Consider the following 54649-nt stretch of genomic DNA (forward strand, 5'->3'; position numbering starts at 1 on the left):
CCGCGCAGACGAGCAGGGCGGGGATGAGAGCGGTCAGCGGCGCGGTCCACGACCCGGTGGCGGCGTGCAGTGCGGCGGCGAGGACTGAGCCGGTGGCGGCGAGGAGGAATCCGCAGGTCTGGGCCTCGGTGGACAGGGAGGCCACCTGGTCGTGATCGCTGCCCAGGTGCGCAGAGCACCCCGGGCAGCGCCTGTCCCGCGTCGAGTCCGACGCCGAGCGCCACGACCCACACCCACCCATCGAGGTGGCGCTCGGCGCGCGCAGCAAACAGAACGGACTGCTGCTCTCCCAGGCCGCCTTCGTCGCCGGCTCCCTCGCGCCGGCGGCCGGCGGACGGCTCGGCGCGGCCGGGGCCGCCGTGCTGGTGGCGGCCCTGGGCACCGCCTTCGCCGGGCTCCAGCTGTTCGCGTTCTCGATGGTCCCGGACGCGGTGGCGGCCGCCGAGACCCGCGGTGCCGCCCGCGCGGGCGCCTACACCGGGGTGTGGACCGCCACCGAGGCCGCCGGGACCGCGCTCGGCCCCTATGTCTATGCCACGGTGCTCGCCCTCGGCGGCTTCGTGTCCACCACCGGGGGCCGCTCCGTGCGGCAGTCCCACGCCGCGCACCTGGGACTGCTGCTGGGCATCACGGTGGTCCCGGCCGTGTTCATGGCGGTGGCGATGGCATGCCAACGACGATGCCGCCTCGACCGCCGCTGACCGCGTCCCGACCCGGATCCGGGGCGGGTATCCGCTCCAGCACCCCGCCCGCGAACACGTCGTACAGCGGCAGCGTCTCCAGATGGACATAGCCGATGTGGCAGTCGCAGATGGCGAGCGGACAGGCCCGGGGCCGCAGCGCATCTCGATAGGAGCCGTCGTACAGGTTTCCCAGCTCCGCGCGGACGAAGTGGCAGCGGCGCACCGTGCCCTCCCCGTCCACCGAGATGACCGACTCCCCGGTACGGCAGGGCAGGCCCGCGCTGCGGTGCGGATGGCGGCTGTACGGGAAGAGCGGGTCCAGCGCGGTCCACTCATCGGCCTCGGCGTCGGTGTAGGTGTGCCCCTCGGCGGCGTTGACCCACAGATAGACCTGCTCGGGCAGCTCGGCGCGCAGCCGCCGGGCGTGCTCCAGGTGCTCGGGCAGGCCGACCACGCCGACACTGTGCCGGACCCCCCGGGCCGCCAGGTCATGGCACTTGGCGAGAAAGCGGTCGTACGGCGTCTGCCCCGGATGGTACGTGCACCACAGCGCGAGCGTGTCCAGGTCGGCGGCCGTGAGCCAGTCGGTGCGGCAGCTGAGGTTGGTCTGGATCGCCACCCTGCGGATGTGCGGCAACCGGCTCAGCTCCACGAGCGCCCGCCGGTACCAGGACCGCACCAGGCCCTCGCCCCACGGGGTGAACAGCAGCGAGAGCCGGTCACCCTCCTGCGCGGCCGCCCAGTCGGCGAAGCGCTCCAACGCGGCACGGTCGGCGGTCAGTTGGGCACGGCTGTCGCGCCGCTTGGCGAACGGGCAGTACGGGCAGTCGTAGTCGCACGACGCCAGCGGGCCCCGGTAGAGAATCGTCAGATCCATGCGTGTGCCGTCACTTCAGCTCGTACGCGGCCATCCGCGCCCGCACGGCGGCGGAGAACAACTCGGGGCCCACCGCGTCCGAGTGCGCCAGCCCCTCGGGGCTCAGCCGCAGCAGCCCAGGGCCCGCCGAGTCGTCCAGCCAGCCCCGCCCGGCGAACCGGTCCAGTTCGGCCGCGAAGTCCTCGCCGGGCGCGCTGCCGAACCGGTCCCGGTACCCGGCCACCGGCATCCCCTCGGCCTGGAGCAGCGACTGGAGCAGATGACGGCGGCGCGCCTCGTCCCCGGTCATCTCCCAGCCGAAGTCCGCGTGCCGGAAGCCGTCGGCGGAGCGGGCGGTGTACGTGTCGATGATCCCGCGTATGCGGTGCATGTCCACCGCGTAGTCGAACGAGTAGTGCAGCCGGGAGGTGTACGACCGCGCGCCGCAGCCGAGACCGACCATGCCGTCCGTCTGGCACGCGTAGTCGCCCGCGCCGGTGTCCGGGGCGTCCGCGCGGCGGAACATACGCATCGACACCTGCTCGTAGCCGTGCGCGAGCAGATGGTCCCGGCCGTGCCGGTACAGCCGCAGCCGCTGCTCGTCCCACTCGGCGTCGGCGGTCACCGCCCGCTCGCGCCGCCGGCCGAGACCGGTGAGCGGACGCACATAGAGGGGGTACAGATACAGCTCCTCCGGCCGCCAGCCGAGGGCCGCGTCCAGGGAACGGGTGAAGGACTCCTCGGTCTGGCCGTCGATGCCGTAGATCAGATCGATGTTCAGGACGGGGATCCGCACTTCGCGGACCCGGGCGAGGGCCGCCTCCACGTCCGCCCGCCGCTGTGGCCGTACCGCGGTGCGCGCCTCGGCGTCCACGAAGCTCTGCACACCCAGGCTGAGCCGGGTCGTGCCCCGCTCGGCCAGCACCGCCAGCCGGTCGGCGGTCGCGGTGGCGGGCGAGGCCTCCACCGACAGCGGGATCGCGGCCAGGTCCGCGCCCAGTCCGTGCTCGGCCAGATCGCACAGCCGCTCAAGCTCCGCCGCCTCCAGGAAGGTCGGAGTGCCGCCGCCGAAGGCCGCGTTCGCGAACCGCGCCCCCTCGCCCAGCGCCTCGCGCACGGCCGACGCCTGCCGCTCCAGCGCGTCCAGATAGGCACCGGTCAGGCCGTCCGGCGCGCCGATCCGGGTGAAGAGGTTGCAGAACCCGCAGCGCACCTCGCAGAACGGGATGTGGAAGTAGAGCGACAGGGCGCCCTTCGGCTCGTCCGCCCACAGCTCGCGCAACGACGCCTGCGCACGGGGCAGCGGGCGATAGGCGGTCTTGTGCGGATAGGCGTAGACGTACTGCTGGTACGGGCGGACGGCGGTGGCCGTCGCGGTGGCGCTGGTCATCGGGCCTCGTCGACGAAGAAGTGGGTATAGGGGACGGTCCAGACGACGTCATGGCCGATACGGTGGCCCGTGTAGCCGTCCTCGCCGTACGCGGTGCCGTGGTCGGAGCAGACGATCGCGAGGCACGGGCGGCGCGCGGAGGCGGCGGCCAGGAGCCGGCCCATGTGCCGGTCCACGTACTCCAGGGCCGCCGCGTGGGACTCCCGGGTGTCGCCCGCCTCCTTGGTGGCGCCGGGCAGATGGAACCAGTTGGGCTGGTGCAGCGCCGCCACGTTCACGAACAGGAACAGCGGTTGGTCCGCGGGGAGATCGGCGACGACCTTCTCGGCGCATGCCACCTGGGCCTCGAACGAGGTGGGGGAGGCCACCCCGAACTCCGGCTCCCAGTGGCTCTCCTGGAACATCCCCGGCAGCACCGAGCCCAGCGGGCCCTGCTTGTTGAAGAAGCCCACCCCGCCGACGCACACCGTGCGGTAGCCCACGGCGGCGAGCCCCGAGACCAGGTCGGGGGTGTCGTAGACGAAGGTGCCCGTCGCGGTGCTCTCACTGCCCGCGAAACGGGCGGCGAACAGCCGCGGATGCGGACCCGGCGCGGCCGGCGTCGGCAGGAAGCCCGCGAACATCGCCTGATGGGAGGCGTAGGTGAAACTGCCGGGCGCGTGCCTGCGCTCCCATGTGCCGCCCGGCAGATGCCGGGCCAGATTCGGGATGCGCCCTGCCGCCGCCAGCTCCTGCGCGACGTCGTAGCGCAGGGTGTCGAGCGTGACCAGCAGCAGATCGTGGCTGCCCACGATCTCGGTCATGTCAAGCGGAGATGTCATGGTGGTGCTCCTCGTGTTCCGGCCGCCGTCCGACCTGCTCCGTCGGCCGTAGGGCGGTCCGGGCCGCGGCGACCTGCGCGGCGTAGGTGTCCAGGTGTTCGGCGCCGCTGCCGGGCAGGCCGGTCAGCCGGGGGAGCAGATCCCCGAAGGCGTTCACCTCGCCGACGGTGAAGCGGCGCCATCCGGTGGCGGGGAGGATGTCCACGCCGACGCACAGCGTGCCGGGAAAGCATCCGGCCGCCCGCTCTGCCACTTCCAGGACCTCGGCGAAATCGCCGCCCGCGGCCCGGATCGCCGTGCGGACCGCGTCGAGATCGCCCCGGGCACCGCCGAGATGCAGGTTGGTCATCGGGTGCCGGCTGGTCCGTACGACGGCATGCGTGGCGCGGCCCGCGACCACGACCACGCGCAGATCGGCCGCCCGGCCGCCGGACATGGCCTTCGGCAGCCACCGCTCCACATGGACGCCGTCCGGGACCAGCGCGTCGACCAGGGCGGCGACCTCCCGCTCCGAGGTGTAGTCGCGCACTCGCAGCGAGTTGTACAGCCGGCCGTCCTCGGTCCGCTCCACGGACGTCGTCGCCTTGACCCGCCCCGGTCCCGCAATGGAAAGCGCCAGCACGCCGGAGGCCGACGACCCATGGGCCGCCTTCACGAACGCCCGTGAGAAACGGGCCTCCTTGAGCTGCCGCCGCAGCCCGTCCCAGCCGTCGAACGGGCCGCTCAGCGCGGGCGGCAGAGGGACACCGGCGGCGGCGAGCCGGGCATGGCAGCGTCGCTTGTCGAACATCACGGCGACCTCTTCGGGGTCCGCGCTCGGCACCGCACCCGCTCGGTGCGCCGCTCGCGTCAACTCCCGTACCGCGGAGGTGAAGCGGCGGTACCACAGCGCCGTGCCCTCGACCCGCGTCGGCTCGTCGACGTCCCGCAGGAGCAGGTCGACCTCGGCATTCTCACCGGGGGAGTCGATCCGCACCCACTCGCCTCGCGCGAAGTCATATTGCCCGCGCAGCACGTCCCGCCAGGCGAGCACGCGCGGGGCCGGATGCCCCGCGGCGCGTACGGCGTCGGCGAACATGGTGGTCCGCCGGTTCTCGGGGTTGCCGACGACGGCGAACCGGAGGCCCGCGCCGGGGGCCCGGTTATTCGGAGACGGCGACATAGCGCCACTCCTCGTCCCGCCACCGGTGCGGCTCCTGACGCTCCGACAGGTCCACCTCGGTCCCGGCGGAGCCGACGGCCGCCTCGATCCGCTCGGCCATGGAGTCGCCGAGGAAGTGGTGGTGCAGGTCGAGCCGCTTGAGGTGGGTGAGCGGCTGGCCGCGCAGCAGGGCCTCGCCGCCGGCGTCGGTGAGGATGCCCATCGACAGGTCGAGCGACTCCAGTTGGGCCACGACCGGCGCGGAGGCGATCGCCGCCGCGATCTCGTCCTGCACCTCGCTGTCCTGGAGGCCGAGATGGCGCAGCGCCGGGAAACGGCCCCCGGCCAGGATGGGCGCGAGGTCGGCCACCGTGGCGTCGCCGCCGTACGTCTCCACGCCGAGCCACAGATCGAGCCGCTCCAGGGCGGGCAGTTCGCAGGCGCCGACCGCCCGCACCACCTGTCCCGGCAGACCGCCCGACTCGAACCGCAGCACGCGCAGCGCCTCATGGCGTACGGGCCGCAGTGACAGGGGCTCCTCGCCGAGCCCCTGCGAGTCGCCGCCGCGCACGCCCAGTTCCTCCAGCAGCGGGAAGGTCTCCAGGACCGGGGTGACGTCGGTGAGCTGGAGCCAGGAGATCTCGCACTCCTCGCCGGTGACATCGGCGAGGAACAGGGCACGCAGCGCGGGGAAACGCCCGGCGTCGGCCAGGATCAGCTCCAGTACCGGACGCAGTTCGCTGTACTCGTCCTCCCACCAGGGCCCGATGACGAGCGCCCGGACCTCCGCGCTCGGCACCCGGTCCGTGAAGCTCTGCCACACCTCGGGGAAGGGGATGTCCCCGGCCTCGAAGCAGTCCAGCCGCCAGGCCACGTCGCCCGCGGCCGGAAGTGACTCTCCGCCCGGCTCGGGCAGGGTGAAGACGGGCAGTCCGTGAAAGGTCTCGAAGTGATCGGCGAAGGTCATGTCAGCCTCACTCCGCGACCGCGGTGTAGCGGTGCACGACGCCCTCGTGCTCCCAGGTGTCGCCGGGCTCGGACAGGTCGACCTCGACGCCAGAAGGCTCCAGCGCCGCCCGGACCCGCTCGGCCACCGGCTCGGTGACGTAGTTGTGGTGCAGATCGAGCTTGGCCAGATGGGTGAGCGGCTGCCCGTCGAGCAGCGCGATCATGCCCTCGTCGGTGAGCACGCCCATGGACAGGTCGAGCGAGGTCAGCTGGGCGACGACCGGGGCGCTCGCGACGGCGGTGGCGATCTCGTCCTGGATCTCGCTGTTGCGCAGGCCGAGATGGCGCAGCGCCGGGAAGCCGCCCCCGGCGAGGAACGGGGCGAGGTCGGCCACCGTCGAATCGCCGCCGTACTCCGAGACACCGAGCCATATGTCGAGGTGCTCCAGCGCGGGCAGTTCGCTGCCGGCGACACCGCGCACGACCTCGCCGGGCAGACCGCCGGTCTCGAACCGGAGCGTGCGCAGGTGCTCATGGCGCACCGCGGGGAAGCGCAGCCCGGAGCCGCCGCGGATCCCGAGCTCCTCCAGCAGCGGATAGGCGGCGAGGACCGGGGTGACATCGGACTGCTCGATCCAGGAGATCTCCGCCTCCTCCATCTCCAGGTCACCGATGAACACGGCGCGCAGACCGGTCAGCCGCTCCCGGTCCTTCACCAGGAGGTTCACGATGAGTTCGGAATCGTTGTCGTACGCCTCGCCCCACGGGCCCACGATGATCGCGCGTATGCCGGCGGGATCCACGGTCTCCAGGAAGCGGTCCCACAGTTCCTCGAAGGCGATGTCCGAGTCTCCGTACGGATCGACGGACACCCGCCATGCCACGGCACCCGCCGCCGGCAGCTCCCCCTTCGGCTCGGTCTCGAACTCGAAGGCCGGGAGGCCGTGCAGTTCCTTCAGATGCTCGACGTTCGACATGACGCGCTGGCCTCCTGGGACCGTGATCGTGCGGTGGTTGCAAGAGTTCTACCAACCCGCACTGACAACGCGGATGACGGGCTGTGGAAAAGCCGCTCGCGGGGCCGTTGTCAGACCCCCCGCGTAGCGTCGTGGTCATCGGTCGGCGAGGTGCCGACGGGGAAGGGAGACACCTGTGTACCGGCAAGGAGACGTCCTGATCGTGCCCGTCGCGGAGGAGGCCGTGCCGCCCGGAACCGACCGGCTGCCGCGCCAGCCGCGGGACGCCCGGGGCAGGTTGGTGCTGGCTCTCGGTGAGGTCACCGGCCACGCGCACGCCGTGGTCGGGCCGGGCACCCTGGTCCGCGAGACCGGGCCGTTCGGCACCGCCTACCTCCATCTCCCGGACGGCGGACGGGTGGTGCACGAGGAACACGCGGCGATACCGCTGCCCAAGGGCTGGTACCGCGTGGTGCGCCAGCGCGAGTACGTACCCGGCGCGGTCCGCGTCGTGGCGGACTGAGACGGCGCGGCGCGGCGGTGACGGCGGTCGGTGAGGAAGACGGGGACGCGGCTGTGACGGCGGTCGCTGACGAGAGCGGGGGAACGATGGTGGCGGTCGGCGGGGAAGCAGCCGGATCGATGGCGGCGGTCGGCGGGAGAGCCGGGGGATCGATGGCGGCGGTGATCGAGGAAGTCGAGGGAGCGATGAGTGCGATGGGCGGGGAAGTCGAGGACGTGATGACGGCGGGGAGCGGTGCGGTGACGACGGCGGAGACGACCCACACCTGGCGGGCGGTTGCCTCGGCGACCGGTCCCGCGGACCGCGCGGCCGCCGAGGAGGGCGTGCGCCTGGCCTACCGGCTCGCGAGCCTGCCCGAGCCCGAGACCGTCGTCTGGGCGGACTCGCCTCGCGAGGGCGCGTCCCTGGTCGTCCGGCTGACGACGGAAGGCACGGCCGGGCGAAGTGTCCGCGACGCGGTACGCACCCGGCCCTGGGCGACCGCCCGCCGACAGCTGTTCGACCGGCTGGGCTCGGACGGCTGGGCCGAGCACTGGGCCCTGACCGGGGCTCAGATGTGGGACGGCCTGGTGATGCTGACCGAGCGGATACGGACCGGGCTGATCGAGGACCTGGCCGTCACCGCGGTCGCTTCGGACGCCGCGACCGATACCCCGGTCGATGAGGAGGCGGCGGCGAAGGCAGCGGCGGCCGCCGAGCAGTCCGTCCGTCTGACGCTCCTCGACGCCGTCCTGGGCCAGCACGACGCCGCGTGGCTGGCCGCGTTCGACGGTCAGGAGGGCGGGGAGGCCCTGGCGGGGATCGCCGCGGTGGCCCGCGCCGCGGGCTGGTGGTGGCCGTACGAGAGGACGGCGGTCGTCTGCGAGCGCCCCGTGGCACTCCACCTGGACGAGGCGGGCCGGCTCGACCGCGCTGACGGCCCCGCACTCGCCTTCCCGGACGACTTCGCCCTGTACGCCTGGCGCGGCATGCCGGTCCCGGCCGAATTCCTCGACGAACTCACCGGGTTGACGCCCCGGCGCATACGCGAGGAGGAGAACGCCGAACTGCGCCGCGTGATGCTGGAGCACTACGGCTACGACCGCTACCTGAGGGATTCCGATGCCGCACCGGTGCAGCGGGACGAGGCGGGCGTGCTCTGGCGGCTCGAACTGGAGGGTGACGAGCCGCAGGTGATGGTCGAGGTCGTCAACTCCACTCCGGAACCCGACGGCACGCACCGCACCTACTGGCTCCGCGTCCCGCCCCGCACCCGCACCGCACGGGAGGGCGTCGCCTGGACCTTCGGCCTGGAGGAGGCGGAGTACGCGCCGATGCGCCAGACCTGAGCCGGCCGCATCACGCCGGGCCTCGGCGCCGCCCGCTCAGGCCCCGGTGCGGAGCGTGTGTCCCCAGGACTCGACCGTGGTGACCTCGCCGCGTCGGGCGAGGACGTCGTTGACGAGGGTGTCGTGCAGCCCGGGATGGGGGTCGGCGCAGGCATCGGTCAGGACGGTGATCCGGTAGTCGAGATCGGCGGCCTGGAGGGCGGTGGACAGGACGATCCCGCCGGTGGCTATCCCGGCCAGGACGAGATGGTCGATGCCCTGGGCGGCAAGGATCTGCTGGAGGTTGTTCCCGGCGAACGCGCTGACCCGGTTCTTGTACACGACGATCTCCCCGTCGGCGGGTGCGACGTCCGGGTGGATCGCGGCGCCGGGGTCGTCCGGCGTGAACAGGTGCAGCGGCAGGGCGCCGAAGGTCTTGTTGCGAGGGTGGGCGTCGACATGCCCGGGACGCAGCTGGAGCGCCACATGGATCACCGGTACACCGGCGGCCCGGGCGGTGCGCAGGGCACGCACGGCGCGGGGGAGGTAGTCGTCGGCCACATGGGAGAGATGGCATTTCTGGAGGTCCATGAGCAGGAGAGCGGTGCGGGGCATGGTGGTGCCTTTCGTACGGTCGCGTGGTCTTGCGGTGGTGCGGTCTTCGGGGGCGAGGGAGCGGCCCGGGGCTACTTCGCCGCCTCGGTGTCCGGCACCGGAGCCCGGCCGAGGGAGCGGTCGAGGACGGTCAGCAGCAGATAGAGCACACCGGCGCCGAGCATGATCCAGACGAGGTGGTGCAAGCCGCCGGTGTCGATGTGCTTGCCGAAGGACGCGGCGGCCGCGGAGGAGGCGATCATCGAGCCGATGTAGGCGAAGGTGCGCAGCAGCCCGGCCGAGGACGCGATCCGCTCGGGATCGGCCTGGAAGTAGACGGAGTTCTGGAGGGCCAGATTGTTCAGCCCCTGCGGGATGCCGAAGACCAGGGTGACGAGGAACAGCGTCCACAGCGGGCTGCTCCCGGCGAGGGTGAGCATCAGCAGACAGGCGACGATCTGCCCGGCCGCGCCGACCAGCAGCTTCCCGCGTACGCCCGGCCGCCGTCCGGAGACGATCGAGACGCCGATCGCCACCAGGAACGTGGGGATCTGCACCAGCCCGGCGCGGAAGGGGGACAGCCCGTAGCCCTCTTCGGTCCACTGGCTGAAGCCGTAGAGGAAGGCGTAGGAGACGACGTACGCGACGAGCGCCCGTAGGTATGTGGCCAGGAGCGGCGTGTTGCCACCGAACACCCGCAGGTCGATGAAGGGGGCGTCGGCACGCAGCTCCCGCATCGCGAACCCGGCGCCCAGGGCGGCGGCGATCACCAGCAGATACCAGTCGCGCGGATGCGGGTTCATCAGGAACAGCAGCAGCGAGGTGAGCGTCGCGGCGAATAGAAGCATGCCGGGCAGGTCGAGTTGGGAGACCAGACGCCCGCGTCGCTCGGTTGGATCACCTGTCGCGGGTGCCGACCTGGGCAGCCAGAGCAGGCCCAGCACCACGGAGGCGACGGACAGCGGCACGTTCAGGGCGAAGGTGGCCCGCCAGCCGCCCACCGCGATCAGCAGCCCGCCGAGCAGGGGGCCGATGACCGCGATGGTCTGGTTGGCGACCGCCAGCGCGGTCAGCACCCCGCCGGGACTGTCCCGCCCGGTGCGCTCGGCCTCGCTGCGCACCAGGGCCATCGCGGCGGGATAGCCGGAGCAGGTGCCGAATCCGAGCAGGACACGGGCGACGATCAGTACCGCCATGTTCGGGGCCAGGGTGCCGACGACACCGGCGATCCCGACGAGGCTGGTGCTCGCGAGGAAGAGCCTGCGCGGCCCGAAGAGGTCGATGAGCCGTCCCACGACCGGCTGGCCCAGCGAGGTGGCCAGATAGAGGGCGGACACCAGCCACGCGGTCTGCGAGGCCGGTGCGCCCAGGGCCTTGCCGATGGGGACGAGCGCGACGGAGATGATGGTGGAGTTGACCGGGTTCAGGACCGAGCCCAGCATCATCGGCGGCAGCAGCCGCCGGTCGAATCGGGGCTGGTCCGTCTTGCGTATCGCCCCCGGCTCGGTGTCAGTCATGGGTGAGCCGTTCCAGTACGGCCATGGCGGCGATCACATTGCGGCGTTCCTCTTCCGTGCACCGCTCCTGCAACCGGCCGGCGAGCCACTCCGTGCGGGCCTGCCGCCCCTTCTCCACCCGGCGCCGGCCCGGCGCGGTCAGCTCGATCAGCAGCCGCCGCCCGTCGTCCGGGTCGGGGGCGCGCTCCACCAGCCCCAGCGCGACGAGCGCGGCGACCATCGCCGTCATCGACTGGTGCCGCACCCCCTCGGTCGTGGCCAGCTCGCTCGCCGTGACACCGCCCTTGTCGGCCAGCCGGGCCAGCACGGACGCCTGCCCCAAGGTGATGTCCTCGGCCTCGGAGGCCTTCAGGATGCGCCGCCGCAACCGGCTGATCACCGCGCGAACCTCACGCGACGCCTCGACCGCCGACGGCGACAGACTCGGATTCTCACTCATGTCCCACAGCTTAATCTGTACAGCCTCACCTGTACAGTTTCTCCTGCATGGCCGTCGAGTCGCGGAGGACGCCTGCCGTCCGCTCGGCGATCCGTTTTGAGTGGGGGCGTCTATGCCTTCTTGGCGAGCCCCGCCGCGATGAGTTGTTCCCAGACGGTCGGCGGCCGGGGCTCCTCCGAGGGGTCCGGGCGCCACTGGACGGCGGGGACGATGCCCGGGGGCTGGAGGGTCAAGGTGTCGAAGAGAGCGTGGAGTTCGGCGTCCGTGCGCCAGCGGCCGCGGCCGAAGGTGTCGATGAGTTTGGCCTGGGCGGCCTCGGTCTCCTCGTTGTGGCCGGAGCGGAAGTGGGAGATGAAGACGTGGCTGCCGGGCGCGATCCGTTCGGCCCAGTGGCGGACGATCCCGGCCGGGTCCTCGTCGTCGTTGAGATGGTGCAGGACGGCGCTGAGGATGACGCCGACCGGCTGCCGGAGGTCGATCAGCCGCTCGACCTCCGGATGGCGGCGAATGGCGTCGGGGTCGCGGACATCGCCCTCGATGACGGTCGTTGACTCGTTCTCCGCCAGCAGCGCCCGGCCGTGCGCGAGGACGGTCGGGTCCGTGTCGACGTAGACGACGGCCGCTCCGGGCCGATGGCGCTGGGCGACCTGATGCACATTGTCGGCGGTCGGCAGCCCGCTCCCCAGGTCGATGAACTGCCGGATGCCGTCGCGCGCGAGGGTGCGGACCGCGCGGATCAACGCCCCTCGATTGGTGTGGGCGATGGCGACCGACCCCGGCAGGATCACCTTGAAGTGGTCGCCGACCTCCCGGTCGACCGGGTAGTTGTCCTTTCCGCCGAGCAGATAGTCGTACACCCGGGCAATGCTCGGCGCCTGCCCGCCCTCGTCCGTCACCATGGCCAACTCCCCTTCCTCGGACCGTCGTCGGCGTCATCGTAGGGATCCGCCGAGCCGGATGTGCGCGCCTTCGCCCCGGTGTGCCCGGCAGTGGGCGGAGGTGCGTAGAGACCGGCCTGCGCGCCGATCACCCTCGTCCGAGGGCGGGGGGGCGCCCGCCGTATCGTTGCCTCGCATGTGGCCAGGAGAGCAGCCACCGGGGGGCGGACAGAACCCGCAGCGGCCCCCGGTCGAACATCAGCCGAACCCGTATCAGCAGGCCGGGTACCACCAGCCGAACCCCTACCAGCAGCCCCAGCCCTGGAACGCGCCCACCCAGCCGGCCGGCGCGCCCCTGCCGGCGCCGACGGGCGGCGGTGGGGGCCGGGACCGTACCAAGCTCGTCGCGGTCATCGCCGCCGCCGCGGTCGTCGTCGCCGCGGGTGTCACCGGCTTCGTGCTGCTCGGCGGAGACAAGCACGACCGGGTGGACCCGGGCCCCACCCCGGCCCCGACAGGGGCATCCCAGCAGAGCACCGACAACCCGCGCGGTCCCGACGGCCGAACCGCGACGGTCAAGGGCTGGAAGGTCGTCACCAACCCGGCCCAGGGCATCGCCTTCGACGTGCCCCCGCAGTGGAAGCTCCAGACCCCAGACTGGGTCACCTACGTCTCCAAGAACGACGACCCCGACGACAAGCCGCTCATCGGGGTCCAGGCCCCCGCGTCGCTCCAGCCCAAGTGGTGCTCCGCGGACACCGACATGAACGGCACGGTGGACGACACCGCCCTGGCCACCGCGGGCAGCAGGCGCAACAACGGGGCCCGCAGCACCGCGGAGATAGCCGGCGCCGACCCGAAAACCTGGGTCTTCGGCGCCTACACCCAGCCCGACAGGACCAAGGTGAAGTCCGGCACCGTCGAACCCTTCACCACCACCTCCGGTCTCCAGGGTGATCTGGGCAGCGCCTGGTCCGCCGGGGTGAAGAAGTCCCAGAAGTGTGTGACCGACGGCAAGGCGTGGACCTTCGCCTTCAAGAACGCCCAAGGTGACCTGGTCTCCTGGTCGTTCTTCGGCGCCAAGGGCGTCTCCGGCGAGGTGACGGACGAGACGGTACGGAAGATCGCCGCCACGGTGCGCCTGTACAAGCCCCCGTCCGACTCCTGACGCCCCTCACCGACCGCCCCGAGGCGGCACGCTTCCGCCGAAGTGCCGCTCCGGGGTGGTAGCCCCCTGAACCGACCGGGGGACAGCCCCCGGTCGGTCCGGTGGCTGGCAGGCTGTCTCGGGCGGACGGCCGTCGGGAGACTCGACGCATGACGATTTCCACCGACGCGTCCCTGGTCACCGGACCATCTGCCGCCCCTTCCCGCACCTCGCCGCCGCGGTCCGGCAGCGACTTCGCCGGACTCTCCCGGCGCATCACCGAGGCGGGTCTGCTGAAGCGGCGCACCGGTTACTACACGGTGCGGCTCGGCCTGGTGATCGCGCTGCTGGCGGCCGGCTGGGGGACCTTCGCCGTGCTCGGCGACACCTGGTGGCAACTCGCGGTCGCCGCCTTCCTGTCCCTCGCCTTCGGCCAAGTCGCCCTGGTGGCACACGACCTGGCTCACCGACAGGTCTTCCGGCGGCGTCGGCCGAGCGAGACATGGGGCCGGCTCTTCGGCAACCTCGCCATCGGCATGAGCTACGGCTGGTGGATGAACAAGCACACCCGCCACCACGCCAACCCGAACCACGAGGAACTCGACCCCGATGTCGCCCCGGACATCCTGGTGTGGTCCACCGACCAGGCCCGCGACAGCAAGGGCGTGGCCCGGCTCATCGGCGGCCACCAGGCGTTCCTGTTCTTCCCGCTGCTGACCCTGGAAGGCTTCAACCTGCATGTCGCGAGCGTGCGCGCGCTGCGCTCGCCGTCGATGAAGAACCGGCTCCTCGAGGGCTCCCTGCTCCTCCTCCACATAGCGGCCTACCTGTCCGCGCTGTTCCTGGTGCTCTCCCCCGGGAAGGCGGTGGCGTTCCTCGCCGTGCACCAGTGCCTGTTCGGTGTCTACCTGGGCTGCACCTTCGCGCCGAACCACAAGGGCATGCCGACCCTCAGCGGTGACGAACGGCCCGACTTCCTGCGCCGCCAGGTGCTCACCTCCCGCAATGTGCGCGGTGGCCTGCTCACCGATGTGATGCTCGGCGGGCTCAACTACCAGATCGAGCACCACCTGTTCCCGAGCATGCCCACGCCCCATCTGCGCCGGGCCCGGACCGTCGTGCGGGCGTACTGCGCGGAGATAGGCGTGCCGTACCACGAGACCGGGCTGATCCGGTCCTACCGCGAGGCGCTCACCCATATGCACCGGGTGGGGGAGCCCATCAGGCGGCAGCGCCGGGCGGCGTCCTGACCCGCGGCCCCGGGGCCGCCCGCTCTCGTCCTGCGGCCCCGGGACCCGCGAGGGTCAGCCGGTACCTCAGGCGCGCGGGGCGGCCGCTTCGAGTTCGGTGATGGTCCCCGCCATGATGGTGCGGATGTGCTCGGTGATGTGCTCCGGGGGCCAGTCCCACCAGGCCACCGCGAGCAGCCGGGCGACATCCTCGGCGCTGTAGCGGGTGCGGATCAGGCGCGCCGGGTTGCCGCCGACGACGCCGTAGTCGGGTACGTCCGCGGTGACCACGGCGCCGGTCGCGATGATCGCGCCGTGGCCGATCCGTACGCCGGGCATCACCGTCGCGCCGTGCCCGAACCAGACGTCGTTGCCGACGACGGTGTCCCCTCGGTTCGGCAGGCCGGTGAGCAGGTCGAAGTGCGCGGACCAGGAGCCGCCCATGGTGGGGAACGGGAAGGTCGAGGGGCCGTCCATGCGATGGTTGGCGCCGTTCATGATGAACCGCACGCCGGTGCCGAGCGCGCAGAAGCTGCCGATGACCAGCTTCTCCGGCCCGTAGTGGTAGAGCACGCTGCGCGTCTCGAAGGCGGTCGCGTCGTCGGGGTCGTCGTAGTACGAGTACTCCCCGACCTCGATCAGCGGGGACTTCACCAGGGGCTTCAACAGGACGACACGCGGCTGCTCGGGCATCGGATGCAGGACGGTCGGATCGGCCGGTACAGGCATGGAGAGGGGCTCCTGGGCGGACTCGGCTGCGACGGGCCGTTCCATGATCGCGGGGCAGGGCCGGCCCCGACAACCGATTGCGCGGCCTGCGGACCGATCGTCGTCCCACCGCCGTGGTGCAGTGAAATGGACCGCAGGGTCAAGTGGTTGACGCTGCCCGGTCGAGCTGTTGTACGGTCCACTCGTTCCACCGCTGGTGAGGGACGTGCCATGCCCGGTGTCGCCCGACCGCCGCACCACCGTCGAGGAGACCGATATGTTCATCCAGCCCTGGGACGCCGGTCTCGACGACGCCGAATGGCAGACCTGGATCGCCGACGGCCACGACTTCGGGCACCTCTGCGTCAACGGTCTGCCCGGTGCGGCGCCCGTCGTGGTCCCCACCCACTTCGTCTGCGACGGCAACCGGCTGCTGATCCACCTCGCCCGGCCCAACCCGGTCTGGAAGGCGATCGAGCACGACCCGAACGTCACCTTCGACGTCAGCGGCGACTACGCCTTCATCCCCGGCACCTGGCGCGCCGCGCCCGGCGTCCCACCCACCGACGGCGTGCCGACCAGCTACTACGCGGCCGTCCAGTTCACCTGCCGCGCCCGCGTCATCGACGACCCCCAGGCCAAGGCCGAGCTGCTGCGCCGCCAGCTGGCGCACTTCCAGCCCGACGGCGACCACGCCCCGGTCGAGGTCGACCAGCCGCCCTACGGCCGGATGCTGCCGGGCATCCGCGGCCTGGAGCTGGACGTGGTCGAGGTGCGCGCCAAGTTCAAGTACGACGACCGGAAACCCGTGGAACTGCGCACCACCGTCGCCGACCGTCTCACCGAACGCGGCGAGGGCCTCGACGTGCCCACGGCCCGCCAGCAGCTGCGCCGCGTGGACCGCATCGGCACCTGGAAGCCCTGACCCCGCCTCCGGACCACGCGGCTACGGTGCCCACGCCTCACCCCGACGCCGAGCCGGGCGCCGGAGCGAGCTCGCATGATCGCCGTACGCTCCGCAGAATGGTGCTGTATCCGACCTGCCACGCGGGCCTCACCGCCGTACGGGGCCGCAGCCCGGTCTCCGCGAGGTGGGCGCCCCGTATCCGGGAGGCGACATGCACCACCGCACGGTCGAGGAGCTCATGACCCGGGACGTCGTCCGGGCCCGGAGCGACACCTCGTTCAAGGAGCTCGCGAGGTTTCTGGAGGAGAACGACATCACCGCCGTACCCGTGGTGGACGAGATGGACCGTCCGATCGGCGTGGTGTCCGAGGCCGATCTGCTGCGCAAGAGCGCCGACCAGGCCGACCCCTCGGGGCTGACCCCCGTCCCGCATCTGGAGGCATGGGAGCGGGCCAAGGCCGAGGGCGCACGCGCCGAGGAACTGATGTCCGCCCCCGCGGTGTGCGCCCGCCCCGAATGGTCCGTGGTCGAGGCCGCCCGGCTCATGGAGACCCAGCACGTCAAACGCCTGCCCGTGGTGGATGAGGCGGACCGGCTCGTGGGCATCGTCAGTCGGGCCGATCTACTGCGGATCTTCCTGCGCCGCGACGAGGCGATCCGTGAGGAGATCAACCGGGATCTGCTGCGGGGCACACTGCTCCTGGACCCCCGCGATGTGACGGCCGACGTGCGCGACGGCCGGGTCACCGTGTCCGGCATCGTGGAGTTCAAGAGCCAGATCCCCGTCGTGGAGCAGCTGTGCCGCGGGGTCGACGGGGTGGTGTCGGTGTCCGGGGGCCTCACCTTCCGGACGGACGACGCCCGGGACGCGCCCACCGGAGTGTGAGCGCCGGTTCCGGTCGAAGGCCGTCCTCGGTCCCGTCCCCGGTCCCGTCGCTGGGATGAGGCCGCTTCGCCTGCGTGAGCCTGGTCGGCACCTGGATGCAGGCGGTGGCCCAGTCCCGGCTGATCCTTGAGCTGACCGGCTTGGGCACGGTGCTGGGGCTGGTGGTGGCCGTGCAGTTCCTGCCGGTGCCGCTGCTCGGCGACTACGGCGGACTTGTCGCCGACCGGGCGGACAAAGCCGTCTGCTGATGGCCACCCAGACGGCCCTGGCCGCGCTCGCCCTGATCCTGGGCCTGCTCACCATCAGCCGTCTGGTGCGGCTGTGGATGAGCCCGTACCGCTGTCCGGGCGCGGGACCGCACGCCGAGGCCGGTCAGACGACATCGAGGACGTCGGCCACCGGACGGCGGGAGCTCGCGGGGCCCTCGGGGCCGTAGCGAGCCGGAGGACCATCTGGACATAGGCCATGGCCGACAGGGGTCGCGGACGGTCCAGCGGATCTCGGACCACTCCAGGGGCTGGCAGGTGAGCGAGGCGACCAGACCGTCGGTGGTGGCGCTAAGCAGGACCCGGCTCACCCGTGGGTCGGGACCGCGATCACGGGGCAGCGGGCGTGATGCAGCACGCCCTGGCTCACCGAGCCCAGCAGCATGCCGGCGAAGCCACCGCGCCCCCGTGTGCCCACCACCAGGCCCAGCGCGTGTTCGGAGGCATCGGTGAGCACCTGCACCGGATGGCCCGCGACCACCTCGTGGCGCAGGTCCACCTCGGGATAGCGGGCATGGCGGCCCGCCACGACCTCGGAGAGGAGCCGCCGGGACTCCTCCTGCGCCCCGCGTTCGTCGAAGGCCCGCAGCGGACCGTGCTCCCACACCAGCAAGGCCCGCAGCGCCGCGCCGCGCAGCGCCGCCTCCTCGAACGCCACGTCGACCGCCGCCGCGGAGCGCTCGCTGCCGTCGACGCCGACGACGTAGTACGGCGGGTCCTGGGTGGTGTGTTCCGGCTCGGGCACGACCACCAGAGGGCAGTGCGTACGGGCCATCACCGGGAGGGCGATCGACGCGGAGCCGAACACCTCCTGGCGCCGGCTCAGATGGTGCGAGCCGAGGACGAGCGAGGTGGCGTCGCGGCTCTGCTCGCACAGCGTCCACACCGGATCGCCCTCGGCGAGCAGTGTGTCCACCTCCAGGCCGGGATGCCGGGCCGTGACGAACTCCGCGACCTCCTCCAGCACCTTCTTGCCGGCCTCGTGCAGCGCCTCGTTCCACCCCTCCCAGGAGGGCGGCACCGCCGTCCTGCGGTCACCGGGTGTCGGTACGCCCTCGACATGGACCAGCCGCAGCGGCAGCCGACGGCGGGCGGCCTCGTCCGCCGCCCAGGCCGGGGCCGTCCGGCGGGCGGGGTCGGGGTCGAGACCCACCACGATCGGCCGGCGGCCGGAGCCGGGGTTCCGGTCGTCCTTGCGCGCGGGTACGGGAGCGGTCATCGCCCCATCTCCTCCCTGCGGCGGAGCACCGCCGCGACTTCCATGAAAGCCCGGAACCGGAGGCCCTGCCAGGGGACCATCGGCCCCCGGTAGGGCCCCTCGGCATGCCGACCGAGAATCCGGACGAAAGGGCCTCCGGCCTTGTTCGCGATGCCCACCATGGGCGACCTCTTCTCCGGCGGCTGCGCGCCGGTGTCACCTGCCGGACGGGCCCGCGGGCCGATGTCAGCCGCAAGACGGCCCGCGCCGATGTCACCCGCCGCCCCGGGTCGCGGCCCATCTGCGTCGTACCGCTTCCGCGTGCTCGGACTCCTCCAACCCAAGCTCCAGCGTGGCCAGTTCGTCGCGCAGTCGGGGGATCCAGTGGCGGCGCAGGGCGCGTATCCGTTGCCGGGTCCGTGCGGACTCGCGGCCAGCAGGTCGGCGGCCTTACCGTGTACGGCGAGTTACGCGGCGGCGCGGAGGGCGGCACGGTACGCCGCCTCGGCGTGCGCCAGCGCGGTGCTGGGCGGGGTCGGCTCCGCCGCGCCGCGCACCGGGTCCGTCCAGTCGACCGCCGCCGGATGGCGCTGCCCATGAGCACGGCCCACCGAACGTCGACGCGCGCCTGGTCCGCCGGTGCCGACCGTAGCGGCGCGCTCTCGCCGCCGAGGATTACCCCGCGCACCAGCCAGGTCTCCGCCTCGGCCAGTCGCTTCCGCCACACCCGGCCGCCTGCCCGCGCCGCCCCCCGCGCGGCCCGAACGGCGGGGCAGTGTAAGCCTGTTGGCGGGCGACGCCCCGGACTCCGTCTCCGTTCCTCGAACCAGGGCAGCCCATGGTGCGCGAGGTGATGGACGTGCCCGCCGCGCACATCCGCGCCGATCCGCCCTACCGCGACATCACCCGGATGCTGGCGCGCGAGCAGGCGGGCGCGCTGCCGGTGGTCGAGGCGGAGGACCATGTGGTGGGCGTCGTATCGGAGTCCGATCTGCTGGCCAAAGACGCCTTCGAGGCATCCGGCCATCGGCCCGGGCCCATCGGGAGGCTGCGCGAGCGCCGGCTGCGCGGCAAGGCCCGGGGTGAGACCGCCGCCGACCTGATGACCAGCCCCGTGATCACCGTGCTGCCCGGGGCGACGGTGGCCGAGGCCGCGTGGCTCTCCGCCCTGTACCGGCTCAAGCTGATGCCGTCACCGACCGGGAGGGCCGGCTGGTCGGCGTCGTCCGCAGGGACGCCTTGCTCCAGGCCCTGATCAGGGACGACGCCGGTATCCGGGCCGAGGTCGAGGCCACGGTCGAGACGACCCGCCCACCGGCCGACCGGGACGCCGTGCAGGTGGCCGTGCGCGACGGCATCGTGGAACTGACCGGACGGATGCCGACGGCGACCGCACGGCGACTGCTCGCGGAGATCGAGCGGATCGCCGACGTGATCGAGGTGAAGAACCTCCTCGGCTCCGGCACCTGACACCGGTCGCCACCGCGGCATCACCGCGGTGCCGGAACTCACCCCGGAGGCGCGGACCATGTCCCGAACCGTCACCGCAGGCATCGACGACTCGCCCGAGAGCCGGGCCGCCGCCGAGTGGGCGGCCCGCGAGGCAGAGCTGCGCGGCCTGCCCCTGAAGATCGTGTACGTCCAGGAGCCCACGCCCAGGATGGCCGCTCGTACCCCGCTGTTCGACCTCGACAGCTACCGGCGCTGGGCCGAGCGGATGGCCGAGGAGGCCGCCAGCGGCATCCGGGCCCGCCATCCGGACCTCGACGTGAGCACCGCGCAGCTCACGGGGACCGTGGCCGATGTGCTGTGCGAGGCCGCGGGCGACGCCGAACTGCTCGTGCTGGGTTCCCGGGGCCTCGGCCGGCTCGGCGGCTTCCTGGTCGGCTCGGTGAGCCTTGCCGTCGTGGCCCGCGCCGAACGCCCGGTGGTGCTGGTGCGGGCGGGGGAGGAGACCGGAGACGCACAGCGGACGGAGCCGGCGGGCAGACCGCCCGGCACCGGAGCCGTCGTGCTCGGCCTCGATGTCGACGAACCGGCCGAACCGCTGCTGGAGTTCGCCTTCGACGCCGCCGCGCGCCACGGAGCCCCGCTGCGCGCCGTCCATGTCTGGCCGGAGCCGCCGACCTCCTTCTACCGCTTCTACGGTGACGCCGAACTCTACGACGACCTGCAACGCGGGCAGGCCACCCTGCTGACCGAGGTGCTGCGCCCCTGGCGGCAGAAGTACCCGGACGTCGAGGTGATCGAGGCGAGCCGCTGCGGCAGCGCCGCCCAGGTCCTCGTCGACCAGTCCCACGACGCCTGCCTCGTGGCCGTCGGCCGCCGCATCCGCACCCGCTCCTTCGGCTTCCACCTCGGCCATGTCCTGCACTCCGCGCTGCACCACATCGCCGCCCCGGTCGCGGTCGTCCCGCACAGCTGACGTCCCGCGCGGCTGACGCCTCGCACGGCTGACGGCCGGGAAGCTGACGGCGGGTGCTCGCGAATGCCGCTCAGCGGGGTCCCACCAGATCCCACTCCCGGTCCCAGAGGGCCAGCCTGCGCCGGTCGAGCCGGGCCCGCGCGAAGGCGCCCGCGCCCAGCACCGGAGCCGCGGCGACCAGCGCGGCACCGGCGGCGAGGAGACCGGCCTCGATGTGCCCCTCGGCACGGTCGGTGGGCGCCGTCGTGACCAGTTGTCCCCGGTCGTCCTGCCACAGATGCACCGTCGTGCCCCGGGGCAGGCTCGGGTCCACCAGCGTGTGCCCGGTACGGGGAGTACCGTCCGGCGCCACCCAGCGCACGGTGTCCTGCACCCGGCCGTCCGCCGACCACTGCGCGGCGATGTCCTGCGGCGCGTCGGCCGTCAGGACCGCCCGTACGGGGTGCCGTTGAGCGCTGTGCTCCGCGAACCGGTGCTCGGCGGTGCGGAACGCCAGCGGTGCGACGACCGTGCCGACGAGCACCACGACCGCCCAGACGGCCAGCACGATCCACGCCTCCAGGACGTCCTCGCGCCGGCGCAGCGGATTGCTCCGCCACCGCCACAGATGCCGTTTGCCGCTCATCACGGAGACCTCCGCCTCGTGCCGAATCCTTCGCCTCCGACGGTGCCTGCGAGAAGCCCGCGCCCACAGGGGCCGAGGGACCTCTACGACGGACCGCCCGGGTCCGGATCCGGTGCCGGAGGGGGCCATGAGTCCCTTCCCGCAGCGCCATCGGGCCGATGGGCACGGCGTACGACCGCTCGGCGGGCCATGGCCACCAAGCTGATGTCGTGCCGGGCGCTGCGATACTGCCCGCCATGACAGCCACGTCCGACGAGCCGACGGTCCCGTTCTCCCGCATCAAGATCCGTACGGGGCCCTTGTCTTCTGCGGTGACGAGGTCGCCCTGATCCGCCGCGACCGCGCCGATTCCGTCCACTACACCCCGCCCGGCGGCAACGTCGAGGAGGGCGAGGACCTCCGTCGGGCCCTGCGCCGGGAACTCGCCGAGGAACTCGACCTGGACATCGACCTGGCCGAAGGCGGCGACCTGATGTGGGTGGTCGACCAACGGGTCACCCGCCCGGGCCCGACCCCGCCGCCGCGCAAGCTGCACCCGCCCATCGGAGCCGCGCTGGCGGCACTGGACCACCCCCGCGCCGCCGTCGGTGACGCCGCCCTGGACGCCGTCACCGACGAGAACTACACGTGGGTGTGAGCAGCTGCGTGTGAGCGAGGGCGCCGTCAGGGCAGTTCGGCGGAGCGCTCCTCGTCCAGGATTCCGTACCCCGCGCTGGTGTAGAGGTTCATCGCCACCTCGTTCCCGCCCCACACGGTGAACATCAGTGCCGATTCACCGGCCGCGAAAGTGGTCCGTTCGCCGACCGCCATCGCGGCGCGCCCGTACCCCTTGCCGCGCTGGGCCTCGTGGACGTGCAGCGAGTACCCGTAGGTGACCCCCGGCAGATACCCGTGCTTCAGCCACCCCGTGCCGATCGGCTCGCCCGCCGCCTCCAGCACCAGGAGCGTGGTGTCGGGCGTCGCGAGCCCCTCGGGAAGCAGCTCGGCGAAGTCCTGGTCCGACTTGCGCACGGCATCCGCACGGCTCATCGCCCCCGCCCGGACGATGCCGTCGGCGTAGGCCTCCTGCTCCCGAGCGAGCCACTCCGTGTACTCGGCCTGTGTCATCGGCCGCTCGGTCACGCCGTCGACCGGCTCCGGCGCGGCCGCGACCGGCCGCACCCTGACCTGCCCGCGCACACCGTAGGCGGCGAACACCTCACCCAGGGCGGGATCGGTCAACCGGGTGCCCACCCGGCGCGCGCCCCGCTCGGCGCACCACCGCTCCGCCCATTCCCGGGCGGCCCGCTCATGCCCCCGGCCGGTGCGGCCCGCGTCGATATGAAGATCCCCGATTCGTCCCGTGAGGACCCCGCGTTCGTCACCCACCCGTACGGCCACGCAGCCCACCCGGGCCCCGGCGTCCGCGATCTCCGCGACCGTCCAGTCCCCGGCGAGGGCGCGCCCCTTCGTCACGTACTCCTGCGCCGCGGCCGCGCCGAGCCCGGCCGTCGCGTACGCGTCGACGAGCCGCCGCTCGACGTCCTCCCGCCACGCCGCGCTGTCCTCAAGAACCCTGAATTCTGTCACCCGGCACATTAATCACGCGGTCAATCACCCGAGCGAGTGAATTTCGCCGCGGCGTCGGCGCTCCGGGTGCGCGCGGCCGCGGCCCGTGTGCGGAGGTCCTCGCGCCACAAGAGCCCGCGTGCTCCCGCTCATGTAAGCACGGCCGCACTCAAACTGGCGACAATATGAGGGGGTCGGGACAGGCGGGCTGTCCGCGCGTGCTACCCCGAGGAGTGACAACGCAGATGGGCGCCCCTTCTACCGGTGGTTCCCGGACGGGAGGATCAACACCTGCTTCAACGCGCTCGACCGGCATGTCGACGCCGGCCACGGCGACCGTACGGCGCTGATCCACGACAGCCCCGTCACCGGCACCACCACCTCGTGCACCTACGCCGAACTCCGGCGGCTCACCGTCCGGTTCGCAGGGGTGCTGCGCGCACTGGGCGTCGGCCGGGGCGACCGCGTCGTGATCTACCTGCCGATGGTCCCGAGGCGCACGCCGAACTGTCCGAGCGCGACGTGGACTGGGACGAGGCGATGGCCTCCGCCGCACCGGCCGACTGTGTGCCGCTCGCCGCCACCGACCCGCCCTACATCCTGTACACCTCGGGCACCACGGGCCGCCCCAAGGGCGTGGTGCGCGACAACGGCGGCCACGCGGTCGCGCTCGCCTGGAGGATGGCAAGCCGGTCGGTACCCCGCCGAGTGCGACATGACGCCGTTCCGCTGTCCGTTCCTGGCCGGTGAGCGCCTCGACCCGGACACCTACGACTGGGCCCCGTAGGACGCTGGGCGTGCCCGTGATCGACAACTGGTGGCAGACCGAGACGGGCTGGCCGATCGCCGCGAACCAGACGCGCTCCGGCAAGATCCTGCGCGCCTCCATGCGCTCACTGGCCAACGGGGACGACGCCCCGGCGCCCGCCACCGTCGACGACCCCGCCGTACTGGAATCCCTGCGCCTCGCGCTGCGCAAGGAGAACTGATGCCGAAGCCGTCGCCACCGAGGCATCGGCGACCGTGACGGCCCGAGCGGCGGCCTCGCTCATCCGACGGCCGCTCGGCGGTGATAGACCTTGTTGGCGATGCGCCACCCGTCGGCCACGCGGATCAGCAGGAAGAGGTCCGTGAAGGTGTCCGGGCCGTGCCGGAGCGTCATGGTCGCGGTCGCGACATCGCCGTGCACCTCGACGGTGTCCACGTGCCGGGACCGGGTGGGCTCGTCCGGGGCCGGCCGCCCCGGGAAGAGAGCGCGGTACTCGTCCAGGCACCACGAGACGAACGCGCCGTCCCGGAGCCCCTCGATGTGAGCGGTCGGCAGGAACGCGTCCTGGAAGTGGACGGGGTCGCCGGTGGCGTGCCCGCGGATGTAGGCGTGGAGCGGTTCGAGTACGGCGTCCCCGTGCGGTGTCTTCATGTCCGCCACAGTGGCGCCGCACGGGAGTTGCGACAAGCGCGGATCTCGCACAGGAGCCCTGCGTCGCACGCATACCGCGTGGCCGTGGTCATATGGACGCCATGGACCTGACGGTGTGGCGAACCTTCGTGACCGTGTGCCGACTCGGATCGCTCTCGGCGGCGGCAGCCGAGCTCCATCACACCCAGTCGGCCCTCTCCCGGCAGATCGCCGGCCTTGAACGGCAACTCGGCGTACCCCTGTTGGAACGCCACCCGCGCGGGACGCGGCCGACACCGGCCGGCGAGGTGTTCCGGCAGCACGCGCTGGCCACGCTGCACGAGGCCGACCGCGCCCTGCGCGCCGTACGGGCGGCGCGCGAGGGGTCGTACGACCGTCCGCTGACCCTCGGCGCGACCCCCTCGCTCGCCGCGGGCATCGTCCCCGAGGCCGTCCGGGGCCTGTTGCGGCAGGCCGGGCCCCTCCGCTGGAGCCTGCTCCCCGGTCCGAGCGGGCGGTTGCACCATCGCGTGGCCACCGGCGCTCTCGACCTCGCCGTCGTCACCGACGCACCGCCCGGACTGCCCCACGACCCTCGTACCGAGCGCCGCCTCCTCGGCCTGGACGACATGGTCGTCGCCCTGCCCGCCGGCCATCCCCACGCCGGGCGCGGCCCGGTGCCCGTCCAGACCCTTGCCGACGAGACCTGGGCCGAGGACAACGACGGCTCGGCGGCACTCCTGCGCCAACACGCGGCCCGCGCCGGGATCGACGTCCGCATCGACCTCACCGCGGCCGACCTGCCGGGCAAACTCGCCCTGGTCGCCACCGGCCACGCCATCGCCCTGATACCCGGCGTGCTGACCCGCGCCCTGCGCCCCGACATCGCCACGGTGTGCCTCGTCGATCCCCCCACTCGCGGTATCTACACGCTCACCCCGCGCCGCGACCCCCACCCGGCCACGCCCGCCCTGCTCGACGCCCTCACGAACGCCTTCGCCACGGCACGCCCCGACAACAGGAGGCCGCGGCGATAGCGCCGATGCGGAAGGTCTCGATGCCCTGCGGAGCGCCCTCGGTACGATCATCTGGATCATCCGCTCCGAGGAGTCCAGCTCAGTGACCGTCGCCCCACCGCCCCGCGCCGCCACCGGCGTTCTTCCGATCCAGACGCTGACCCGCGTCGAGTGCGACGAGCAACTGTCGGCCCTGCTCTGGCGGGCGGGGTCCGGCTGGCGGATGATCAGCAGCGCGGTGCTCGGCGGGGGCATCGGCGAGCGCTCCTGGGTCCTCAACGCCCAGGTCTCGCACGGCTACAGCCGCACCGACCCCGACGCCCATCTCGCGAGCCTCGCCCATGAGGCCGGGGCGTGGGGGCCCGGCGTCGGACTGATGACGGCCGCCGACGTCCTTCGGTACGGCCGCGCCCACGACGACGGCGTAGCGGCGGTGGTCACCGCGGGCCTCGGCGTCCACGGCTGGGCCGCCGCCCCCGCCCCGGGCACACTTTTGCCGCCCGCCCCCGGCACCATCAACATCATCGCCGCCATCCCCGCCGCGCTGACCGACGCCGCCCTGGTCAACGCGGCCACCACCGCCACCGAGGCCAAGGTCCAGGCCCTCCTCGACTCCGGATACGACTGCTCCGGCACCCCCACGGACGCGGTGTGCGTCGCCGCCCGAATCCCGCAACCCGGCGAGGAGCCACAGGCTTTCGCCGGTCCCCGCTCCCTGTGGGGCGCCCGGCTGGCCCGCGCGGTTCATTCCGCGGTGTGTGCCGCCGTGGAGCCGGTTCCCGGGGAAGCTCTCAAGTCGGCGCGGACACGCGCGGGTTCATGACCGCGGAGTGGAAGGGGGAGCGGCTTCGACCCTCCTGGACAACGGTGAGGGGCCCTTTGCAGCGGCCGGCGTTCCGCGTCGGCGTGGCTCAGTCCCGGGTCAGCAGTACCCGTGACATCCCCGCCGTGACCAGGAGCAGCGCGGCGACGGCCAGCAGCCCGACGCGCATGCCGGGGAGCGAGAAGCCGCCGTCGGAACCGGCGAGCAGACTGCCGAAGAGGGCGACGGCCAGGGCGCCGCCCAGTTGCCGGAGCGAGTTGAGCAGGCCCGAGGCCGTTCCCGCGCGTTCCGCGGGGACCGCGTCGATCAGCAGCGCGGTCAGCGCGGGCACCGCCACCGCGCCGCCCATGCTCAGCGGCAGCAGCAGGACCAGTACCAGCCACACCGGGGTGTCCCCGGCCAGCGGCAGCATGACCAGCATCGCGGCGGTGAAGACCAGTTGGCCGAGGACGATCACCGACCGCCGCCCGAACCGCTCCGCGAGACGCGGTGAGACCAGGTTCGTCGCCGTCACCACCGCCGACATCGGCACGAACATCAGCCCGGCCGCCGTCGCCGACATCCCCCGCAACTGCTGGTAGTACAAGCCCAGTAGGAAGATCCCGCCGTAGAACGCGGCGTTGACGGCGAAACCGACCGCGAGCGGAACGGCCACCCGGCGCTCCCTCAGCAGCGCCGGCGGAATCATGGGCTGACGGTGCCGGGACTCCACGACGCGGAACACGAACCCGCTTCCGACGGCGAGCGCGCCCGCGCCCAGCACCGGCAGGCTGGTCCAGCCCAGATGACCGCCCTCGATCACCGCGACGGCGAGCCCGGCCAGGGCCAGTACGGCGGTCAACTGGCCGAACCCGTCCAGCGCGGCGGGCCGGCGCGGCGAGCGCGGCACCCGTGTCAGCAGGCCGAGAATCACCGCGCCCACCGGGAGGTTGAGCAAAAACACCGCGCGCCAGCCGGCCGACTCGGTGAGCAGCCCGCCCAGCACCGGACCCGCGGCCATCGCCACCGAACCGCCGACGGTCCACAGCGCGATGGCCCGCGCACGCTCCCTGCTGTCCTCGTGCGCCTGCCGGATCAGCGCCAGCGAGGCCGGCATCACGACCGCGGCGGCCCCACCCTGTGCCACCCGCGCGGCGACCAGCACCCCGATCCCGGGCGCCAGCGCGCAGCCGAGGGAGGCCAGGGTGAACAGCGCGACTCCCCAGGCGTAGGCGCGCCGGGCGCCCGCGCGGTCGGCGATGGCGCCGGCCGAGAGCATCAGCGCGGCGAACATCAGCGTGTACGCGTCCACCACCCACTGGAGCCCCGCCATCCCGCCGTCCAGCGACTCCCGGATCGAGGGCAGCGCGATGTTCACGGCTGACACATCGATGGTGATCACGGTGAACCCGAGCAGCGAGGCGACCAGCGCGACCCCGGCCCGCCGGGGCGCCTCGGCACCGGCGCCCGCCTCGGCTGGTCGGGCCCGGTCCGGTTGCCGTCGTCGTACCTCGGGCAGCGGCGAGCCGGGCGCGCGCCCCTGGTCGGTGGTGGCGGTCGGGGACGGGGAAGGGGTGCCGGGCATGGTGGCCTCCTGGACGTTCAGGCACGGTCGACGGTGTCCGTCGGGGACGAATCGGCGGGCGGCCACGAACGCCGGGACCGCGGTCCGGTGTCACGCACCCCCTGGGTTCCGCGCCGTCGGGCCGCCCGCTCCGGGATCAACTCTGCGCCCGGACGGCGGCGTTCGGCAGACCGCGCCGTACCCGGGGTGCGGCGTTCCAGGCCCTGACACGGCCCCCCAACACCCCCGTACACCTGTCACAATTGATCGAATGGGAGCAGCAACAGACGTACGGGGTACCGAACTCGGCAGATATCTGAAAGCCCGCAGGGCCCAGATACGCCCGGAGGACGTCGGCCTCCCCGGCGGCGCGGGCCTGCGCCGCACCCCCGGACTGCGCCGGGAGGAACTGGCCGCGCTGGCCGGTGTGAGCGTGGACTATTACATCCGCCTCGAACGCGGCCGCGAGACCAACCCGTCGATCGCCGTCGTCGACGCCCTCGGCCGTGCCCTGCGGCTGCGCGGCGACGGTTACGAACGCCTCCATGAACTCGCCGAGCTGGCCTCCGGCCGTACCTCCGAACTCCCGGCCTGCGCGGACCACGCCGTCCGCGACTCCGTGCTGCGCGTACTGGAATCGGTACGCCCACTGCCCGCCTATGTCGTGAGCCGCTACAACCGCGTCCTGGCCGCCAACCCGCCGGGCCGACGGCTGCTGCCCGGCCTGTGGGACTGGCCTGAGCACCAGCGCAACGTGACCCGTTACCTCTTCCTGCACCCGGTGGGCAGGACGCTCTACGAACCCTGGGAGGACACCGTCGCCCTCTCGGTCGCGCATCTGCGGGCGGTCGCCGGCGCCGATCCGGACAACCCCGAACTGACCACTCTGGTCGGCGAACTGGTGCTGAAATCCCCGGAGTTCGCCCGACTGTGGGAGCGGTACGACGTCTGCGAACGCGGCGGCGGCCAGAAGAAGTTCCGGCACCCCGAGGTCGGACCCATGACCCTGACCTACGAGGTCATGCGGCTGGCACGGACGGGCGGCCAGCGGATGGTCGTCTACCAGGCGGTCCCCGGCACCGCCGACGAAGAGGCCATGCTCGGGCTGGAGGACGGGGAACCCGCGCGCAGGGCGGAGGGCGAACCCGTCCTCCACCGAAGCTGAACGGCTGAAACAAGCGACCGGGCGTCGGAAGAGTCCCGGCGCCCGGCGTGGCAGCCGGCCGAGTGTGCCCGCGGCGGGCGGCCCGGTGACGGATCCGTGACGTTCGTACCCATACTGAGACATTCCGAACGCAAGATCGGGGGCAGGCTCACGTCGACCATGGTCCCGGTGGAGAACACCCGCCGGGCCATTGCACGACAAGGAGTGTTCGTATGAGCAAGAAGCACGTGTTCGCCGCCGTGGCCGCACTCGCGCTGGCGGTCACCGCGGGCGGGGGAATCGCCGTGGCCGCACCCACGACGGCCAAGAGCGTCACGCCCTCGGCCTGTCGTCCGGCCAACCACACGGCGACGATCGCCGCGGCACCCGCCAGCTCGGGGCACAGCCACTATCGCGTGACCCTGACCGCCGCGCGCGGATACGAGTCGTGCGTGCTGGCCGGTTCGCCCACCGGCGTACGGTTCTCGCACCACGGCAAGCAGACCGGTGTCGCCGCCGGGCACTACGGCGACCAGAGGACGAAGGTGACCTTCGGGCCGGGCCACCCGGTGCACTTCGACATCCAGGTTCCGAACATGCACCGCGGCACGGCCTCGGACGAGGCGTCGTTCACGCTCCAGGCCCCGGGCGGTGAGATTCCCGGCACGTCCTTCGCCGAGGGCAAGTTCTCCGTCGCCTCCGGCACCCTGATCGGCCCGGTGCAGCGCGGCGCCTGACCGGCATTGCCGGAAAACCCGGAGTGTCCCGAGGCCGCACGGCCGCGGGACACTGTGGCGTTGCGGAGAGGGCAGGATTCGAACCCGCGTGGACCCTTGCGGATCCGACCTCGAGACGTGCTCGCTGGTCCCCGATCAACCACTCCGGGCACCTCTCCTCGCTCCCGGTTCCCGGTTTCCCGGGCCCCGTTCACATGAAGAAGAGTGACAGACCCGGCTGACGCGGGACTGACGCGGAGCTGACCCGCACGGCTTACAGGCGGGCCTTCATCCTCTCGCAGACCCCATGCACGTCCTTGACCTCGACATCGCCCCCGGCGCCGCGGATGACACCACGGTAGCGCCCGAAGAGCTGGAAATAGTCGACCGCGAAGAGACCCAGGTTGTGCTTCACCTGCTTACGGCCCTCCGGCTCGAAGACGACATCGAGGCGGCCGTCCCGGGAGGCGATGTGCCAGGCGGCCGACGGATCGGCCGACGTGGGCTCGAAGGCGATGTCGCCGAGCGGCTCACACCGGCCCGGTGTCCACAGACAGGACTCCTCCGGCTCCCCGGCCAGTTCGGGCCGCGCCGCGAAGTTGGCCCCGACGACCGGGCCGGCGTCCGTCGACGTCGCGAAGGTGCCCCAGACCCAGTCGGTGCGGTACGGCAGCAGCGAGCGGTGCTCATCGAGTGTCGCCAGATCGCGATGCGGCTCGAAGACGACCTCGGTGTCCCCGACACGGAGCACGCCGGAGGCGGGGAAGGCGGCCTTGTGCGTGTACATGCTCCCGCCCGGCAACCGCGAGCTCACCGAGAGCGGAGCGGTGGCCGCCTCGGCGTCGAGTTCGAGCTCACCGCGGATGGCCGGGGCCTTCGCCGTCCTTGCGATGTCGATCTCGATCCGATGCCGCGCCGACGTACGCGAAAAGGAATAGGCGACCCGATACCCGTCACGCTCGAACCGGCAGGAGTTCTCCAGCAGTTCGGCCGGCAGCACGGGACTGCCGCCGGCCGCGTTGGCCGCGTGCTGGTGGAGCACGCCGCCCGCCCGGTCATAGGCGTAGATCTCCGAACTGGCGAGATAGTGCGCGTCCTGGATGATCAGCGACGAGTACCAGTCCGGATGCGACAGGGTGAACCCGACCCACTCCTTGAGCCGCACCCTCTTCAACCGCCGCGCGAGGCCGCCGTACACCTCAAGCGGATCGACGACAGCGGGCCGATCGGCCAGCCGGCCCCAATGACGCATACCGTCTTCGACCAGGCGCTCAGGGGTGGGCATGGCGGGTAGTCTGCCCAGGGTGCCGACGGGGGTCAACAGCCGGTCGGCACCGGTCGTCGTCCGAGCGGGAACGCGGGACCGGCGCCGTGGCACTCAGCCGTCCATGGGCGGAGCGGGTCAGCCCACTCGGCGCGGGACCCCCAGCGGGTTCGCGTCCTGGAGTTCCGCTGGAAGGAGGTCGTCGGGCCAGTCCTGGTAGGAGATCGGGACCAGCCAGCGGTCGATCGCGGCGGCGCCGACCGAGGTGTGCAGCGGGGCCGTCGTCGAGGGCCAGGGGCCGCCGTGGTGCATGGCCCAGCACACGGCGACGCCGGTCGGCCAGCCGTTGTGGATGAGGCGGCCCACGCGGTGCCGCAGCACCGTCACCACCCGCGCGGCCGCCGCCGCGTCGCCGGGCGTGGCGTGCACCGAGCCGGTGAGGCTGCCGGGCAGGGCCGCCAGTACCTCGGTCAGCGAGTCCAGGTCCGGGTAGGTCACCACCAGTCCGGCCGGGCCGAAGCACTCCTCGGCCAGGGCGTCCAGCTGGTCCGCGAAGGACTTCAGGGACAGCCGCCATACGCGCGGGGCCACCGCGAAGAAGTCGCCGCCCGCGCTTCCGGAGGCCAGCGGGTGGAGGTCCGCGGTCTCGTCCAACTCGGCCACCCTGGCCCGGTACCCGTCCCGGATCCGGGACGTCAGCATCGCCCCGGTCGTGGCCGCGCCGACCTCGGCCGCGACGGCGTCCACCAGCGCGCCGTCCGCGGGGACGAACAGCAGCCCCGGGTTGGTGCAGAACTGACCGGTGCCCAGGGTGAGCGACTGCGCGTACCCCTGCGCGATCTCCCGGGCGCGTTCGGCCGCGGCGCCGGGGAGGACCACCACCGGGTTCACGCTGCCCAGTTCGCCGTAGAACGGGATCGGCTCCGGGCGGGCGGCGGCGAGGTCGTACAGGGCCCGTCCGCCTGCCTGTGAGCCGGTGAAGCCGGCCGCCTTGACGGCCGGGTGGTTCACCAGCGCCGCACCCGCCTCGAAACCGGTGACGAGGCCGAGGACCCCCTCGGGCGCGCCCGCCTCGCGCAGCGCCCCGGTGACGATGCGCGCGACCGCGGCCGAGGTCGCCGGGTGCCCCTCGTGCGCCTTGACGACCACCGGGCAGCCGGCCGCGAGGGCCGAGGCCGTGTCGCCGCCCGCCACGGAGAAGGCGAAGGGGAAGTTGGAGGCGCCGAACACCGCCACCGGCCCGATCGCCTGCCGCATCCGGCGGATGTCGGGACGCCCCGTGGCCGGATCGGCCGGGGTGAGTACGGCCTGCACATGGCCGCCGTCGCGCAGCACCTCGGCGAACAGGCGGAGCTGGCCACTGGTGCGGCCCACCTCGCCGGTCAGCCGGACCGCACCGAGCGCGGTCTCCGTGTCGGCGACGGCGACCAGTTCGTCGCGGGCCGCGTCCAGCGCGTCGGCGGCGGCTTCGAGGGCCCGGGCCCGGTCGGCGGCGGGCATCGCGGACCAGACGGGGAACGCGCGGGCGGCGGCGCGGGCCGCGGCGTCGACGTCCGTCGCGGTGGACACGCCGACCGGATCGCCGACGGGCTCACCGGTACGCGGGCTGATTCCCCGCAGCGGGGCGGACGTGGTGTCGGTCATCGATCGAACCTCCGGGTCGGGCGAGGTGGTGAGGGTGAACTCGTGGGGAAGAGAGGTGAGTTGCGCACGGCGTCAGCTGCTCGCGTCCGTGCTGTCGGTGTCGTCCATGCCGTCGTCCGCGTCCAGTGAGGGCGAGCAGAACGCCCCGCCCAGGTAGACCTCGTCCAACGGGTCATGGCGGCCTTCGAGTTCCCCGGCGAAGCGCTCGGCGTCGTCCTGCGGCTCATAGCCCAGCGCGCGTGCCTCGTCCAGTGAGAACCAGCGGCGGGTGTTGTCCGAGACGCCCCACACCACACGGAACCCTGGCGAGGGCGCCGCGATCAGGGCCTCCATCAGCCGGGCGCAGTCGTCGGGGGAGAGCCAGGTGGCCAACTGCCGGGTGGCGATGGGGCGTTCGAAGCAGCCGCCGATACGGACGCAGACCACGTCCAGGCCGTATCGGTCGTGGTAGAGGCTGCCCAGGGCCTCGGCGGCCACCTTGCTCACGCCGTAGTAGGTGTCGGGGCGGGGGAAGAGGTAGTCGGGCGCCTCGTCCTCGCTCCGGGGGTGGAACCCCACCGCATGGCTGCTGCTCGCGATGATCACCCGGGGCACGCCCGCCCGGCGGGCCGCTTCGAGGACCGCGCGGGTGCCGTTGATGTTGATGTCGAGGATCTCGTCCCAGGGCCCCTCGACGCTCAGCCCGCCCAGGTGGATCACCGCGTCGACGCCGGTGAGGGCCGCGCACATCGCCGGCAGGTCCGTCACCGACAGCCGTACAGTCTCCACGTCCTCGCCCTCGGCCGCCTCCGGCACCGGTGCCACGTCGAGCAGCCGCAGGGTTCGGCCCGCGCGGGACAGCCGGGGACGGAGCAGGGTGCCGACCCCTCCCGCGGCTCCGGTGATCACGATGCGCTGACTCACTCGCCTCATCTCCTTCGTGGCGACTTCGGGCCGGCCCCGAGGTGGCCCGGCGTGTCCATGGGCGTCTTGACCGTACTCCGGGGCGAGTCTTACAGTTCAAAGGTAAGTTCGCAAATGTGGAGCCTGTCTGCATATGTAGACGACGAGGAGTGTCGCGTGCCCATGTTCGACGGCGTGCTGTTCTTTCCGGTGACGCCCTTCGCGGCGTCCGGGCAGGTCGACCGGGAGGTGCTCGCCGAACATCTGCGCCGCGGCCTGGCCGCAGGCCCCGGCGGGGTCTTCGTCGCCTGCGGCACGGGCGAGTTCCACGCGCTGAGCCCCGACGAGTACGGCGAGGCGGTGCGCACCGCGGTGGAGACCGTGGCCGGCCGCGTCCCGGTGTACGCCGGCACCGGCGGCCCGCTGCCGCTGGCCCGCCAGTACGCGCGCATCGCCCAGGACGCGGGCGCCGACGGCCTGCTCCTGCTGCCGCCCTACCTGGTCCAGGCCCCGGCGGCCGGACTCGCCGCCTACGCGCGCGAGGTCGCGGACGCCGGTGAACTGCCGCTCATCGTCTACAACCGCTCCAACGCCCGCTTCGACGCCGAGACCGCCGTCGAACTGGCCCGCCACGACAAGGTGGTCGGCTTCAAGGACGGCGTCGGCGACCTCGACCGGCTCTCCCGCATCATGACGGCCGTACGCCATGAACTCGCGGGCACCGGAAAGGAGTTCCAGTTCTTCAACGGCATGCCCACCGCCGAGGTGACCGTCCCGGCGTACCGCGGCATCGGTGTCGCCCTGTACTCCTCCGCCGTCTTCTGCTTCGCCCCCGAGATCTCCAACGCCTTCTACCAAGCGGTCGAGAAGGCGGACGCCGCCCAAGTGGAGCGGCTGCAAAGGGAGTTCTTCCACCCGCTCGTGGCCCTGCGCGACCTGGTCCCGGGCTACGCCGTCTCGCTGGTCAAGGCCGGTGTGCGCCAACAGGGCCTGGCTGTCGGCGGGGTGCGGCCCCCGCTGGTCGACCCGGCCCCCGAACACCTCGACGCCCTGCGCCGGATCACCGACGCGGGCCTGGCCCTGGTGGAGGACTTCGCCCGATGAGCGACGCGATCCGCATCACCGACGTCACCCTCACTCCCGTCGCCTTCCGTGACCCGGCCCTGCTCAACGCGGTCGGCGTGCACGAGCCGTACGCGCTGCGCGCCGTGCTGGAGGTGCACACCGACCAAGGGATCACCGGGCTCGGCGAGACGTACGCCGACCAGGGTCATCTGCGCAGGCTGCGGCAGGCCGCCGACGCCCTGGTGGGCCTGGACGTCCACCGCCTGGGCCGGATGTACGCCGCGGTCGCGGCCGCGCTCGGCGGGGACACCGGCAGTGACGGCCATGGCCTCACCGGCATGATCACCAGCAGTAGTACGGTGGACCGGGTCTTCTCGCCGTTCGAGGTCGCCTGCCTGGACATCCAGGGCAAGGCCGCCGGGCGTCCGGTATCCGACCTGCTCGGCGGCGCCGTACGGGACCAAGTGCCGTTCAGTGCCTACCTGTTCTACAAATGGGCCGCGCACCCCGGCCGCGAGCCCGACTCCTGGGGCGAGGCGCTCGACCCCGACGGCATCGTGGCGCAGGCCCGGCGCATGATCGACGACTACGGATTCACGGCCATCAAGCTCAAGGGCGGTGTCTTCCGGCCCGAGGAGGAGATCGAGGCGGTCCGCGCCCTGCGCGAGGCATTCCCCGACCGCCCGCTGCGGCTCGACCCTAACGCCGCCTGGACGGTGGACACTTCACTGATGGTCGCCCGCGAACTCGACGGCGTCCTCGAATACCTGGAGGACCCCACGCCGGGGCAGGAAGGCATGGCCCGGGTCGCCCGCGAGGCGCCCATGCCGCTCGCCACGAACATGTGCGTGGTCGCCTTCGACGAACTCAAGCCCGCCGTGGCCCTGGACGCGGTCCAGGTCGTCCTCTCCGATCACCACTACTGGGGCGGCCTCCAGCGCTCGAAGGTGCTCGCCGGGATCTGCGACACCTTCGACCTGGGCCTGTCCATGCACTCCAACTCGCATCTCGGCATCAGCCTTGCCGCGATGACCCATCTGGCGGCGGCCACCCCGAATCTGACGTACGCCTGCGACACCCACTGGCCGTGGAAGACCGAGGAGGTCGTCGCACCGGGCGCCCTGGAGTTCCGCGACGGCTCCGTCGCCGTACCCACCACCCCGGGACTCGGCGTCGAACTCGACCGCGACGCGCTGGCCCGCCTGCACGAGCAGTACGTCTCCTGCGGCCTGCGCGACCGCGACGACACCGGATACATGCGGCGCATCGATCCGTCGTACGAGAAGAAGGTCCCCCGCTGGTGAGGCCCCCGGCCTGCGGGACGCTCACGGAGCGGGCCTGGGAGGCGTAGCGGGCATGGGAGGCCGCGTAGCGGACAGGGGCGTGCGGAACGGATCTCAGCGGATGCCGTTCCGTCGCAGTGTCCCCGCCAGCTCCGTGGCATGCCGGGTCACCGCCTCCGCGACCCGTTCGACCTCCTGGTCCGTGGCGTGGTCCAGCGGGATCGAGCAGCTGATCGCGTCGGTCGCCGGGATGCGGTACGACAGCGTCGCGGCGACGCAGCACAGCCCAGGCGTGTTCTGCTCGCTCTCCAGCGCCCAGCCGCGGGTCCGCGTCTGCTCCAGCTCCTCGCGCAGGGCCGGGCGGCGGGTGACCGTGTGCGGGGTGAGCGCCTCCAGGGGCTGGTCGGACAGCAGCGCGTCCACCTCCCGCGCGGTCAGCTCGGAGAGCAGCGCCTTGCCCAACGCCGTGGCGTGCGCCGGGAGTTGGCGGCCCACCCGGGAGGTCAGCCGGCGGGAGTCCGTGGCCTCGCGGGTGGCGAGATAGATGACGTTCGTGCCGTCGAGACGGGCGTAATGGGTGGTGTAGCCGACGTCCGCGCGCAGCTGCTCGATCTGGCGCACCGCGTACGGCAGTGCCGGGTCCCGGTCCAGGTACGCCGTGCCGCACAGCAGGGCGCGCGGGCCGATGCCGAAGCCGGCCGCCTCGCCGCCCTCCTCGACCTCGATCCACTTCAGCGCCACCAGGGTGCGCAGCAGGGCGTACAGGCTGGAGCGCGGGTATCCGGTGAGCTCCTGGAGTCGGCCCAGGGTGAGCCGCTCCGGTGAGGCCGCGAGCACTTCCATGATCTGGACGGTGCGTTCCGCCGACTTCACCGGCCCGCGTCCGGCGTCACCTGTCCCGGTCATGCGCGCCACCCCATTCCGGCCTCTCGGCCGTCAACTCGGGCTTCCCTGAACGCAGTCGGCGCCCCCGTCTCACCGATCACGGCGCCTTCTCCCCGTCGCGTCAACGAAAACCTCCCGAATCATTGACCGCCCCTGTACGCCAGGCTAACGTGCGCGCTGAAAAGCATGGATGAGAACTGAGTCTACATACGTAGACGGCTGGGTCAAGTCGAGCGACGGCCGTCGGCATCGAGGAGTTCGTATGGCTTGGCCGGACTGGGTGGCCCTCGGTGGCTACTTCGTGGTGATGCTGTTCATAGGCCTGTGGTCGCACAAGCGCGTCAGCGATGTGAGCGACTACTTCACCGGCGGCGGCCGGATGCCCTGGTGGCTGTCCGGCATCTCCCACCACATGTCGGGCTACAGCGCCGCGGTGTTCGTCGCCTATGCGGCGGTCGCCTACAGCTACGGCATCACCATCTACGTCTGGGCGTTCCTGCCGCTCTCCCTCGCGACCGGTGCCGGCGCCTGGCTGTTCGCCCCGCGCTGGAACCGGCTGCGCCGCCGTTACGACGTCGCCTCACCGCTCGAATACCTGGCCCGCCGGTACAACATCGCCACCCAGCAGGCGCTGGCCTGGAGCGGCGCGCTGCTCAAGGTGTTCGACGTCGCCGCGAAGTGGGCCTCGGTCGCCATCCTGCTGAATGTTTTCACCGGAGTCTCGCTCGACATCGGCATTCTGATCACCGGCGTCGTCACCCTGGTCTACTGCACGGTCGGCGGCCTGTGGGCGGACGCGCTCACCGACTTCGGGCAGTTCATCATCCAGGGCGTCGCCGCGCTCTCCATGGTGATCATCACGCTGCACCATGTGGGCGGCTTCTCCGGCCTCGGCTCGATCTGGCACCGGCTGCCCGCCGACCACACCCACCCGCTGGTCGGCCCGTACACGGCCGGCTTCCTCACCGCGTATGTGGTCGTCAAACTGTTCGAGTACAACGGCGGCATGTGGAACCTGGCCCAGCGCTACATGGCCACGGACTCCGCCCCCGCCGCCAAGCGCTCGGCCCTGCTGTCCGCGGCCCTCTATCTGGTCTGGCCCGCCGTGCTGCTGTTCCCGTCCGTCGTCGGCCCGGTGCTGATGCCGCACATCGCGGACCCGCAGCAGGTGTACGCGCTGATGGCCGAGAACCTGCTCCCGGCAGGTCTGGTCGGACTGACCCTGGCCGGCATGTTCTCGCACACCATGGCCATGGCCTCCTCGGACGCCAATGCCATCGCCTCCGTGGTCGTCCGGGACATCATCCCGGCCGTCGCCCGCCGGGGCCGGGCGCTCAGCGCCAGGAGCGGGCTGCTCGCCGCGCGTATCTGCACCGTCGCGTTCATCGCGGTGAGCATGGTGGTCGCCATGGAGGCGAGCCACTTCGGCGGCCCGCTCGGCATCATCACCGCCCTGGTCGCCGCGGTGATGGGCCCGATCTCCATCCCGATGCTGCTCGGCCTGCTCCCGGCGTTCCGCCGCTGGGGCTCCCTGGCCGCGCTGATCTCCTGGGCCTGCGGCCTGGCGAGCTTCGTCCTGGTGAAGTACGGCCTCGACAGCACCGACCAGACCCTCACCATCGCCACCCCACTGGCGACCTCCCTCGTCCTGTACCTGGTCATCGGCCTGGTCCTGCCGCAGCCGTCGCCGGCCGCGGACGAGATCACGGCGGCGGTGAGCGCGGCGGCGGACATCCCGGCCCCGGAGGGCCCCACACCTCCGCTGGTCCCCGCGACCGACTGACCTCGAATGGAAAGCGGTCGGCCCTGCCCGGTCCCGCTCCGGTCTCCTCCGCAGGGAAGCTCAAGGGCCGGAGGGCTGTCCGGTTCGAAGGCGTGGATACCGGTCAACTCACCGGCCACGCCGGGCCCCCACAGTCGGACCGACCAGGTCCTCGGCGCCGTAATGCCGTAGCGGGTGGGTGCGGGATGACGATAATGATCAGATCCCATTGGTCATACCTGACGGCCCCCGGTCCAGAGGCCGGCGGGCTGTACTGACCTTGTCCGCCCCTCACATGTTGCCGGGTCCGCTCGTGGGGATCTGCGGTGCGGTCGGGATGTAGTGCTGGGCCAGGTTGGCGTCACGGTTGTGCGCGCCGCGGTATTCGGCCTCGCGGGCCTCGTACTCCTTGATGTCCCGACGGCCGGAGACGGTGTCCTGAAGACGAGTCATGGCGCGGGCGAGCAGGCTCTTCATATGCGTTCCCCCAGGTGAACGTGGTCTTTAGAAGGAATTGTGCATCAGTTCCCCCGCCGCACGCGCACGTTCTGAGCTGAACTTGAGGAGGCAGGTCGCTCGACCCGTGCCGCGATGGCCCGGGCGCACTCCATCGCCTCCGTGTGCGTGGTGTCGACCTCCAGGTCGTACGCCACGCCCCGGTGGACCACTTCCGCCTGGGCGGCCGCCATCCCCACCGCCCGGTCACCGCGCGCGAGTTCACGGCCCGCCGCCACCGCGGCATCGCACCGGACGCCGACCCACAGCACCCGCAGCCCGTCCAGGGCCTGCTGCCATCGCCGCTGCGAGGAGGGCCCGCCGAGGAAGACCTCATCGACGACAACCCGCGCGCCCGCACGGGCCATCGCGGCGATTCCCTCGATCCAGGCCGCCTCCAGCGCCCGGAACTCGGACCCGACGCTGACCTGTCCGTCCGCGGCGAAGTCAATCCCGCCGTCCGACCCCCGCAGGGACGCGGGCAGCGCCTCCACCATGGTGTCCGTCCCGAGCGCCAGCCAAGGATCGGGCAGGATCGCCTGGAGGCACCGGATGATCCCGGACTTCCCCGCGCTGGAACCGCCGTTGACCACGATCACCTGAGTCGTCACCGCGCCACAGTAGAGGCGTTCGGGCGACACGGGAAACGTGTTTCCGCCGGGCTTCGGCGGGCTCTGTCGGCTGACGACTCCGGCGGAGAGGGCAGGATTTGAACCTGCGTGGGCCCCGTAGGGCCCGACCATGAGGCGTGGCTCGGTGGTCCCCGATAAGCCGCTCCGGGCACCTCTCCCTGTTCCAGGTTCCGGGTGGCGCCCCGAACCGTTCACAGGAAAGAGAGTGACACGGCCCGCTGACGGACGGCTGACGCGGCGCTGATCCTGGCACTCCCGACCGGACGACAACCGGCCGGCCCGGCGAAGGCTTCGCGTCGGCCGCCCCGCGTTCCTGACCCCCGTCCCGCGTTCCTGAACCCTGCCCCGCGCTACGACCGCCCCCGCACACCGTCGAGAAGCGCCAGCTCCTCCGGTGTGAACTGCGGCCCCTTGAGCTGCGGTCGAAGGGGCCCGACCAGAGCGGAGAGCAGCACCCCGGGCCGGATCAGGGACGTGGGAGGAGCGTGCAGGGTCAGTACGTCGGTCAGGGCCGTGGCCGTGCGGAAGGAGCCGGTCGCGGTGAGGGAGAGACGGTTGACGTAGCGTTGCAGCAGTCGGTCGGTGAAGCGCGGGCTCTTGCCGGTGGTCGTGGCGAAGTGGATGTCCTGTCCGACGGTCAGCGCCCACGCCGCCTCGACCGGCCGCGCGATCGCCCGCTGGGCGCGCCGCGAAAACCCCGGGACCAGCCCGCCACGCGCCAGTTCGCGCAGTGCCAGCGCGCCCTGTGCGATCACCGAAAGTCCTTGGCCGTACACGGGGTTGAAGGCCGCGACGGAGTCGCCCAGCGTCACCAGCCCCTCGGGCCAGGTCCTGAGCCGCTCGTAGTAGTGGCGCCGGTTGGCCGTGCTGTGCGTGATGCTGACGTCGGTGAGCGGCTCGGCGCGTGCGAGGAGGTCGGCGATGATCGGATGCCGCAGGGTGCGTGCGAAGGGCTCGAAGGCGTCCGCGTCCCGGGTGGGCTGCCCGCCGGGGGCGCCCATCAGGCTGACGTGCCAGCGGTCGCCCTCGATCGGCAGGATGCCGCCGGCACTGGCCGGCCCGGGCAGCCGCGGATCGGCGTTCACACTGACCACCGGCCAGCCGTGGGTGGGGACGGGGGCGCGGTACATACGGCTGGCGTAGACGAGGCCGGAGTCGACGCGGTCCTCGGCGAGTCCGCCGATCCCCAGCTCGGCGAGCCACTGGGGCAGCCGGGAGGCCCGGCCGGACGCGTCGATCACCAGATCGGTACGCAGTTCGGTCTCGCGTTCGCCCTCACCCTCGCCCGAGGTCCGGATGCGTACTCCGGTGACCCGGCGCCCGTCGCCGAGCAGCCCGATGGCCCGGGACCGCGTACGGACGTTGACATGAGGTTCCTTGAGCACCTGCTCCCTGACGACATGGTCCGTCAGGTCCCGGCTCGCGGTCATCAGCCGATGCGTGGCGCGCCGCCAGCGCCGATACCAGCCCTCGGGTGAGTAGATGATCATATTGGTGGTCACCGGAATGCGATGCGCCCCCGCGGCCGCCAACTGGTCGATCACGCCGGGCAGCAGCTCCTCCAGCGCGGCCACGCCCCCGGACTGGAGGAGATGGATATGGACGGCCTGGGGGACGCCGACGCGCGGCCCGGGCCCCTCGGGAAGATCGTGGCACTCGATGATCTCCACCGATCCGACCTGGTCCTTGACGGCGGCCGCGGCCAGCATCCCGGCCATACTGCCCCCGATGACGACGGCGCGGGCGGGGCTGTGCCGGACGGCTTCACTCATGGTCGGCTGCTTTCTGCGGGGAAACGGTGGTGTGCGCGGAAGTCGTGACGACGGGCGAGCCGAGCGCGGGGGAGAGCGGGACCAGACCCTTGGAACGCCAGGCCGCCGAGCCGTGCCCAACCGGCATCCGGCCGGGGGTGGGCGTGCTCAATGGCGTCGTAGAGCGCCGCCTTACGGCTCATCAGCGGCATGGTCGCCGCGTCGCCTTCGCGGACGCGTTCACCGGTCGCCTTCTTGATCGTCGAGTTCCAGCAGGGCCTTCAGCGTCGCGTTGAGCACGTTCCAGCGCTGCTCCGGCAGGTCCCGCGCCTGTCGCAGGGCGAGGCCGCGTACGTCGTCGCGGCCCGGCGAGGCCGACGGTAGGACCGCCCGGACCTCGGGTGTGGACCGCGCGGAGAGCAGGGAACGCAGCTCTCGATCGAGGGCTTCGTCGGCCGACGCGGTGAAGAATGCCTCGCCCCCGTCGACGCCGAAGAAGTCGACCAAGCCGTGCAGCAGTTCCACGCTGGGCACCTTGTCGCCGGCGCAGACCTGCCTGGCCCAGAACGCGGAGACCCCCAACTGCCGGGAAATGGCGCCCGCGAGGTCCGACATCCGCTGACCCGTGCGGGCCAGCCGGTCGTTGGCGAGCGCCTTGATCCGTGACCGGACCCGCTCGTTGACGGTCTCGGCGGGCGGCTGCCCACCGCGCAGCAGTATGTCTACGACGTCCTCGGGCAACGCGGTCCTGACCGCCAGCCTTCTGGCGTCGAGGAACTCCGACCGTGCGAGGCCCCCCTGCTGGATCAGCGCGTCAAGACGCCGAAGGGTCTCGGGCAGCGGCGTCGACTCCACCGATGTGCTCCCAGAGCTCGCGGGACTGCTGCAATGCTCATGGCACCCTATGCGCAACCGGCGTGAGTTCAATGATCGTTTATTGGCCAAAGAACGATCGCTGACGAAGGGCGCGCGGGCTCGGCGCCCCACGCCGTCCACGTCACGTTTCCGGCGGAGGGCGTTGTCAGACCGCACCGATGCGGTCGCCGCATGAGAGCTACAGGAACGTTCACCGTCAAGGCGTTCGCCCCGACCGAGCCGCGGCCGGACCCGGGGGTGGTGACGGCGAGGTCGTCGGGCGCTCGGCGACCCTGTTCACCGCCGCGTTCGACCAGACGACCGACGTCGGCACGTACGTGGCCATGGAGTCGTCCGAAGGCTCCCTGCGCGGCAGGCCCGGCTCCTTCGAATTCGCACACTCGGCGATGACGTCGGGCAGCGACCGCACGGCGGAGTTCTTCACCATCGTGCCCACCAGCGGCACGGGGGAGGGGCTCGTCAGGGAGGAGGACGCCGCGGTCCTGGGCGCGGCATGGCGTCCACGGCGAGGGCGCGCCGGGGCCGGAACAGAGCTTGCCAGCCACCACGGAGTTGAAGGGACGCGTGTCCTTGCTCTTCGCCAGGGCCTGTCGCTGATGCCGATGACGGACGAGGTGTTCGACGCGGTCACGGACGGCGGAACCGAGGGTGCGCTGGGCTTCTGGCGGCTGCCGGGGGGCTTCGAGAAGCCGCTCGCCCGGTGGTCCGCCGCGGGGCCGGTGGCCTATGTGGAGGCCGAGTACTTCGGCGGCACGGGTGAGCAACGCGCCGCGGTCTGGGCCGACGGGGAGTTGGTTCTGGGGCCGCTGGACGCGCCGACGAAGAAGTGGTTCTCCCGGTCGGTCAGCCCGATCTCGGGGGCGCTACGGCGGCTCGGCGCGAGCAGGAGCCTGGGCGAGGACGAATTCGAGGCCGTGGGACTGGACCGCCATCGGAACAACGACGGCTGGATCGGTGGACCTGAGAGCGAGGGGTGACGCCGAACTCCCCTGCGTGCTGGTGATCTTCAGCGGGTGCTGGCCTGGCGGGACCGGTCCCGGGCGGCCTGCTGGAGGTGCGCGGGCTCGCCCTGACCGGCTTCGAGGCCACGCTCTGGCGCAGGGAGGCGGAGCCCCGGCTGAGGTCACCCACGGCGGCGACGGAAGTCGTCGATCGTTCCCCTGGCCGGGACTGTTCACCGCCCGCACACCACCCATCGGCGGTCCCGATTTCATCGCCGATCGGACGGAGACGGCCCGCCGCCTCGGCTCCGTCGGCCCCGAACGGCGTCTGACCGGCGCGCGGTCCAACGGACCGGAGGGTCCGCCGCCCTCAGGGACGGCGGGGCGCTTGGTGTCGTACTGGTCCGCCGTGAGGATCAGGGACGTGGATCGGTGACATCCCGAGCGGTCGCACCAGGTGTCGAATTCCGTGATGTCGGGCCCGGTCGGACAGGGGTGCGTCTGATATTCATCGCTTGGATATTCCTTGGGCTGCCATAGGCCCTTCTTCATGGCCTGTTGCAGGTCATTCCGGCATGTCATTACCTGTGAGGTAATCGCGCGGCTCAGCCGGGCGCGGCACAGTGGAGCCATCGGGTTCCGGGCCGGCGCACTCCGGCCCGGAACCCGATCCATGGAGTTCGCGTCCGCGAAGAACGGGGGGTGCGGGTTCTCAGCGTCGTTCCGCCATCAGCGCCCGCGCCTCCTCCGACAGGCGCGGTGGGTCGAGCCTGCCCGCGCCGGCCCCCGGGACCAGCGCCTCGGCCACGGCGGCCGCGCTCGGTCGGCGGTCCGGGTCGGGACGGAAGCAGGACCGGACCACCGCCGCGAGGTCGCTGGGCAGTCCGGCGAGTTCAGGGGTGCCGGCCCGGATGGCGGCGACCACGGCGGGGGTGCCCCACCCCCAGGGGCTGTGGCCCAGCGCGAGACGGGCGAGGACGGTTCCGAGGGAGAACACATCGCTTGCGGATGTGAACGTCCGCTGCTCGCGCAACTGCTCCGGGGAGGCGTACGCGTACGTGCCCGCGAAGCCGCGCCGCGGCTCGGTGAGCCGCTCGATCTGGGCGATTCCGAAGTCGATGACCCGTGGACCGTCCTCGGTGAGCAGTACGTTGGCCGGCTTGAGATCGAGATGCACAATGCCCTCGGCATGGATGGCGCTGAGCGCGAGAGCGATGCCCGCACCCAGCGTGCGCACCAGCTCCGGCTCCAACGGCCCGCAGCGGTCGGCGAGTTCCTGCAACGAGGGCGCGGACACGTACGGCACCGCCATCCACGGCACCGGCCCCTCGGTGTCCGCGGCGATCACCGGCACGGTGAACCGTCCTCCGACCCGCAGCGCCGCCCGTACCTCGTGGGCGAAGCCCTGCTTGATCGGGGGCGCCGCCGCGAGATGCGCGTGCAGCGTCTTGACCGCGACCATCAGCCCGTCGGGGTCCTGGCACAGATAGACCCGCCCGAAGCCGCCCTCGCCGACACACTCCAGCACCTCGTACGCGCCGAGGACCGGCGTCCCGTCCGCACCGGCGGGCCGTCGCGCCCGCTCGATCTCCCGCCAGGTCCCGATCGCCGCGGCCCGCGGATGCAGGGCGATCCTGTCGTCCGCGGCCTCGGCGGACAACCGCTTCCGCAGCTCCCGTTCGGCCGCCTCGGGCCGCTCGTCCGGCACCAGGACGACACGCGCCGCCGTCCGCTCGCCGTCCGCGAAGACGTACGCGTCGATGCGTACGTTCTCCTCGCCCAGACGGGACACATAGACGCCCGGCAGCCTCAACCGCTCGCACATAAGGGCCTCTTCGGGTGTCGGGCGCAGATCGTCGCGGGCGAAGCAGAGGGCCGACGCGTCGTACCCGCGCCGGGACAGGTCCCGCAGCAGGACAGTCCACTGCTCGACGGTCCAGCAGCGCCAACTGACGTCTTCCGCACCGTCGTTCACCACGGCGAGCCGGGTCGAGTGCGCCGCGCCGGGCTCGCGCGCCAGCACCGCGCAGAGCGTCTCCGGTGCGCCCTGCACGCTCTCGCCGAGCAGCGTCGCGGTGGGCTGTGCGATACGGAGCACCGCGTGCCGAGCCATCCGGGCCAGCTCCTCGCGCTGACCGCGGAGGGTGTCGTACTCCGGTGATCCCGGTCCCTGGCCCTGGAGTTCCATGCAGGCGAGGACCTTGCCGAAGGAGTCGACGGCCGTCGCGTAGTCCCGCGCCGTCACCGCGGCCTGCGCCTGGGCGACGAGCGCGGAGAGCGTGTCGGGGCTGCCCGGCCCGTAGAGCTGCTCGCAGCGCGCGGCGATCTGTTCGTACATCCGGGCCGCGCGCTGAAGGTCTCCCGCGGCCTCGACGGCGGCGGCCGTCGCACGGAGGTCCTGGAGCCCGTCCTGGCCGCCCTCGTTGCCGAACGGCAGGCTGCCGGCGACCTCGGCGTAGCGCTGGCGTGCGATGTTGACGAGCTGGTGGTCGGGTCCGAACTCCTCCTGGGCGGTCTTCAGCATGTGGGAGAACGCACGCAGCGCGGCCGCGTTGTCGCCGGACTTCTGCTGCCAGTAGCCCATGTCGCACAGCAGGGTGAGCGCCGTCTCGGTGCGGTTCTCCCGCTCGGCGATCCTACGCATGGCCTCGTACCGCCGTACGGCCTCCTCCGGCCGCCCCGACCGGCCGTGCCAGTGGGCCAGTTGATGCCGGGCCAGCTCGGTGTCCCGATGGCGCGGCCCCTGGCTCCGCTCCCGATCGGCCAGTAACCGGGTGAACTGCCGTACGGCCTCCTCCGGTTGCCCCGACTCGCCGGTCCAGTGGGCCAGTTGGTGTCGTAAGGCCCAGGTGTCGGTGCTCTGCGGCCCCAGATCGCGTTCCGCCCGCGCGACCAGTGCCGTGTACCGTGCGGCGGCCTCTGTCGCATCGCCCTGCCGGCCGATCAGCTCGGCCGTCCTGCTGCCCTCCCGCAGGGCCCCGGCCAACTTCTCGCGGGGACCGGCGCCGGGATCCCCCGTCCCCTCGCGCCGTCTGCCGAACCATCTCATCGGGCCACCCCCAAGGCCGTGCCGGACGCCTGTCGAGGGGTCAGTATGCTCCACCCAATCGTTTGCGCCAATCGTTTGGGCAACCGGGCCCGCAGAGTTCTGGCGCATCGATTCGGGGGCGTCAGCGGGGCGGGTCCACGCCGCCGTGCTCAGCGCAGGTCAGGGCCGACCGGTGCGCCCGTGGAGGCCCGCGCCATGAGCTGCGGCGGGAGCGTCTGCGAGGCGACGGGCTCGCCCGCGATACGGCGGAGCAGCAGCCGTACGGCCCGTCTGCCCTGTTCCGCCATGGGGGAGCGGACGCTGGTGAGCGGGACGGGGAGTTCGGCGGCGAGCGGGGTGTCGTTGAACCCGGCCAGCGCGAGGTGCTCGCCCAGCCGCAGACCCAGGTCGCGGGCGGCACCCATGGCGCCGATCGCCGCGAGGTCGTTGACGGCGAAGACGGCGGTCGGCCGGTCGGCGTCCGTCAGCAGTTCGAGGGCGGCCCGGCGGCCGCCCGCCGTGTCGAATGAGCAGTGCCGTACCCGGTGGGCGGGCACGGGCAGACCGGCCTCGCGGTAGCGGTCGGTGAAGCCGGTGGTGCGGTCGGTGCCGGTGCTGGCGAAGGGCTCACCGGCGACGACGGCCACCCGGCGGTGCCCCAGGGACAGGAAGTGCTCGGCCAGCAGTCGGCCGCCCTGGTAGTCGTCGCACGTGACCGCCGGATGGCCGGATTCGACGCGGCGGTTGACGAGCACGAAGGGCGTCGAGTCCAGGGCCGGGTCGGCCAGTGCGGCCCCGTCCAGGTGCGCGTCGCCGATGATGAGGCCGTCGACCCGGCGGCCCAGGACCATGGCGATGCGTTCGCGCTGGGTCGCGGGGTCGTCGTGGGTGTTGGTGACGAACGTGGACAGCCCTTGCGCGGTCGCCTCCTCCTCCACGCCCTCGTAGATGGTGGCCACCACGATCTCCGACAGCCGGGGGAAGAGCACCCCGACGAGGTTGCTGCGCCGGGTTCGCAGGCTGGTGGCGTGCGGGTTGGGGCGGTAGCCGAGTTCGTCGGCCAGATCGCGGATCCTTCGTACCGTCTCGGCCGACGCGGCGCGGCCCTGTTCCCCGGTGGGGCCGTTGAGGACGCGGGAGACCGTCGAGACATGCAGCCCGAGCCGTTCCGCGATGCCGCGCAGTGTCACCGGACCGCCGTCGCCTGCCATACCCGACTCCCACCTCGTCGTTCCCGAACCGGGCCCATTCTCTCCAACGGTGGGGGTCGGGGAGCGGGGCAGGGCGGTACGGAACCACTGGTGAGCGGTGAGCGTCGAAGAGCAGCGTGCCCCGGGCGGTGGGGCACGTGGCGGAGAGGGCAGGATTTGAACCTGCGTGGGCCCCGGGAGGCCCGACCTCGAGACATGCTCGCTGGTCCCCGATAAACCACTCCGGGCACCTCTCCTCGTTCCCGGCGGCGGGTGTTCCTCCCGTCCGCCGTTCACAGGGAAGAGAGTGGCACAGGGCGCTGACGCGGTCCTGACACCCGCTGCCGGGGCGGGAGTTCAGGACTCGGCGAGGAGGGGGTCGTAAGGGGTGGAGAGTCGGCGGCCGGACATGAAGGACAGGAAATCCCGGACGAAGGCACCGCGGGTGTAGACGGTGGTGCCGTCGGTGGCTTCGCCGGTGGTGTCGCGGTGGAACGCGGTGCGGAACAGGGCGCGGTACTCGGCCTCGTCGATGCGCTGGTCGCCGTCCTTGTCGGCGGCGTCGAAGAGGACCTCGGCGGTCCTGATCAGCGCGGGTCCGGCCAGGGAGGGCGCGGCGGCGGCGTACTCCTCGGCGCTGACACGGCCGTCGCCGTCGGTGTCGAGGGCGGTCTGGAGTTCGCGCCACCAGTCGGCGAAGGCGTCGTAGAGCCGGGTCTCCGCGGGTTCGTCCAGATCGAGGCGTCCGCACAACTCCCGTGCCATGGCCGCGAGATCGGGCCAGGTGAGGTATCCGTCGCCGGTCTGGTCGAGTACGTCGCGGAAGAACTCCTCCGCGCTGCGCTGCCCCGGCGACGGCGCCTCGGGGGCGGGCCGGAAGGACATGGGGGTGATGAGGCGGAGCAGGGCGCCGGCCCGCCGCATCCGCTCGTGCAGGGCAGTGACGGTCCTGGCCCGGGGGTCGTCGCTGGTGGGGGAGAGGGCCAGCAGGTCGGCGATGTTCTGGGGCCGCAGCCAGCCCTCGGGCAGGAAGCGGGCCAGGTCGACGGTCAGGTAGGCGCCCTGCATCAGGGCTCCCGCGCCGAGCAGTTCCGGCAGACCGGCCCGGCGCCGGAAGGATTCGGGGAGAGCGGCCACCGTGATCGCTCCGAGGGCGGGGCCGACCACGGCCCGGCCGAGCGCCCACAGGGTGGGAAGTCCGTTGAGCAGCGGGGGAGCGGGGAGGTGGTCGAAGAGCTTGTAGAGGATGATGCGCATCGCCTCGGTGTTCTCCAGCTCCTCCTCCACCATCCGGTCGTAGTAGACCCAGAACTCCGCAAGAGTGAGAGGGAGTTGACCTGTCTCGTCGCCGAAGGCCGCGTGATACGCCCGGAATTCGCCGTACAGCCGCTCCACGGCGCTCGGCGACAGCGGACGGCCGCTCAACCGGCACATGGTGACGGCACTTTCGAACAGCGTCGCGACCACCCAGGCCCGTACGCCGGGGTCCATCGCGTCGTACGGCCGGTTGCTCGCGTCCCTGCCCTTCAGCCGGGTGTGCAGGCGATTGAGGCGCGCCGCCTCCTTGGCGCGCACCTGGTCGTCGGCGCCGAACATGCGCTGGAGGCTCAGATAGGTGTTGCGCAACCGGCGCCAGGGGTGGATGACGAAGGTCGAGTTGTCGATCAGCGCGGCGCCGATCTGCGGGTGCGCTGCCTCCAGCACGGTGGCCCGGACCATCGCGAAGGCCCAGCGCGGGTCGTCGAAGAGCTCGTGGAACTGCGATCCCGGCCCGAACAAGGGTGGCTGCGCGCTGTCGTCGGCTGCGTGGCTCACGGTTGCGGTTCTCCGTTCTGCTCCGGCGGCAGGCCGCCGAAACGGCGCCGGCGCTGCTGGTAGGTGTGCAGGCAGTCAAGGAAGTGCGAGGCGCGGAAGTCGGGCCACAGGACCGAAGGGAAGACCCATTCGGCGTAGGCGACCTGCCAGAGCATGAAGTTGGAGATCCGCTGTTCCCCCGAGGTACGGATGACCAGGTCGACGTCCGGGGTGTCGGGGAAGGGCAGGTGCGCGGCGAAGATCTCCTCGGTCACGGCCTCGGGCGGCACCCCGTCGCGGATCAGCGACTGTGCCGCCGCGACGATGTCCCGGCGCCCGCCGTGATCGAAGGCGATGGTCAGGGTCATGCCGCTGTTCCTGCCGGTCAGGGTCGTCAGGTCGGCGAAGTCCTGGGCCAGCGCCGGGGGGATCCGCGGATGCGTCACGCCGAGGAAGCGGCAGCGGATCCCCCGCGCTTGCAGCAGCGGGGCGTGCTTGCGCACCGCGCGCCGTATCAACTGCATGAGGAAGGCGACTTCGTCATCGGGCCGACGCCAGTTCTCCGTCGAGAACGCGTACAGGCTCAGCCACTCCACCCCGGCCGACCGCGCCGTCTCGATGACGTCGATCACCGTGGTCTCCGCGGCCAGGTGGCCTGCCGTACGCGGCAACGAACGCCGCGCCGCCCACCGGCCGTTGCCGTCCATCACACATGCGACATGGCGAGGCACCGGGCCCTTGCCGAAACCCTCGGGTAAGGAGCCCGAGCCCTCGTCGGCCGACCGAGACACCATGCCTACCCCCCACCGCACGCGACGACGACCGCCCACCACCCGGCGTCAGCCTGCACCCGCCCCGACGTGCGTGTATGAGCTGATCACCACATGGCAGACTGCCATCCCGCGGCCGGGTGCGGCGGGTCAGCGGGGGGAGATTCACCCTTGGTGCAGGCGTTCGAGTCCGGCGTCGACCGGCGCGCGACCGGCCATGCCTGGAGGTCCGTGCAGGGGTTGCGGGGATGCCGGTACGGCCCCCTGCGGGGGTCGTACCGGCATCCCTGTCGTGCGGTCGTCCGGCACCGCCTCGGCGCCGGACCGGCGCGGTCTCAGGAGGTCGGGTGGACCACCATCGCCGACCCGCCATCGCGTCGCTTCGGCTCGGCGACCGCCGTGACCCGCCCGTGGGAGCCGAACTCCAGCGCGGCGACGGCGCCGATCTCCGGGGACGGGGTGAAGGCCGGGGGAGCGAGGACGAAGCGCTGGCCGAGCGCTTCGAGCGCGGGGCGGTCCGGTGAGTCGAGGAAGGCGGGCTCGGCCTCCGTGGCGGCGCCGTTGCGCTGCGAGATACGCGGCGCGGCGACCGCCTGCGGCAGCGTCATGCCGAGGTCGAGACGGTTGACGAGGGTCTGGAGCACCGTGGTGATGATGGTCGCGCCGCCCGGTGAGCCCACGGCGATCACGGGCCTGCCGTCGCGCAGCACGATCGTCGGCGCCATGCTGCTGCGCGGCCGCTTGCCCGCGCCCGGCAGATTCGGGTCGGGCACCCCCGCCTGCAAGGGCGTGAAGTCGAAGTCCGTGAGCTCGTTGTTCAGCAGGAACCCGCGACCGGGAACGGTGATCGCCGAGCCGCCGGTCTGCTCGATCGTCAGCGTGTACGACACGACGTTGCCCCAGCGGTCGGAGACCACCAGATGGGTCGTCGACCGGCCCTCATACGGTTCGGGGACGCCGGTGCCCGGATCGGCGCAGCCCACCGGGTGGCGCGGGTCACCCGGGGCGACGGGGCTGGTCAGCGCGGTGGTGGGGCGGATCAGACAGGCGCGGTCCTTGGCGTACTCCTTCGCCAGCAGCTCCCGCGCGGGCACGTCGGAGAACGCCGGGTCGCCCACCCAGCGGTTGCGGTCCGCGAACGCGATCCGGCTGGCCTCCAGATAGTCGTGCAGCGCCCGCACCTTGTCGGCCGGTGACAGACGCAGGTTCTCCAGGATGTTCAGCGCCTCGCCGACCGTGGTGCCGCCGGAGGAGGACGGCGCCATGGAGTAGACGTCCAGCCCGTGGTACGTCGTACGGGTCGGGGCGCGCAGGATCGCCCGGTAGGCGGCGAGGTCCGAGCGCTCCATGAGGCCGCGGCGCACCGTGCGCGTGGAACCGGGGGCCACCGGCGGGTTCTGCACGGTGCGCACCACGTCCCGTCCGATGTCCCCGAGATACATGGCGTCCATGCCCGTGCGCGCCAATTCCCGGTAGGTCCGGGCGAGGTCGGGGTTGCGGAACAGGGTGCCGACGACCGGCAGCCGGCCGTTCGGCAGGAACAGCCGGGCGGTCGGGGTGAAGTCGCGGAAGCGGGCCTCGTTCATCTCGGTCTGGGCGCGGAACTGCTCGCTGACGACGAACCCGTCGTCCGCGATCCGGATCGCCGGCCGCATCGCCTCGGCCAGCGAGACGGTGCCCCAGGTGTCCAGCGCCTTGCGCCAGGTCGCCGGGGTGCCGGGAACGCCCACGGACAGACCGGAGTTGACCGCGTCGTCGAACGGGATCGCCTTTCCGGTGGCCGGGTCGGTGAAGGAGTCGGGCCGCATACGCGCCGGCCCGGTCTCCCGGCCGTCGATGGTGTGGACGGTGCGGGTGCGGGCGTCGTAGTGGACGAAGTAGCCGCCGCCTCCGACACCGCACGAGTAGGGCTCGACGACACCGAGCGCGGCGGCGGTGGCGACCGCGGCGTCGATGGCGTTGCCGCCGCGGCGCAGAACGTCGATACCGACCTGGGTGGCATACGGGTTGACACTGGCGACGGCACCGCCGTGGCCGACGGCGACCGCCTGCTTGGCGGGCGGCTGGAGGCCCGGAGACGTTTTCTCGGGGGCGGCGGGGGACGCGCCGGCGGGGTGGGGGAGCAGGGGGAGAGTGAGCAGCGCTGTCGAAGCGGCGGTCACCACGGTACGGCGGGTGGTCACGAAACCTCCGATTTCACCCCTCCTGAGAGGGGGTCGCCGACGGGAGCGGGGTGCGCGAAACCCTTGCAGCCGGTCCTGGGGCGGGCAACCGCGTGGATCAAGGTTTGCGGAAGATCTGAGGTTTCCCGGCGGTAGGGCCCGCAGGCGGGAGAGCGGTCAATCGTGTCCGAGGGTGCTCTCACGATGCACCAGCGTGTAGCCGGCGTGGATCCGGCGCGCCTGCTGCCTTGGCACGCCGTCGAGTTGGGAGAGCACCGACTCGACCGCCATCCTGGCGATGGACGCCTTGTCGGGGGAGACCGAGGTGAGGGTGACGGCGCCGAAACGGCCCTCCACCACATCGTCGAACCCGACGACCGCGACGTCCTCCGGGACGCGCAGCCCGCGTTCGGACAGCACGCGCAGGGCGCCGATGGCGATGAGGTCGTTGTAGGCGAACACCGCGTCCAGGCGGTGGCCCGCGTCCAGCAGCCGCGCCATGGCCGCCGCCCCGTCGGCGTGCCCCCAGCCGTCGGTGGCGGCCACCAGCCGGTCGTCGGCCACGAGACCTGCCGCGTCCAGCTCCTCCCGCCAGCCCCGCAGCCGTAGATGGGCGGGCTGGCTGCGGCCGCGCCGGGCGCCCAGGAAGGCGATGTCCCGCCGTCCCAGGGAGATCAGATGGCGCACCGCCTCGCGGGCGGCGGCGACATTGTCGATGGAGATGTGGTCGTAGGGCAGGTCGTACTCCCGCTCGCCGAGCAGGACGAGCGGGACGGGCGCACGCTCACGCAGATCGTCCGCCTCCAGCTCGATGGGACTGAGGATCAGCCCGTCGATCACCCGGCTCCGAAAACCCTGGCAGACCAGGGTCTCCTGATCACGGCGGCCGCCCGTGTGGTCGAGCAGCACGGTGTAGTCATGCTCGGCGGCGGCGTCGACGACCTCGGCGGCCAGCTCGGCGAAGTAGGGATTGCCCAGCTCGGGCAGGGCCAGGGCGACTATCCCGGTCCGGCCCTTGCGCAGATGCCGGGCGGTGAGATTGGGCCGGTAGCCCAGCTCGTCGATCGACTTCTGTACGCGCGCCCGCATCGCGGGGGTCACATGCGGCTGGTCGTTCACCACGTTGGACACGGTCTTGATGGAGACACCCGCGTGCGACGCGACGTCCTTGAGGCTCACCCGCACGACGTTCCTCCCCGTCCGGGCAGGAATCCCGGGCCGACGAACCCTTCCAGGCCCGGCAACCGGACCGCACCCGGCACTCCGCAAGGGTCGACGCCGGTTTTCCAACGTTATACGGGGCCCCGCTCCGTCCTGGCAAGCCCGGTCACCGACGGGAGACCGGGACGGGGGTGCGGGAACCACGACAGGCTCCCGCACCCCTGGAACGCCGCATGTCACACGGTGATTTGACGGTCCATCAGCTCAGCTTGAACTTCTGCGCGGCGGATCCGTTGCAGTCCCAGATCTGGAGGCGGGTGCCGTTGGCGGTCGCGCCGCTGGGGGAGTCCAGGCAGCGGCCGGACTGGGGGTTGAGGAGCGATCCGTCGGCCTGCTGTACCCATTTCTGTCCGCCGACGCCGTTGCAGTCCCACAGTTCGACCTTGGCGCCGTTCGCGGTGCCGTTGCCGTTGATGTCGAGGCAGCGGCCGAGGGTGCGCAGCGAGCCGTCGGCGTTGTGGTACCAGTGCTGGTCGACGGCCCAGGACTGGCAGTCCCACAGCTGTACGGCCGTACCGTTGCCGCCGCTGTCATCGGCGGCCACGTCGACGCACTTCGACCCCGTGCCGACCACCGGCGCACCGCCGTTGACGGAGAACTTCTGCGCGGCGGCGCCGTTGCAGTCCCAGATCTGGAGGCGGGTGCCGTTGGCGGTCGCGCCGCTGGGGGAGTCCAGGCAGCGGCCGGACTGGGGGTTGAGGAGCGATCCGTCGGCCTGCTGTACCCATTTCTGTCCGCCGACGCCGTTGCAGTCCCACAGTTCGACCTTGGCGCCGTTCGCGGTGCCGTTGCCCTCGATGTCCAGGCACCGGCCGATCGTGCTCAGGGAACCGTCGGCGTTGTGCTGCCAGTGCTGGTCCTCGGCCCAGTTCTGGCAGTCCCACAGCTGTACGGCCGTACCGTTGGTGCCGGTGTCGTCCGCGGCGACGTCCACGCACTTGCCGCCCGGCCCGGTGACCGTGCCCTGCGGCCCGTTGGGCACATCCGTCTCGCCGGAGTAGCCGACGGAGACCACGTTCGACTGGACGGCGTTCTCGGCGGCGTCGGTCGGGTAGCCGGCGACCATCACGCCCTCGAAGAAGGTCCCCCGGTTCCAGTTGCTGTTGTCACCGCCCGTGCCCAGGATGATGCCGCCCTCCTGATGCATGGGCCGGTAGCCGGCGCGGGTGGGCAGACCGCCGTCCCACCATGTACTGAGCGCCCCCGACTGGGAGTTGCCCCCCTTGAGCGCGTACTTGGTCTGCCCGTCGTTCTTCAACACGGCCGTGACGAAGGGGCTGTTGTTGCCCCGGTTGGCGATGTTGGAGCCGTTGTCGCCCTGGAACATGCCGTTCTCCATGTCAGCCTCGATCCACGGCCCCGACCCGGTGC

56 protein-coding genes and 7 pseudogenes (2 of these 63 cut by a window edge) are annotated in these 54649 nt (G+C 72.0%); 25 read left to right on the forward strand and 38 right to left on the reverse strand.

The annotated features are described in order from the left end of the window. Positions 1-145 carry the 5' portion of a CynX/NimT family MFS transporter gene (locus tag HEP81_RS36665; RefSeq protein ID WP_154823891.1) on the reverse strand. The gene continues 35 nt to the left of window position 1, outside the view, so the window shows 145 of its 180 coding nt (coding positions 1-145); it begins with the start codon at positions 143-145; the stop codon falls past the left edge of the window. A gap of 100 nt (positions 146-245) precedes the next feature. Between HEP81_RS36665 and HEP81_RS36670 the strand changes: the two genes are divergently transcribed. After that, positions 246-701, forward strand: coding sequence for an MFS transporter (locus HEP81_RS36670; RefSeq protein WP_051850522.1), 456 nt, complete (start codon positions 246-248; stop codon positions 699-701). Here the strand turns inward: HEP81_RS36670 and HEP81_RS36675 are convergent. Genes HEP81_RS36675 through HEP81_RS36700 form a run of 6 tightly spaced genes read right to left on the reverse strand, consistent with a single transcriptional unit; the run spans position 649 to position 6816 of the window. Further along, complete coding sequence (locus HEP81_RS36675; protein ID WP_051850521.1) at positions 649-1560, reverse strand: STM4011 family radical SAM protein; 912 nt, start codon at positions 1558-1560, stop codon at positions 649-651. The genes HEP81_RS36670 and HEP81_RS36675 overlap by 53 nt on opposite strands. Positions 1561-1570: 10 nt before the next feature. Next, positions 1571-2929, reverse strand: coding sequence for an STM4012 family radical SAM protein (locus HEP81_RS36680; protein ID WP_037661328.1), 1359 nt, complete (start codon positions 2927-2929; stop codon positions 1571-1573). Beyond that, on the reverse strand, positions 2926-3732 hold the full coding sequence (locus HEP81_RS36685) for an STM4013/SEN3800 family hydrolase (protein WP_037661326.1): 807 nt from the start codon (positions 3730-3732) through the stop codon (positions 2926-2928). Before HEP81_RS36685 ends, HEP81_RS36680 begins: the two co-directional genes overlap by 4 nt. A 1-nt stretch (position 3733) precedes the next feature. After that, entirely contained in the window at positions 3734-4912 is a 1179-nt protein-coding gene (locus HEP81_RS36690; protein WP_037661325.1) for an STM4014 family protein, read from the reverse strand. Further along, positions 4893-5858, reverse strand: coding sequence for an STM4015 family protein (locus HEP81_RS36695; RefSeq protein WP_037661322.1), 966 nt, complete (start codon positions 5856-5858; stop codon positions 4893-4895). The genes HEP81_RS36690 and HEP81_RS36695 overlap by 20 nt, the downstream gene beginning before the upstream one ends. Before the next feature lie 7 nt (positions 5859-5865). Then, on the reverse strand, positions 5866-6816 hold the full coding sequence (locus HEP81_RS36700; RefSeq protein WP_037661319.1) for an STM4015 family protein: 951 nt from the start codon (positions 6814-6816) through the stop codon (positions 5866-5868). Positions 6817-6991: 175 nt separating this feature from the next. Here HEP81_RS36700 and HEP81_RS36705 point away from each other — a divergent pair, with 175 nt between their 5' ends. Together HEP81_RS36705 and HEP81_RS36710 are read left to right on the forward strand one after the other, a co-directional pair. After that, on the forward strand, positions 6992-7318 hold the full coding sequence (locus HEP81_RS36705; RefSeq protein ID WP_037661316.1) for a hypothetical protein: 327 nt from the start codon (positions 6992-6994) through the stop codon (positions 7316-7318). A gap of 218 nt (positions 7319-7536) precedes the next feature. Then, complete coding sequence (locus HEP81_RS36710; RefSeq protein WP_051850526.1) at positions 7537-8646, forward strand: DUF6745 domain-containing protein; 1110 nt, start codon at positions 7537-7539, stop codon at positions 8644-8646. A gap of 36 nt (positions 8647-8682) precedes the next feature. Here the strand turns inward: HEP81_RS36710 and HEP81_RS36715 are convergent, their stop codons facing one another. From HEP81_RS36715 to HEP81_RS36730, 4 genes are all read right to left on the reverse strand, one after another. Then, entirely contained in the window at positions 8683-9240 is a 558-nt protein-coding gene (locus tag HEP81_RS36715) for a cysteine hydrolase family protein (protein WP_037661313.1), read from the reverse strand. A 71-nt stretch (positions 9241-9311) separates the two neighbouring features. After that, on the reverse strand, positions 9312-10736 hold the full coding sequence (locus tag HEP81_RS36720) for an MFS transporter (RefSeq protein WP_037661311.1): 1425 nt from the start codon (positions 10734-10736) through the stop codon (positions 9312-9314). After that, complete coding sequence (locus HEP81_RS36725) at positions 10729-11175, reverse strand: MarR family winged helix-turn-helix transcriptional regulator (protein ID WP_037661309.1); 447 nt, start codon at positions 11173-11175, stop codon at positions 10729-10731. The genes HEP81_RS36720 and HEP81_RS36725 overlap by 8 nt, the downstream gene beginning before the upstream one ends. Positions 11176-11285: 110 nt before the next feature. After that, entirely contained in the window at positions 11286-12074 is a 789-nt protein-coding gene (locus HEP81_RS36730) for an SAM-dependent methyltransferase (protein ID WP_037661307.1), read from the reverse strand. A gap of 175 nt (positions 12075-12249) precedes the next feature. Here HEP81_RS36730 and HEP81_RS36735 point away from each other — a divergent pair, with 175 nt between their 5' ends. Next, positions 12250-13221 (forward strand): DUF8017 domain-containing protein, encoded by a 972-nt coding sequence (locus HEP81_RS36735; protein ID WP_037661306.1) that lies wholly within the window; start codon positions 12250-12252, stop codon positions 13219-13221. 149 nt (positions 13222-13370) lie between these two features. Further along, entirely contained in the window at positions 13371-14450 is a 1080-nt protein-coding gene (locus HEP81_RS36740; RefSeq protein ID WP_037661305.1) for a fatty acid desaturase family protein, read from the forward strand. Positions 14451-14516: 66 nt separating this feature from the next. Here the strand turns inward: HEP81_RS36740 and HEP81_RS36745 are convergent, their stop codons facing one another. Continuing rightward, positions 14517-15158 (reverse strand): CatB-related O-acetyltransferase, encoded by a 642-nt coding sequence (locus HEP81_RS36745; RefSeq protein ID WP_037661302.1) that lies wholly within the window; start codon positions 15156-15158, stop codon positions 14517-14519. Between the two features lie 256 nt (positions 15159-15414). On the opposite strand from HEP81_RS36745, the gene HEP81_RS36750 reads away from it, so the two are divergent. The 4 genes from HEP81_RS36750 (at position 15415) to HEP81_RS36765 (ending at position 17366) form a co-directional block, all read left to right on the forward strand. Then, complete coding sequence (locus HEP81_RS36750; protein WP_037661368.1) at positions 15415-16062, forward strand: FMN-binding negative transcriptional regulator; 648 nt, start codon at positions 15415-15417, stop codon at positions 16060-16062. Positions 16063-16255: 193 nt separating this feature from the next. Continuing rightward, positions 16256-16930, forward strand: coding sequence for a CBS domain-containing protein (locus tag HEP81_RS36755; RefSeq protein ID WP_037661300.1), 675 nt, complete (start codon positions 16256-16258; stop codon positions 16928-16930). Positions 16931-17004: 74 nt separating this feature from the next. Beyond that, positions 17005-17178: a hypothetical protein gene (locus HEP81_RS36760; protein WP_157854556.1), complete on the forward strand. Its 174-nt coding sequence runs from the start codon at positions 17005-17007 to the stop codon at positions 17176-17178. After that, the gene (locus tag HEP81_RS36765) at positions 17178-17366 is read left to right on the forward strand and encodes a hypothetical protein (protein WP_037661298.1); all 189 of its coding nucleotides are present in this window, start codon (positions 17178-17180) and stop codon (positions 17364-17366) included. The genes HEP81_RS36760 and HEP81_RS36765 overlap by 1 nt, the downstream gene beginning before the upstream one ends. 137 nt (positions 17367-17503) lie before the next feature. On the opposite strand, the gene HEP81_RS36770 is transcribed toward HEP81_RS36765, so the two are convergent. The 3 genes from HEP81_RS36770 to HEP81_RS41835 all read right to left on the reverse strand — a co-directional run bounded on the left by HEP81_RS36770 (position 17504) and on the right by HEP81_RS41835 (position 19005). Beyond that, positions 17504-18415 carry a universal stress protein gene (locus HEP81_RS36770; protein ID WP_078967630.1) on the reverse strand — a complete coding sequence of 304 codons (912 nt, stop codon included), beginning with the start codon at positions 18413-18415 and terminating at the stop codon, positions 17504-17506. Positions 18416-18667: 252 nt separating this feature from the next. Next, positions 18668-18799, reverse strand: a complete 132-nt coding sequence (locus HEP81_RS41830) for a hypothetical protein (RefSeq protein WP_338058777.1) — start codon at positions 18797-18799, stop codon at positions 18668-18670. A 62-nt stretch (positions 18800-18861) separates the two neighbouring features. After that, a complete protein-coding gene (locus HEP81_RS41835) occupies positions 18862-19005 on the reverse strand; it encodes a hypothetical protein (RefSeq protein ID WP_243279716.1) in 144 nt (47 codons plus the stop codon). 227 nt (positions 19006-19232) lie between these two features. Between HEP81_RS41835 and HEP81_RS36780 the strand changes: the two genes are divergently transcribed. From HEP81_RS36780 to HEP81_RS36785, 3 genes are read left to right on the forward strand one after another with little or no spacing between them, the layout of a single operon-like run. Beyond that, a complete protein-coding gene (locus tag HEP81_RS36780) occupies positions 19233-19649 on the forward strand; it encodes a CBS domain-containing protein (protein ID WP_243279717.1) in 417 nt (138 codons plus the stop codon). Further along, positions 19634-19864, forward strand: a complete 231-nt coding sequence (locus HEP81_RS41840; RefSeq protein WP_243279719.1) for a BON domain-containing protein — start codon at positions 19634-19636, stop codon at positions 19862-19864. The genes HEP81_RS36780 and HEP81_RS41840 overlap by 16 nt, the downstream gene beginning before the upstream one ends. A 58-nt stretch (positions 19865-19922) precedes the next feature. Continuing rightward, complete coding sequence (locus HEP81_RS36785) at positions 19923-20819, forward strand: universal stress protein (protein WP_037661296.1); 897 nt, start codon at positions 19923-19925, stop codon at positions 20817-20819. A 70-nt stretch (positions 20820-20889) separates the two neighbouring features. Here HEP81_RS36785 and HEP81_RS36790 read toward each other — a convergent pair whose 3' ends face one another. Continuing rightward, entirely contained in the window at positions 20890-21444 is a 555-nt protein-coding gene (locus tag HEP81_RS36790; protein ID WP_037661293.1) for an Rv1733c family protein, read from the reverse strand. Between the two features lie 328 nt (positions 21445-21772). Between HEP81_RS36790 and HEP81_RS41845 the strand changes: the two are divergent. Together HEP81_RS41845 and HEP81_RS41850 are read left to right on the forward strand one after the other, a co-directional pair. Further along, positions 21773-21904 (forward strand): annotated as a pseudogene (locus tag HEP81_RS41845) (NUDIX hydrolase); the annotation flags it as partial. Positions 21905-21916: 12 nt separating this feature from the next. Next, positions 21917-22081: a hypothetical protein gene (locus HEP81_RS41850; protein ID WP_243279720.1), complete on the forward strand. Its 165-nt coding sequence runs from the start codon at positions 21917-21919 to the stop codon at positions 22079-22081. 26 nt (positions 22082-22107) lie between these two features. On the opposite strand, the gene HEP81_RS36800 is transcribed toward HEP81_RS41850, so the two are convergent. Further along, positions 22108-23022 carry a GNAT family N-acetyltransferase gene (locus tag HEP81_RS36800; protein ID WP_243279721.1) on the reverse strand — a complete coding sequence of 305 codons (915 nt, stop codon included), beginning with the start codon at positions 23020-23022 and terminating at the stop codon, positions 22108-22110. A gap of 319 nt (positions 23023-23341) precedes the next feature. Here HEP81_RS36800 and HEP81_RS42780 point away from each other — a divergent pair. From HEP81_RS42780 to HEP81_RS42790, 3 genes and pseudogenes are all read left to right on the forward strand, one after another. Continuing rightward, positions 23342-23428: pseudogene (locus HEP81_RS42780) on the forward strand (hypothetical protein); the annotation flags it as partial. Between the two features lie 86 nt (positions 23429-23514). After that, entirely contained in the window at positions 23515-23742 is a 228-nt protein-coding gene (locus HEP81_RS42785; protein ID WP_037661284.1) for an AMP-binding protein, read from the forward strand. 47 nt (positions 23743-23789) lie between these two features. Continuing rightward, positions 23790-23981, forward strand: coding sequence for a hypothetical protein (locus tag HEP81_RS42790; RefSeq protein WP_037661283.1), 192 nt, complete (start codon positions 23790-23792; stop codon positions 23979-23981). 59 nt (positions 23982-24040) lie between these two features. Here the strand turns inward: HEP81_RS42790 and HEP81_RS36810 are convergent. Further along, positions 24041-24394, reverse strand: a pseudogene (locus tag HEP81_RS36810) (nuclear transport factor 2 family protein); the annotation flags it as partial. 119 nt (positions 24395-24513) lie between these two features. Here HEP81_RS36810 and HEP81_RS36815 point away from each other — a divergent pair. Continuing rightward, positions 24514-25428, forward strand: coding sequence for a LysR family transcriptional regulator (locus HEP81_RS36815; RefSeq protein ID WP_037661364.1), 915 nt, complete (start codon positions 24514-24516; stop codon positions 25426-25428). 82 nt (positions 25429-25510) lie between these two features. Beyond that, entirely contained in the window at positions 25511-26230 is a 720-nt protein-coding gene (locus HEP81_RS36820; protein WP_051850520.1) for an adenosylcobinamide amidohydrolase, read from the forward strand. A gap of 88 nt (positions 26231-26318) precedes the next feature. On the opposite strand, the gene HEP81_RS36825 is transcribed toward HEP81_RS36820, so the two are convergent. Further along, positions 26319-27794, reverse strand: coding sequence for an MFS transporter (locus tag HEP81_RS36825; RefSeq protein ID WP_078967629.1), 1476 nt, complete (start codon positions 27792-27794; stop codon positions 26319-26321). A 250-nt stretch (positions 27795-28044) separates the two neighbouring features. Here HEP81_RS36825 and HEP81_RS36830 point away from each other — a divergent pair, with 250 nt between their 5' ends. Both HEP81_RS36830 and HEP81_RS36835 read left to right on the forward strand, forming a co-directional pair. Further along, positions 28045-28938, forward strand: a complete 894-nt coding sequence (locus tag HEP81_RS36830; protein WP_037661279.1) for a helix-turn-helix domain-containing protein — start codon at positions 28045-28047, stop codon at positions 28936-28938. Positions 28939-29150: 212 nt separating this feature from the next. After that, a complete protein-coding gene (locus HEP81_RS36835; protein ID WP_037661277.1) occupies positions 29151-29654 on the forward strand; it encodes a DUF4232 domain-containing protein in 504 nt (167 codons plus the stop codon). 63 nt (positions 29655-29717) lie between these two features. On the opposite strand, the pseudogene HEP81_RS36840 reads toward HEP81_RS36835, so the two are convergent. From HEP81_RS36840 to HEP81_RS36855, 4 genes and pseudogenes are all read right to left on the reverse strand, one after another. Further along, positions 29718-29812: pseudogene (locus tag HEP81_RS36840) on the reverse strand. 95 nt (positions 29813-29907) lie between these two features. After that, a complete protein-coding gene (locus HEP81_RS36845) occupies positions 29908-30918 on the reverse strand; it encodes a DUF2804 domain-containing protein (RefSeq protein ID WP_037661275.1) in 1011 nt (336 codons plus the stop codon). Between the two features lie 117 nt (positions 30919-31035). Beyond that, positions 31036-32541: an aldehyde dehydrogenase (NADP(+)) gene (locus tag HEP81_RS36850; protein ID WP_037661274.1), complete on the reverse strand. Its 1506-nt coding sequence runs from the start codon at positions 32539-32541 to the stop codon at positions 31036-31038. A 72-nt stretch (positions 32542-32613) separates the two neighbouring features. Beyond that, a complete protein-coding gene (locus tag HEP81_RS36855; RefSeq protein ID WP_037661273.1) occupies positions 32614-33453 on the reverse strand; it encodes an NAD-dependent epimerase/dehydratase family protein in 840 nt (279 codons plus the stop codon). Between the two features lie 153 nt (positions 33454-33606). On the opposite strand from HEP81_RS36855, the gene HEP81_RS36860 reads away from it, so the two are divergent. Both HEP81_RS36860 and HEP81_RS36865 read left to right on the forward strand, forming a co-directional pair. Then, positions 33607-34527, forward strand: coding sequence for a 5-dehydro-4-deoxyglucarate dehydratase (locus HEP81_RS36860; RefSeq protein ID WP_037661270.1), 921 nt, complete (start codon positions 33607-33609; stop codon positions 34525-34527). Continuing rightward, the gene (locus HEP81_RS36865) at positions 34524-35792 is read left to right on the forward strand and encodes a glucarate dehydratase family protein (RefSeq protein ID WP_037661268.1); all 1269 of its coding nucleotides are present in this window, start codon (positions 34524-34526) and stop codon (positions 35790-35792) included. Before HEP81_RS36860 ends, HEP81_RS36865 begins: the two co-directional genes overlap by 4 nt. A 93-nt stretch (positions 35793-35885) precedes the next feature. Here the strand turns inward: HEP81_RS36865 and HEP81_RS36870 are convergent, their stop codons facing one another. Then, positions 35886-36677 carry an IclR family transcriptional regulator gene (locus HEP81_RS36870; RefSeq protein WP_037661266.1) on the reverse strand — a complete coding sequence of 264 codons (792 nt, stop codon included), beginning with the start codon at positions 36675-36677 and terminating at the stop codon, positions 35886-35888. A 241-nt stretch (positions 36678-36918) separates the two neighbouring features. Between HEP81_RS36870 and HEP81_RS36875 the strand changes: the two genes are divergently transcribed. Next, entirely contained in the window at positions 36919-38439 is a 1521-nt protein-coding gene (locus tag HEP81_RS36875; protein ID WP_037661263.1) for a sodium:solute symporter family protein, read from the forward strand. Positions 38440-38709: 270 nt separating this feature from the next. On the opposite strand, the gene HEP81_RS36880 is transcribed toward HEP81_RS36875, so the two are convergent. The 6 genes and pseudogenes from HEP81_RS36880 to HEP81_RS36900 all read right to left on the reverse strand — a co-directional run bounded on the left by HEP81_RS36880 (position 38710) and on the right by HEP81_RS36900 (position 42151). Further along, positions 38710-38895 (reverse strand): hypothetical protein, encoded by a 186-nt coding sequence (locus HEP81_RS36880; protein WP_037661260.1) that lies wholly within the window; start codon positions 38893-38895, stop codon positions 38710-38712. Between the two features lie 44 nt (positions 38896-38939). Next, positions 38940-39524 carry a chloramphenicol phosphotransferase CPT gene (cpt, locus tag HEP81_RS36885; protein ID WP_051850525.1) on the reverse strand — a complete coding sequence of 195 codons (585 nt, stop codon included), beginning with the start codon at positions 39522-39524 and terminating at the stop codon, positions 38940-38942. A gap of 83 nt (positions 39525-39607) precedes the next feature. Beyond that, positions 39608-39703: pseudogene (locus HEP81_RS36890) on the reverse strand. A gap of 192 nt (positions 39704-39895) precedes the next feature. Continuing rightward, positions 39896-41317, reverse strand: a complete 1422-nt coding sequence (locus HEP81_RS36895) for an FAD-dependent oxidoreductase (protein ID WP_037661257.1) — start codon at positions 41315-41317, stop codon at positions 39896-39898. Then, positions 41310-41444 carry a hypothetical protein gene (locus HEP81_RS42240; protein ID WP_259332504.1) on the reverse strand — a complete coding sequence of 45 codons (135 nt, stop codon included), beginning with the start codon at positions 41442-41444 and terminating at the stop codon, positions 41310-41312. Before HEP81_RS42240 ends, HEP81_RS36895 begins: the two co-directional genes overlap by 8 nt. A gap of 92 nt (positions 41445-41536) precedes the next feature. Beyond that, complete coding sequence (locus tag HEP81_RS36900) at positions 41537-42151, reverse strand: hypothetical protein (protein WP_037661254.1); 615 nt, start codon at positions 42149-42151, stop codon at positions 41537-41539. Positions 42152-42343: 192 nt separating this feature from the next. On the opposite strand from HEP81_RS36900, the pseudogene HEP81_RS42795 reads away from it, so the two are divergent. Continuing rightward, positions 42344-42624 (forward strand): annotated as a pseudogene (locus HEP81_RS42795) (DUF3224 domain-containing protein); the annotation flags it as partial. A 1201-nt stretch (positions 42625-43825) separates the two neighbouring features. Here HEP81_RS42795 and HEP81_RS42245 read toward each other — a convergent pair. The 8 genes and pseudogenes from HEP81_RS42245 to HEP81_RS36945 form a co-directional block, all read right to left on the reverse strand. Further along, complete coding sequence (locus HEP81_RS42245; RefSeq protein WP_051850519.1) at positions 43826-46162, reverse strand: protein kinase domain-containing protein; 2337 nt, start codon at positions 46160-46162, stop codon at positions 43826-43828. A gap of 149 nt (positions 46163-46311) precedes the next feature. Further along, the gene (locus tag HEP81_RS36915) at positions 46312-47352 is read right to left on the reverse strand and encodes a LacI family DNA-binding transcriptional regulator (protein WP_037661252.1); all 1041 of its coding nucleotides are present in this window, start codon (positions 47350-47352) and stop codon (positions 46312-46314) included. Between the two features lie 138 nt (positions 47353-47490). Further along, a pseudogene (locus HEP81_RS36920) lies at positions 47491-47588 on the reverse strand. Positions 47589-47688: 100 nt separating this feature from the next. Then, positions 47689-49146 (reverse strand): oxygenase MpaB family protein, encoded by a 1458-nt coding sequence (locus HEP81_RS36925; protein WP_037661249.1) that lies wholly within the window; start codon positions 49144-49146, stop codon positions 47689-47691. Further along, positions 49143-49919: a polyprenyl diphosphate synthase gene (gene uppS / locus HEP81_RS36930; protein WP_078967623.1), complete on the reverse strand. Its 777-nt coding sequence runs from the start codon at positions 49917-49919 to the stop codon at positions 49143-49145. Before uppS ends, HEP81_RS36925 begins: the two co-directional genes overlap by 4 nt. A 311-nt stretch (positions 49920-50230) precedes the next feature. Beyond that, positions 50231-52078, reverse strand: a complete 1848-nt coding sequence (ggt, locus tag HEP81_RS36935) for a gamma-glutamyltransferase (protein ID WP_106980035.1) — start codon at positions 52076-52078, stop codon at positions 50231-50233. 156 nt (positions 52079-52234) lie between these two features. Next, positions 52235-53242 (reverse strand): LacI family DNA-binding transcriptional regulator, encoded by a 1008-nt coding sequence (locus tag HEP81_RS36940; RefSeq protein ID WP_037661243.1) that lies wholly within the window; start codon positions 53240-53242, stop codon positions 52235-52237. Between the two features lie 235 nt (positions 53243-53477). Then, on the reverse strand, positions 53478-54649 hold the 3' portion of the coding sequence (locus tag HEP81_RS36945) for an arabinofuranosidase catalytic domain-containing protein (RefSeq protein ID WP_207748336.1). It continues 721 nt past the right edge of the window; the window shows 1172 of its 1893 coding nt (coding positions 722-1893); its start codon lies beyond the right edge, outside the window — the gene reads right to left on this strand; the stop codon is at positions 53478-53480.

Origin of the sequence: Streptomyces griseofuscus, from assembly GCF_014673495.1 — a bacterium.
Lineage (GTDB): Bacteria > Actinomycetota > Actinomycetes > Streptomycetales > Streptomycetaceae > Streptomyces > Streptomyces murinus.

Bases quoted from the DNA above. Each gene is read 5' to 3' on its own strand.
- HEP81_RS36780 (WP_243279717.1), top strand. From the start codon at position 19,233: ATGGTGCGCGAGGTGATGGACGTGCCCGCCGCGCACATCCGCGCCGAT.
- HEP81_RS36830 (WP_037661279.1), top strand. From the start codon at position 28,045: ATGGGAGCAGCAACAGACGTACGGGGTACCGAACTCGGCAGATATCTG.
- uppS (WP_078967623.1), bottom strand. From the start codon at position 49,919: ATGGTGTCTCGGTCGGCCGACGAGGGCTCGGGCTCCTTACCCGAGGGT.
- HEP81_RS36720 (WP_037661311.1), bottom strand. From the start codon at position 10,736: ATGACTGACACCGAGCCGGGGGCGATACGCAAGACGGACCAGCCCCGA.
- HEP81_RS36685 (WP_037661326.1), bottom strand. From the start codon at position 3,732: ATGACCGAGATCGTGGGCAGCCACGATCTGCTGCTGGTCACGCTCGAC.
- HEP81_RS36750 (WP_037661368.1), top strand. From the start codon at position 15,415: ATGTTCATCCAGCCCTGGGACGCCGGTCTCGACGACGCCGAATGGCAG.
- HEP81_RS36785 (WP_037661296.1), top strand. From the start codon at position 19,923: ATGTCCCGAACCGTCACCGCAGGCATCGACGACTCGCCCGAGAGCCGG.
- HEP81_RS36710 (WP_051850526.1), top strand. From the start codon at position 7,537: ATGACGGCGGGGAGCGGTGCGGTGACGACGGCGGAGACGACCCACACC.
- HEP81_RS42245 (WP_051850519.1), bottom strand. From the start codon at position 46,162: ATGAGATGGTTCGGCAGACGGCGCGAGGGGACGGGGGATCCCGGCGCC.
- HEP81_RS36915 (WP_037661252.1), bottom strand. From the start codon at position 47,352: ATGGCAGGCGACGGCGGTCCGGTGACACTGCGCGGCATCGCGGAACGG.
- HEP81_RS36715 (WP_037661313.1), bottom strand. From the start codon at position 9,240: ATGCCCCGCACCGCTCTCCTGCTCATGGACCTCCAGAAATGCCATCTC.
- HEP81_RS36835 (WP_037661277.1), top strand. From the start codon at position 29,151: ATGAGCAAGAAGCACGTGTTCGCCGCCGTGGCCGCACTCGCGCTGGCG.
- HEP81_RS36740 (WP_037661305.1), top strand. From the start codon at position 13,371: ATGACGATTTCCACCGACGCGTCCCTGGTCACCGGACCATCTGCCGCC.
- HEP81_RS36675 (WP_051850521.1), bottom strand. From the start codon at position 1,560: ATGGATCTGACGATTCTCTACCGGGGCCCGCTGGCGTCGTGCGACTAC.
- HEP81_RS36700 (WP_037661319.1), bottom strand. From the start codon at position 6,816: ATGTCGAACGTCGAGCATCTGAAGGAACTGCACGGCCTCCCGGCCTTC.
- HEP81_RS36730 (WP_037661307.1), bottom strand. From the start codon at position 12,074: ATGGTGACGGACGAGGGCGGGCAGGCGCCGAGCATTGCCCGGGTGTAC.
- HEP81_RS36725 (WP_037661309.1), bottom strand. From the start codon at position 11,175: ATGAGTGAGAATCCGAGTCTGTCGCCGTCGGCGGTCGAGGCGTCGCGT.
- HEP81_RS36745 (WP_037661302.1), bottom strand. From the start codon at position 15,158: ATGCCTGTACCGGCCGATCCGACCGTCCTGCATCCGATGCCCGAGCAG.
- HEP81_RS36770 (WP_078967630.1), bottom strand. From the start codon at position 18,415: ATGACCGCTCCCGTACCCGCGCGCAAGGACGACCGGAACCCCGGCTCC.
- HEP81_RS36870 (WP_037661266.1), bottom strand. From the start codon at position 36,677: ATGACCGGGACAGGTGACGCCGGACGCGGGCCGGTGAAGTCGGCGGAA.
- HEP81_RS36875 (WP_037661263.1), top strand. From the start codon at position 36,919: ATGGCTTGGCCGGACTGGGTGGCCCTCGGTGGCTACTTCGTGGTGATG.
- HEP81_RS36855 (WP_037661273.1), bottom strand. From the start codon at position 33,453: ATGAGGCGAGTGAGTCAGCGCATCGTGATCACCGGAGCCGCGGGAGGG.
- HEP81_RS36815 (WP_037661364.1), top strand. From the start codon at position 24,514: ATGGACCTGACGGTGTGGCGAACCTTCGTGACCGTGTGCCGACTCGGA.
- HEP81_RS36735 (WP_037661306.1), top strand. From the start codon at position 12,250: ATGTGGCCAGGAGAGCAGCCACCGGGGGGCGGACAGAACCCGCAGCGG.
- HEP81_RS41850 (WP_243279720.1), top strand. From the start codon at position 21,917: ATGTGGGTGGTCGACCAACGGGTCACCCGCCCGGGCCCGACCCCGCCG.
- HEP81_RS36790 (WP_037661293.1), bottom strand. From the start codon at position 21,444: ATGAGCGGCAAACGGCATCTGTGGCGGTGGCGGAGCAATCCGCTGCGC.
- HEP81_RS36880 (WP_037661260.1), bottom strand. From the start codon at position 38,895: ATGAAGAGCCTGCTCGCCCGCGCCATGACTCGTCTTCAGGACACCGTC.
- HEP81_RS36860 (WP_037661270.1), top strand. From the start codon at position 33,607: ATGTTCGACGGCGTGCTGTTCTTTCCGGTGACGCCCTTCGCGGCGTCC.
- HEP81_RS36865 (WP_037661268.1), top strand. From the start codon at position 34,524: ATGAGCGACGCGATCCGCATCACCGACGTCACCCTCACTCCCGTCGCC.
- HEP81_RS36895 (WP_037661257.1), bottom strand. From the start codon at position 41,317: ATGAGTGAAGCCGTCCGGCACAGCCCCGCCCGCGCCGTCGTCATCGGG.
- HEP81_RS36695 (WP_037661322.1), bottom strand. From the start codon at position 5,858: ATGACCTTCGCCGATCACTTCGAGACCTTTCACGGACTGCCCGTCTTC.
- HEP81_RS36825 (WP_078967629.1), bottom strand. From the start codon at position 27,794: ATGCCCGGCACCCCTTCCCCGTCCCCGACCGCCACCACCGACCAGGGG.
- HEP81_RS36680 (WP_037661328.1), bottom strand. From the start codon at position 2,929: ATGACCAGCGCCACCGCGACGGCCACCGCCGTCCGCCCGTACCAGCAG.
- HEP81_RS36765 (WP_037661298.1), top strand. From the start codon at position 17,178: ATGGCCACCCAGACGGCCCTGGCCGCGCTCGCCCTGATCCTGGGCCTG.
- HEP81_RS36850 (WP_037661274.1), bottom strand. From the start codon at position 32,541: ATGACCGACACCACGTCCGCCCCGCTGCGGGGAATCAGCCCGCGTACC.
- HEP81_RS36690 (WP_037661325.1), bottom strand. From the start codon at position 4,912: ATGTCGCCGTCTCCGAATAACCGGGCCCCCGGCGCGGGCCTCCGGTTC.
- HEP81_RS36800 (WP_243279721.1), bottom strand. From the start codon at position 23,022: ATGTGCCGGGTGACAGAATTCAGGGTTCTTGAGGACAGCGCGGCGTGG.
- HEP81_RS36845 (WP_037661275.1), bottom strand. From the start codon at position 30,918: ATGCCCACCCCTGAGCGCCTGGTCGAAGACGGTATGCGTCATTGGGGC.
- HEP81_RS36755 (WP_037661300.1), top strand. From the start codon at position 16,256: ATGCACCACCGCACGGTCGAGGAGCTCATGACCCGGGACGTCGTCCGG.
- HEP81_RS42240 (WP_259332504.1), bottom strand. From the start codon at position 41,444: ATGCCGGTTGGGCACGGCTCGGCGGCCTGGCGTTCCAAGGGTCTGGTC.